The 57,671-nt window shown below is 59.0% G+C and carries 44 protein-coding genes, 1 tRNA gene and 1 pseudogene (1 of these 46 running past the window's edge); 28 read left to right on the top strand and 18 right to left on the bottom strand.

What is annotated here, in order from left to right; genetic code table 11:
• The first annotated feature begins 3 nt into the window (after positions 1-3).
• On the top strand, positions 4-630 hold the full coding sequence (locus C461_RS11655) for an HAD family hydrolase (RefSeq protein WP_049906619.1): 627 nt from the start codon (positions 4-6) through the stop codon (positions 628-630).
• A gap of 21 nt (positions 631-651) precedes the next feature.
• On the opposite strand, the gene C461_RS11660 is transcribed toward C461_RS11655, so the two are convergent.
• Positions 652-957, bottom strand: coding sequence for a DUF5822 domain-containing protein (locus C461_RS11660; protein ID WP_049906592.1), 306 nt, complete (start codon positions 955-957; stop codon positions 652-654).
• 93 nt (positions 958-1,050) lie between these two features.
• On the opposite strand from C461_RS11660, the gene panB reads away from it, so the two are divergent.
• From panB to C461_RS11690, 6 genes are all read left to right on the top strand, one after another.
• Positions 1,051-1,857 (top strand): 3-methyl-2-oxobutanoate hydroxymethyltransferase, encoded by an 807-nt coding sequence (gene panB, locus C461_RS11665; RefSeq protein ID WP_008001470.1) that lies wholly within the window; start codon positions 1,051-1,053, stop codon positions 1,855-1,857.
• Between the two features lie 150 nt (positions 1,858-2,007).
• Positions 2,008-2,709, top strand: a complete 702-nt coding sequence (locus tag C461_RS16330; RefSeq protein ID WP_080506287.1) for an HU family DNA-binding protein — start codon at positions 2,008-2,010, stop codon at positions 2,707-2,709.
• 134 nt (positions 2,710-2,843) lie between these two features.
• A complete protein-coding gene (locus tag C461_RS11675) occupies positions 2,844-4,898 on the top strand; it encodes a DUF460 domain-containing protein (RefSeq protein ID WP_049906593.1) in 2,055 nt (684 codons plus the stop codon).
• Between the two features lie 97 nt (positions 4,899-4,995).
• Positions 4,996-6,168 (top strand): poly-gamma-glutamate biosynthesis protein PgsC/CapC, encoded by a 1,173-nt coding sequence (locus C461_RS11680; RefSeq protein ID WP_008001473.1) that lies wholly within the window; start codon positions 4,996-4,998, stop codon positions 6,166-6,168.
• Positions 6,168-7,376 carry a hypothetical protein gene (locus C461_RS11685; protein WP_008001474.1) on the top strand — a complete coding sequence of 403 codons (1,209 nt, stop codon included), beginning with the start codon at positions 6,168-6,170 and terminating at the stop codon, positions 7,374-7,376. The genes C461_RS11680 and C461_RS11685 overlap by 1 nt, the downstream gene beginning before the upstream one ends.
• 81 nt (positions 7,377-7,457) lie before the next feature.
• Positions 7,458-8,444: a tyrosine--tRNA ligase gene (locus tag C461_RS11690; RefSeq protein WP_008001475.1), complete on the top strand. Its 987-nt coding sequence runs from the start codon at positions 7,458-7,460 to the stop codon at positions 8,442-8,444.
• A gap of 35 nt (positions 8,445-8,479) precedes the next feature.
• On the opposite strand, the gene C461_RS11695 is transcribed toward C461_RS11690, so the two are convergent.
• A complete protein-coding gene (locus C461_RS11695) occupies positions 8,480-9,235 on the bottom strand; it encodes a topoisomerase DNA-binding C4 zinc finger domain-containing protein (protein WP_008001477.1) in 756 nt (251 codons plus the stop codon).
• A 130-nt stretch (positions 9,236-9,365) separates the two neighbouring features.
• Between C461_RS11695 and C461_RS11700 the strand changes: the two genes are divergently transcribed.
• Positions 9,366-10,715 carry a putative ATP-dependent zinc protease gene (locus tag C461_RS11700; RefSeq protein ID WP_008001479.1) on the top strand — a complete coding sequence of 450 codons (1,350 nt, stop codon included), beginning with the start codon at positions 9,366-9,368 and terminating at the stop codon, positions 10,713-10,715.
• A 1-nt stretch (position 10,716) separates the two neighbouring features.
• Here C461_RS11700 and C461_RS11705 read toward each other — a convergent pair whose 3' ends face one another.
• Positions 10,717-13,059, bottom strand: a complete 2,343-nt coding sequence (locus C461_RS11705) for a DEAD/DEAH box helicase (RefSeq protein ID WP_008001481.1) — start codon at positions 13,057-13,059, stop codon at positions 10,717-10,719.
• 174 nt (positions 13,060-13,233) lie between these two features.
• On the opposite strand from C461_RS11705, the gene C461_RS11710 reads away from it, so the two are divergent.
• From C461_RS11710 to C461_RS11745, 8 genes and pseudogenes are all read left to right on the top strand, one after another.
• Positions 13,234-13,596: a TRAM domain-containing protein gene (locus C461_RS11710; protein WP_008001483.1), complete on the top strand. Its 363-nt coding sequence runs from the start codon at positions 13,234-13,236 to the stop codon at positions 13,594-13,596.
• Between the two features lie 123 nt (positions 13,597-13,719).
• A complete protein-coding gene (locus tag C461_RS11715) occupies positions 13,720-17,391 on the top strand; it encodes an LAGLIDADG family homing endonuclease (RefSeq protein ID WP_008001485.1) in 3,672 nt (1,223 codons plus the stop codon).
• Positions 17,392-17,635: pseudogene (locus tag C461_RS11720) on the top strand (DUF7854 family protein); the annotation flags it as partial.
• Between the two features lie 167 nt (positions 17,636-17,802).
• Complete coding sequence (locus C461_RS11725) at positions 17,803-18,141, top strand: DUF7855 family protein (RefSeq protein ID WP_049906625.1); 339 nt, start codon at positions 17,803-17,805, stop codon at positions 18,139-18,141.
• The gene (locus tag C461_RS11730; RefSeq protein ID WP_008001490.1) at positions 18,138-18,959 is read left to right on the top strand and encodes a DUF7856 family protein; all 822 of its coding nucleotides are present in this window, start codon (positions 18,138-18,140) and stop codon (positions 18,957-18,959) included. Before C461_RS11725 ends, C461_RS11730 begins: the two co-directional genes overlap by 4 nt.
• Before the next feature lie 24 nt (positions 18,960-18,983).
• Positions 18,984-19,820: a DUF7857 domain-containing protein gene (locus tag C461_RS11735; protein WP_049906595.1), complete on the top strand. Its 837-nt coding sequence runs from the start codon at positions 18,984-18,986 to the stop codon at positions 19,818-19,820.
• Positions 19,817-20,467: a MinD/ParA family ATP-binding protein gene (locus tag C461_RS11740; RefSeq protein ID WP_008001493.1), complete on the top strand. Its 651-nt coding sequence runs from the start codon at positions 19,817-19,819 to the stop codon at positions 20,465-20,467. Before C461_RS11735 ends, C461_RS11740 begins: the two co-directional genes overlap by 4 nt.
• A gap of 63 nt (positions 20,468-20,530) precedes the next feature.
• Positions 20,531-21,256: a hypothetical protein gene (locus C461_RS11745; protein ID WP_008001494.1), complete on the top strand. Its 726-nt coding sequence runs from the start codon at positions 20,531-20,533 to the stop codon at positions 21,254-21,256.
• A 105-nt stretch (positions 21,257-21,361) separates the two neighbouring features.
• Here the strand turns inward: C461_RS11745 and C461_RS11750 are convergent, their stop codons facing one another.
• Positions 21,362-21,670, bottom strand: coding sequence for a HalOD1 output domain-containing protein (locus C461_RS11750; protein WP_049906596.1), 309 nt, complete (start codon positions 21,668-21,670; stop codon positions 21,362-21,364).
• A 258-nt stretch (positions 21,671-21,928) separates the two neighbouring features.
• Here C461_RS11750 and pheS point away from each other — a divergent pair, with 258 nt between their 5' ends.
• Positions 21,929-23,437, top strand: coding sequence for a phenylalanine--tRNA ligase subunit alpha (gene pheS / locus C461_RS11755; protein WP_008001496.1), 1,509 nt, complete (start codon positions 21,929-21,931; stop codon positions 23,435-23,437).
• The gene (pheT, locus tag C461_RS11760) at positions 23,437-25,236 is read left to right on the top strand and encodes a phenylalanine--tRNA ligase subunit beta (RefSeq protein ID WP_008001497.1); all 1,800 of its coding nucleotides are present in this window, start codon (positions 23,437-23,439) and stop codon (positions 25,234-25,236) included. The genes pheS and pheT overlap by 1 nt, the downstream gene beginning before the upstream one ends.
• A gap of 47 nt (positions 25,237-25,283) precedes the next feature.
• Here pheT and C461_RS11765 read toward each other — a convergent pair whose 3' ends face one another.
• The 4 genes from C461_RS11765 to C461_RS11780 form a co-directional block, all read right to left on the bottom strand.
• Positions 25,284-26,513 carry an aminopeptidase gene (locus tag C461_RS11765; protein ID WP_008001498.1) on the bottom strand — a complete coding sequence of 410 codons (1,230 nt, stop codon included), beginning with the start codon at positions 26,511-26,513 and terminating at the stop codon, positions 25,284-25,286.
• A gap of 299 nt (positions 26,514-26,812) precedes the next feature.
• Entirely contained in the window at positions 26,813-28,612 is a 1,800-nt protein-coding gene (pepF, locus tag C461_RS11770) for an oligoendopeptidase F (protein ID WP_008001499.1), read from the bottom strand.
• A gap of 144 nt (positions 28,613-28,756) precedes the next feature.
• Positions 28,757-29,230 (bottom strand): ribosomal protein S18-alanine N-acetyltransferase, encoded by a 474-nt coding sequence (rimI, locus tag C461_RS11775; protein WP_049906598.1) that lies wholly within the window; start codon positions 29,228-29,230, stop codon positions 28,757-28,759.
• A gap of 101 nt (positions 29,231-29,331) precedes the next feature.
• Entirely contained in the window at positions 29,332-30,864 is a 1,533-nt protein-coding gene (locus tag C461_RS11780; protein ID WP_049906599.1) for a PAS domain-containing protein, read from the bottom strand.
• Positions 30,865-31,066: 202 nt separating this feature from the next.
• Between C461_RS11780 and C461_RS11785 the strand changes: the two genes are divergently transcribed.
• Both C461_RS11785 and C461_RS15155 read left to right on the top strand, forming a co-directional pair.
• Positions 31,067-31,139, top strand: a tRNA-Arg gene (locus C461_RS11785).
• Between the two features lie 293 nt (positions 31,140-31,432).
• Positions 31,433-33,094: an ATP-binding protein gene (locus C461_RS15155; RefSeq protein WP_080506288.1), complete on the top strand. Its 1,662-nt coding sequence runs from the start codon at positions 31,433-31,435 to the stop codon at positions 33,092-33,094.
• A 6-nt stretch (positions 33,095-33,100) separates the two neighbouring features.
• On the opposite strand, the gene C461_RS15160 is transcribed toward C461_RS15155, so the two are convergent.
• The gene (locus C461_RS15160) at positions 33,101-35,239 is read right to left on the bottom strand and encodes a pentapeptide repeat-containing protein (protein WP_152418387.1); all 2,139 of its coding nucleotides are present in this window, start codon (positions 35,237-35,239) and stop codon (positions 33,101-33,103) included.
• A gap of 537 nt (positions 35,240-35,776) precedes the next feature.
• On the opposite strand from C461_RS15160, the gene C461_RS11790 reads away from it, so the two are divergent.
• A complete protein-coding gene (locus C461_RS11790) occupies positions 35,777-37,255 on the top strand; it encodes a DNA-methyltransferase (protein ID WP_008001507.1) in 1,479 nt (492 codons plus the stop codon).
• A 1-nt stretch (position 37,256) separates the two neighbouring features.
• Here the strand turns inward: C461_RS11790 and C461_RS11795 are convergent, their stop codons facing one another.
• Positions 37,257-37,469: a hypothetical protein gene (locus C461_RS11795; RefSeq protein ID WP_008001508.1), complete on the bottom strand. Its 213-nt coding sequence runs from the start codon at positions 37,467-37,469 to the stop codon at positions 37,257-37,259.
• A 166-nt stretch (positions 37,470-37,635) separates the two neighbouring features.
• Between C461_RS11795 and C461_RS15165 the strand changes: the two genes are divergently transcribed.
• Complete coding sequence (locus C461_RS15165; RefSeq protein ID WP_008001509.1) at positions 37,636-38,502, top strand: DNA adenine methylase; 867 nt, start codon at positions 37,636-37,638, stop codon at positions 38,500-38,502.
• Positions 38,503-38,567: 65 nt separating this feature from the next.
• Complete coding sequence (locus tag C461_RS11800) at positions 38,568-38,888, top strand: hypothetical protein (RefSeq protein WP_152418389.1); 321 nt, start codon at positions 38,568-38,570, stop codon at positions 38,886-38,888.
• Positions 38,889-39,018: 130 nt separating this feature from the next.
• Here C461_RS11800 and C461_RS15170 read toward each other — a convergent pair whose 3' ends face one another.
• On the bottom strand, positions 39,019-41,925 hold the full coding sequence (locus C461_RS15170; protein ID WP_080506290.1) for a DNA methyltransferase: 2,907 nt from the start codon (positions 41,923-41,925) through the stop codon (positions 39,019-39,021).
• A gap of 204 nt (positions 41,926-42,129) precedes the next feature.
• On the opposite strand from C461_RS15170, the gene C461_RS15565 reads away from it, so the two are divergent.
• On the top strand, positions 42,130-43,629 hold the full coding sequence (locus tag C461_RS15565) for a homing endonuclease associated repeat-containing protein (RefSeq protein WP_152418390.1): 1,500 nt from the start codon (positions 42,130-42,132) through the stop codon (positions 43,627-43,629).
• 593 nt (positions 43,630-44,222) lie between these two features.
• Here C461_RS15565 and C461_RS15175 read toward each other — a convergent pair.
• Genes C461_RS15175 through C461_RS15180 form a run of 3 tightly spaced genes read right to left on the bottom strand, consistent with a single transcriptional unit; the run spans position 44,223 to position 48,475 of the window.
• The gene (locus C461_RS15175; RefSeq protein ID WP_008001513.1) at positions 44,223-46,193 is read right to left on the bottom strand and encodes an AAA family ATPase; all 1,971 of its coding nucleotides are present in this window, start codon (positions 46,191-46,193) and stop codon (positions 44,223-44,225) included.
• Entirely contained in the window at positions 46,190-46,372 is a 183-nt protein-coding gene (locus C461_RS11820) for a hypothetical protein (protein WP_008001514.1), read from the bottom strand. Before C461_RS11820 ends, C461_RS15175 begins: the two co-directional genes overlap by 4 nt.
• A 48-nt stretch (positions 46,373-46,420) precedes the next feature.
• A complete protein-coding gene (locus tag C461_RS15180; protein ID WP_008001516.1) occupies positions 46,421-48,475 on the bottom strand; it encodes a DEAD/DEAH box helicase family protein in 2,055 nt (684 codons plus the stop codon).
• A gap of 583 nt (positions 48,476-49,058) precedes the next feature.
• On the opposite strand from C461_RS15180, the gene C461_RS11825 reads away from it, so the two are divergent.
• Genes C461_RS11825 through C461_RS15570 form a run of 3 tightly spaced genes read left to right on the top strand, consistent with a single transcriptional unit; the run spans position 49,059 to position 51,898 of the window.
• Positions 49,059-50,195 carry a CRISPR-associated protein Cas4 gene (locus C461_RS11825; protein WP_239639121.1) on the top strand — a complete coding sequence of 379 codons (1,137 nt, stop codon included), beginning with the start codon at positions 49,059-49,061 and terminating at the stop codon, positions 50,193-50,195.
• Positions 50,192-51,133 (top strand): recombinase family protein, encoded by a 942-nt coding sequence (locus C461_RS11830; protein WP_008001522.1) that lies wholly within the window; start codon positions 50,192-50,194, stop codon positions 51,131-51,133. The genes C461_RS11825 and C461_RS11830 overlap by 4 nt, the downstream gene beginning before the upstream one ends.
• The gene (locus C461_RS15570; RefSeq protein WP_152418391.1) at positions 51,134-51,898 is read left to right on the top strand and encodes a hypothetical protein; all 765 of its coding nucleotides are present in this window, start codon (positions 51,134-51,136) and stop codon (positions 51,896-51,898) included.
• Here C461_RS15570 and C461_RS15190 read toward each other — a convergent pair.
• From C461_RS15190 to C461_RS15195, 4 genes are all read right to left on the bottom strand, one after another.
• Positions 51,873-53,333: a recombinase family protein gene (locus C461_RS15190; RefSeq protein WP_162138519.1), complete on the bottom strand. Its 1,461-nt coding sequence runs from the start codon at positions 53,331-53,333 to the stop codon at positions 51,873-51,875. The two genes, C461_RS15570 and C461_RS15190, sit on opposite strands and share 26 nt — an antisense overlap.
• A gap of 122 nt (positions 53,334-53,455) precedes the next feature.
• Positions 53,456-53,926: a hypothetical protein gene (locus C461_RS15575; protein ID WP_152418392.1), complete on the bottom strand. Its 471-nt coding sequence runs from the start codon at positions 53,924-53,926 to the stop codon at positions 53,456-53,458.
• Positions 53,927-54,481: 555 nt separating this feature from the next.
• Positions 54,482-55,453, bottom strand: a complete 972-nt coding sequence (locus C461_RS11840) for a hypothetical protein (protein ID WP_008001526.1) — start codon at positions 55,451-55,453, stop codon at positions 54,482-54,484.
• A gap of 183 nt (positions 55,454-55,636) precedes the next feature.
• Positions 55,637-56,752 carry a tyrosine-type recombinase/integrase gene (locus tag C461_RS15195; RefSeq protein ID WP_080506292.1) on the bottom strand — a complete coding sequence of 372 codons (1,116 nt, stop codon included), beginning with the start codon at positions 56,750-56,752 and terminating at the stop codon, positions 55,637-55,639.
• 156 nt (positions 56,753-56,908) lie between these two features.
• Between C461_RS15195 and C461_RS15580 the strand changes: the two genes are divergently transcribed.
• A protein-coding gene (locus C461_RS15580) for a hypothetical protein (RefSeq protein ID WP_152418393.1) crosses the window boundary here: on the top strand, positions 56,909-57,671 show its 5' portion. 137 nt of this gene lie beyond the right edge of the window; the window shows 763 of its 900 coding nt (coding positions 1-763); the start codon lies at positions 56,909-56,911; its stop codon lies off the right edge, out of view.

A 57,671-nucleotide genomic window follows, 5' to 3' on the forward strand; every position in this document is an offset into this window, starting at 1 on the left:
GAGATGTGTATAAGAGACAGCGCTTACGACGCGATCGTCTACGACCTCGACGGCACGCTCGTCGAACTCGCGGTCGATTGGGCCGAGGTCGCCGACCGCGTCCTCGACGTGTACGCGGAACACGCGATCATCCCGCCGACGGACGACCTGTGGGGGCTCCTCGAAGCCGCCGAGGAGTACGGTGTCGGCGAGCCCGTCGAGGAGGCGATCGCGCTCCACGAGCGGTCGGGCGCCCAGGAGTCGCTGCTGCTCCCGCTGGGCGAACGGCTCGTCGCGGCGAGCAACCGAGAGGAGACGGACGGAGGGACGAGCGAGCCGACCGCGGCGGACGGCGCGGTTGACGGACCGATATCGGTCGGCGTGTGTTCGCTCAACTGCGAGGACGCCTGTCGGATCGCGGTCGAAACGCACGGGCTCGGCGCCGCGATCGACGCGGACGCGATCGTCGGCCGCGACACGGTCGAGACGCACAAGCCGGAGCCGGAGTCGCTGCTCGCGGCGATCGACCGGCTCGGCGCCGATCCGGATCGGACGCTTTTCGTCGGCGACTCGGAACGAGACGCCGTGACGGCCGAGCGCGCCGGCGTCGACTACGCGTGGGTATCGGCGCTGCTCGCTGAGACGGTGTAACGGAACCCTCGGAGCGGCCGGTCACTCCCCGCAGTCGGGCGCTTTGTCGGCTCCGGCGTCGCCGCTCTCGCTGTCGTCGGTCGTTCCGCCGCCGTCGCCGGCCTCGGTCCGCTTCGCGTAGGCGGCGACGACGACGGCGGTGAGAAACCAGATCGGCGCGCCGACGCGGATCGCGAACGCCGCGCGGGCGCCCCACGTGTCGAGCGTGACGAAGCCGGAGAGGATCGCGACGGTCGGCGCGCCGACGAGGATGGTGACGACGAACGTCGTCTGCATCACCCAGGCGTAGTCGACGCCGTCGTACTCGGCCCGCTCGACAGGTTGCACGGACGGCTCTCCGTCGCGAATCGACAAATCGGTGGCGGTCCGCGTTTCCGGATCCCGGCGAGTTTAACCGCTCGCGGGGGGACGCTTCGAGGTATGACAACGACGCGGGGACTCCGGGATCGCGAGGCGCCGATCACGATGCTGACCGCCTACGACGCCCCGACGGCGGCGATCGTCGACGAGGCCGGTATCGACGTCGTGCTCGTCGGCGACAGCATGGGCAACGCGGCCCTGGGCTACGACTCCACGCTCCCCGTGACGATGGCGGAGGTCAAGAGCCGGACCGCGGCGGTCGCCCGCGCGACCGAGGACGCGCTGGTCGTCGCCGACATGCCGTTCCTCTCGTTCGGCGTCGACGAGGCGGAGTCGGTGCGCAACGCCGGCGAGCTCCTGAAGGAGGCCGACGCCGACGCGGTGAAAATCGAGAGCGGCCCCCACACCGTCGAGACCACGCGCCGCATGGCCGACGTGGGAATCCCGGTGATGGCGCACCTCGGCTTGACCCCTCAGCACGTCAACCGCCTCGGCGGGTACACGAGACAGGGGACCGACCAGGACGCCGCCGAGGAGATAATCGACCTCGCCGGGGCCCACGCCGAGGCCGGCGCGTTCGCGCTCGTCTTGGAACACGTCCCGGCGAACCTCGCCGCGGCCGTCACGGAGGCGCTCGACATCCCGACGATCGGCATCGGCGCCGGCCCCGACTGCGACGGACAGGTGCTCGTCATCAACGACGTCGTCGGTCTCGGCGAGTGGTCGCCGCCCTTCTCGCGGCAGTTCGGGGACGTTCGGGCGGAGATGACCGAGGCGGTCGAGGCGTACCGGGACGCCGTCGCGAGCGGGGAGTTCCCGGCCGACGAGCACTCGCACGTCGAGGCGGACCTCGGGGACTTGTACTGAGCCGGCGCTGTCGAACCGCTCGACGAGGCACGTGCTGACTCGAGTGCGGCGAGTGCGGGAGAGCTGGTCACAACGCTGCCACCATATGTACTGTAAAATATAATTACAGATAGCTTAAGCTTCTGCGTGCTCTGTAATACCTGATTATTCATGAGATCCGGTAGCCAACACCAATCGACTCACTCGCGCCGAGACGTTCTCTACAACGGCAGCACCCTCTCAATCCTCCTCGGACTCGGCATCGCCACTGTTCCGGGATCGGTTGCAGCAGACAAGGCAGAACTCGTTGAGGCGATAGCAAGCCAAGCCGGAATCAGCAAAGCCGACGCCAAGCGCGCACTCGAGGGGTTCGCCGAGGCCACCACCAAAGCGCTGGCGAACGGCGACCGCGTGGCGCTCCCCGACTTCGGGATGTTCTCCGTCTCCAGCCGCGTCCGAAACGCCAACGGAAACACCGCGAGAGACGAGTCTGCAGTCGATTTCGACGTCTGTCCGGCGTTCGGCGCCGCACTCGATCTCAACCCCGGAAACGGTGATCAGCGCCGAAACGAGGCCGGGTCCAAATGCCGCTCTGCGGATGTCGTCATCGATGCAGACCGCGTCGTGGCCGAGACAGGCAAGGGCCTCTCGAAGGCCGACGCGAAGAAGGCACTTGACGGATTTATCAGCGCCACAACAAACGCGCTTAACGAAGGCGAAACCGTGGAGCTGATCGGGTTCGGCTCGTTCAGCATCTCGAAGCGGTCTGCCCGAACCGGGCGCAACCCGCAGACAGGAAAAGAGATCAAGAGCGCGGCGAAGAACGTGGTCAAATTCAAAGCGGGAGCCGAGTTGTCCAAAAGCGTGAACTAGTGGGTTTTCGGGCCTGAGCTGCTCGTTTGATTTCCTGAGTAGATAGTGAATAACGCATCGACAATGACGATACCGAGGTCGAAACCGCCACACCCGGCGTGGGGTATATACGCGCCAACGGCCTACGTGAGTACGTGACAACCCGGACCATCCGCGCCCGCGACCGGCCGGTGTTCGGCGTCGACGTCCACAGCGGCGACGTTCGCGGCGACGACCCCTCCTACGCCCTCGTGATTCTCGATCCGGTCGACGACGACGATCCGGACGCGCCCGACGTCGACGGCCCGCTCGCTCGCGTCACCCGCGACGTCGTCTCGTTCCGGAAGCTCTGCCGGCTGATCGACGACCGAAACCCGCTGTACGTCGCCACCGACAACGCCTACGAGCTGGCGGCGAACAAAAACGAACTCGTCGGGTTCCTCCGATCGCTTCCCGACGGCACCCGACTGGTGCAGGTGACCGGCGCGGAGCGCCCGGAGCCGCTCTCGCGGGTCGCCTCGCGCCACGGGATCCCGTACGGGAAAGAGCCGATGAAGGAAGCGGAGGCGTCGGCCCGGCTGGCCGCGGCCAACGTCGGCCACGAGGTGACCGCGTTCACCAATGAGACGAGAGTGAAGGTGTCTCGCGGCCGGTCGACCGGGAAGGGCGGGTGGAGTCAGGACCGCTACACCCGACGAATCCACGGGAACGTCAGGAAGCGGACGCGACAGGTCCAGTCGAAGCTGAAGGAGGCGAACCTCGACTTCGAGCGCGACGTGACCGAGAAGTACGGCGGCTACGCGAACGCGACGTTCACCGTCGAGGCCCGGCCGGAGGAGATCCCGGTGTCGAACTCGCGGGCCGGCGACGTGCGCGTCGAGGTCGAGCGAGAGCGACGAGACGGGATCGAGTACGAGCCGCTCGTCCAGCGGCGCGACCGGGTGATCGTCGGGATCGACCCCGGAACCACCACCGCGGCCGCCGTCGTCGGGCTCGACGGGACGGTCCACGACCTGTTCTCCTCGCGGACCGCCGACACCGCCGACGTGACCGAGTGGATAATCGAGCAGGGGCGGCCGATCATCGTCGCCGCCGACGTGGAGCCGATGCCGGAGACCGTCGAGAAATTCCGGCGCTCGTTCGACGCGGCGGGGTGGCGACCGACGACGGATCTGCCCGTCGACGAGAAGCTCCACCGGACCCGCGAGACGAACTACGCGAACGATCACGAGCGCGACGCGCTGGCGGCCGCGCTGTACGCCTACGACGACCACGAAGACCAGTTCGAGCGGATCGCCGCGAAGACGCCGCCCCGACTCGACCGCGAGGCGGTGATCGCGGGCGTCGTCGCCGGCGGCGCCTCCGTCGAGGCCGTCGTCGAGGACCTGAGCGAAGACGACAGAAACGGAAGCGGGAACGGGGAGGCGGACGGCGAGTCGGCGACCGATCCGACCGAGCCCGAACGCACCGAGGAGGAGGAGACGATCCGGCGGCTCCGCGAGCGCGTCGATCGGCTGGAGTCGCACGCGGCGTCGCTGGAGGCCGACCTCGACGAGCGCGACGACCGGATCGCCGACCTGGAGGGGAAACTGGAGGAGGCGAAACGCGAGGAGCGGATCGAAGCGCGCACCCGCCGGGCGGTCTCCCGACTCGAACGTGAGACCGACCGACTGGAGCGCGAGCGCGACGAGGCCAGGGAACGGGCGGACGAACTGGAGGGGAAAGTGGAGACGCTCAAGGAGCTGTGGCGGCTCGACCACTCCAACTTCGAGCACGTCGCCGCCGACCGGGGGCTCGCGAGCGTGAAGGTCGCGGAGCAGTTCACCCTCGACGCGCTGGAGGCGGCCGACGAGGCCTACGGACTCGTCGCCGGCGACGTGGTGTACCTCCGCGACGCCTCCGGGGCCGGCCGGCGCACCGCCGAGCGGCTGGCCGAAACGGACCCGCGGGCGGTGATCCGCGACGGGAACCTCTCGGAGGTGGCCGATCAGGTGCTGTTCGACCACGACGTGCCGGTCGTCCCGGTCGACGCGGTCCCCGTCCGCGAGGTCGACGAACTGGCGGTCGCGGACGAGGCGACCCTCGAAGCCGCCATCGACGACTGGGAAAGCCGGGCCGAGCGTCGGCGGAAAGCCGAGAAACAGGAGCATCTCGACCGGATCATCTCGGAGCACCGGGCGGGGCGGACGCTGCCGGAGACCGAGGAGTAGACCTCGGGTCGTCTGACCCGACGGATGACACGGTCGGATCGTCCGACTCGACAGCCAGCGTTTATGTGCGTGGAAGGACAGGTAGTCGCTACCTACCGTGATAATCGCATCGCTGCTCTCGGCGATCGGCTTCTTTTCGACGGCGGCTGTGACGCAGACGAAGGGACTCCGGCTCGGCGGGGCGATCCTGGTACCGACGCTGGTCGTGTACGCGCTCACGGAGTTCCTGACGCTCCCCGTGTTCCTCGTGAGCGCCGTCGTGGCCTACCTGCTGTTATGGCAGGCGAAAGAGCGGACGCTGATGTACGGTCGCGACGAGTTCCTCGTGGCGCTCGCGGCCGGCGCGGTCGTTCCCATCGTCGGCTACCTCGTCGTCGCTACGGTCGCGCCGGGCCTCTTCGACGTAAACCCCATCCTCCTCGTCGGCAGCATCCTCCCGGGGCTCGCCGCGTACAACGTCGCCCAGACCAAACCGGAGTACCGACGGCAGGACCTGCTGTACACGACCGGACTGGTCCTCGGGCTCTGGCTCCTCGGGATCGTTCTCGTCGGACCGCGGACCGCCAGCCTCCTGGGGGATCTCACCCCACTCGTCCTGTTCGCCCGGACGGCCGACGTGGCCGTTCTCAGGGGAGCCGTCGTCGACGGGTACCTGGCACCGAACATCGAGATCCGAACGACCATCACCGCGTTCCTCGCCGTCGGGATGGCGGTCTCGGAGCTGGTCCGCCGGGAGTTCGGCGTTCGGATCGGCATCGTGTCGATGGCGCTGTTGGCGCTGTTCGCGCTCGTCAGCCGCTGGCTCCTCGCGCTGTTTCTCCTCTCGTTCGTCGTCTCCCTGGTCGCCACCTGGGCGGTCCACCGGACGACGCTCTTGTACGGCCGCGTGCTCATCAGCATCGGCTGCGGCGTCGGCACGCTCGCGGCGCTCGCGTTCACGACGCAGCTCCCCATCATCCGCGGGCTGTCGGCGCTGTTCGTCGGCGTCATCGCCGGCGTCGACGCCTACGCGGTCCACGTGACGCCGCCGCTCGAGCGCCGCCAGCAGCCGTTCCTCGCCGTCGCCGCCTTCGTCGGGATGCTCCTGCTCGTTCGCACCGTCGTCGACCCGTACCAGCGGGGCGTCCTCCAGGAGCTCACGCCGCTTGTCGCGCTCGTCGGCGTCGTCGTCGTCGCCGCGTGCCTCGCGGTCGCGTACCGCTGGCGGATCGAGTCGCCGGACGACGAGGCGGTGCTCTCGGCGTCCGTCCTCTCAGGAGGTGACGGCTGATGTGGCCGTTCGACCGGGGCAAGGGGCTGTCATACGGAGGGACGCCCCTCGAGAAGCCGTCGATCGTGGACCGTGCTCGCGAGCTGTTCGGCCGCGGGCGATCCCACCAAGCCCACCTCGACGAGACCGAGGTCCGGATCGGCGTCTCGGGGATCCGCGGGAAGTCGTCGACCGCGAAGCGACTGGGGTCCGTACTGACCGAGCGCGGGTACGACACCTACACGAAGATCACCGGCGACCATCCCACCTCGTACCACAACGGTCGAACGATCCCGATCCAGCGCCGGGGGCCGCGGGTGACGCTGTACGAGAACCTGAACCTGCTCCGGGAGTTCGTCCCGCAGCTCACCGAGACGGAGCCGGAGGACGCCATCGTCATGGAGAACCAGGCGATCACCGAGTACACGATGCGGATGGTCAACGAGCGGTTCCTCCGGCCGAACGTCCTCCTGTTCTGTAACGTGCGCCAGGACCACAACGACACGCTGGGCGAGACGCGACAGGACATCGCTCGCTCGTTCGCCCGCTCGGTCCCTGAGGGGTGTCACGTCATCAGCGACGAGCAGCACGGCGCCATCCACGACTACCTCAAGGAGGAGATCGAGGCGCGCGGGGCGACGATCGAGCAGGTCGACGTGCCCGAGCGACACCGCCACCTCACCGGGGCGGAGACCGTCCACATGCTCAACCACGTCCTCGATCACCTCGGGGAGCCGCGGATCGACGACGCAGAGCTCCACTCCATGCTCGACGCCATCCAACCGGAGTGGACGGACCTGCCGGACGGACGGGTGTTCAACGCGGCGAAGGTCAACGAGATCGAGAGCACGGAGCTGTTCCGCCGCCAGCTCGCCGGAACGGGTGACGACGCGGAGCTCGTCTGTCCGTTCGTGTTCCTGCGGCGGGACCGGCGGGGTCGGACGGCTTCGTTCGTGGAGTATATCGACATCCTGTTCGAGCGCGGACTCATCGACCGGGTCCACGTCGGAGGCGCGTACACGGGCGTGTTCGCCCGACGGGTCGACGGACCGGCGACCGAACACGACACGGACGCGACCGACGCGGAGACGGTGCTCGACCGGCTGCTCGCGACCGACCAGCCGGTGATGTTCATGGCGAACACCGTCCACCCGTTCATGCGCGAGCTCGCCGACGAGGTCGAGACCCGCGAACGGAGCGAGAGGCCGCCGGAGCTGCCTGCGTACTGACCGCCCGGCTCCCCGCTTCACGTCGCCACGCGTCCGCACGCATCCAGAAGTCATATGTCCGACAACCGCACAGTCGGGAGTATGGATGCCTACGAGCGGATCACCCGGAACGCGGCCGAGGTGGTCACCGAGGAGGAGATCGAGGCGCTGGCCGACGACCCCGACGGGAAGCGGGCGTACGTCGGCTACGAGCCCTCCGGCGTCCTCCACATCGGGCACATGCTCACCGCGAACAAGCTCATCGACCTGCAGGAGGCCGGGTTCGAGGTGACGGTGCTGCTCGCCGACGTGCACGCGTACCTCAACGACAAGGGCTCGTTCGAGGAGATCCGTCACACCGCAGAGCGGATGCGCGACCAGTTCATCGCCTACGGGCTCGACGAGTCGAGCACGCAGTTCGTGCTCGGCTCCGACTTCCAGCTCGACGACGACTACACGCTGGACCTGCACTCCTTAGAGCTGGAGACGACGCTCGCGCGGGCCGAGCGCGCGATGGCCGAGATCACCTCGAGCGACTCGGTGAAGGTGTCGCAGGCGGTGTACCCGCTGATGCAGGCGCTCGACATTCCGTATCTCGGCGTCGATCTGGCGGTCGGCGGGATGGAACAGCGCAAGGTCCACATGCTCGCGCGCGACGTGCTCCCGAGCATCGACCGCGAACCGCCGACGAGTCTCCACACTCCGCTTATCGCCGACCTCAGTACCGGTCACGGGAAGATGTCCTCCAGTACGGGCGTCACCATCTCGATGGAGGACTCCCGCGAGGACATCGAGTCGAAGGTGAACAAGGCGTACTGTCCGCCGACCGCGGACCCCGAGCCGACCGACGACGGCGCGGAGCGCGAGAACCCCGTCCTACAGGTGTTCGAGTACCACGTGTTCCCGCGGTTCGAGACGGTCGTCGTCGAGCGGCCGGAGGAGTACGGCGGCGACTTGGAGTACGACGCCTACGACGACCTCGAAGCCGATCTCGAGTCCGGCGAGCTACACCCCGCCGACGCGAAGGGCGCGCTCGCCGAGTACCTCGACCGACTCATCGCACCGGGCCGCGAGCAGTTGGCCGAGTGAACCGCCTGTAGAGCACACCGTTTTTCACTTACCGTTCACGCCTCGCCCGCCGTGTGGCCCCCGTGTTCGCAGCCTCCGTCGAGACAGCTGCGGCCGGTCGCCGTCTCGAAGACGGGAAGCCCGCACTCGCACTCGTCGACGACGACTCCCGAGGGGATCGAGAACGTCGTCTCGCAGTCGGGATACTGTTCGCACCCGAGGAAGACCCGCCCGGGTGCGGCCTCGACCGTGAGATCGCCCCTGCAGTCCGGACAGTTCCAGACGCGGTCGAACCGATCGCGGACGGCGTCTTCGAGGGGATCACAGGCGGCGTCGAGACACAGGTGGAACGGCTCCCCGCGCTCGACGCGGATTTTCGGGAGTCCGCAGTCGTCACAGATCCCGTCGGTGACGCTCGCGCCGGCCGGGAGTCCCCGGCGCCGCTCGCAGGCTAGACAGACCACGTCGCCGCGCGAGCGCACGAGTGCCCCGCCGTCGTCGGGACAGGTCCCGACCGGCACGCCGGCCTCCGTGACCGGGAGCGCGCGGCTGGCGGTCGCCTCCTCGGCGACGATCCGGAGTCGACGGGCGCCGTCGCGGGCGGTGACGGAGAACCCCTCGCCGTCGCCCTCGACGACGACGCTCTCGGGGCGAGTGAGCCACGCGACGGGCTGGTAGCCGTCGGCGTCGTGGACGAGCGTGGTGTCGTCGGGTTTGATGATGACGACGACGCGTCCGCGGTGGGTGCGGGTGCGGTCGCCGCGTTCGGTCACCTGACAGTCGCCTGCGAGCACGCGGAGTCGTTCCGGCATACCGCGGGGTTGCCCCGCTCTCGGATTTAAGAAGTCGGCGGCGAGACCGGCCCGCGAACGACGCGTCCGCGATCCATGGAGACGGAAAACGTGTGATTAGTTTAACAAGATCGTTTCCGTAGGGCTACATATGAGCGAGACCCCCAGTGCGGATCCGTCGAGAACGTCAGGCTCGACCGACTCCGTTCGGGTCGGAGTGCTGAGTTTTCACAACAGCAAAGAGACCAAAGCGATCCTCAATGCCGTTCACGCGCTGGGACACGAACCGGTCTGGCTCCGCGAGGAGAACGCGCGGTCCTGGATCGAGGCCGGGAGCCTCCGCTTCGACCCCGACGTCGACGTCGTCGCGAACCGCCTGCTGACGACGAAGGCCGCACAACCGCTCGACGACCTCGGGATCGCAACGAGCTACGCCGCTTTGCGACCCGTGTTGAACCCGCCGCCGGTCGTCGTCCGAACCATGCACAAGTACGGCGCCGCGGCGACGCTCACCGCGGCCGGTATCCCGGTTCCGGACGCCTACATCGCCTTCACGCACCGGACGATAAACGAGGGCAACCGCCTCACGAGTGAGAAAGCGGTCCACAAGTCCGCGATCGGGACGAACGGGGACCGGATGACGGTCGTCGACGCGGACGACACCGTCTCTCCGCTCATCGCCCGTCGTCGGGCGTTCCTACAGGAGTTTATCGACACCGACGCGGAGCGACCATTCGACGTCCGCGCGTACGTCGTCGGCGATCGGGTCGTCGCCGCGATGAAGCGGTACGCGCCGGCGGACGAGTGGCGCACGAACGTCGCCGTCGGCGGCGCGGTCGAGGATTTCACCGACGACCTCCCCGCGGAGGCGGCGCGGCTCTCGCGGGAGGCCGCCGACGTGCTCGACCTCGATTACGCCGGGGTAGACCTGCTGTGCCGTGACGGCGCGTGGTACGTCCTCGAGGTGAACGTGACCGCGGGGTTCAAAGGGCTCTTCGAGGCGACGGGGATCAGCCCCGCGCCGCACATCGCCGGCCTCGCGATCGAGAGCGCCGGCGGCCGGGTCGACTCCGACCGCGTCGCGGCGCTCTCGACGGTGCTCGACGACTCGGTCCCGGAGTGTAAGCCGGCTCTCGATCCGGAGCCGGAGGAGTTGACGATGATCGGCTACACCGAGCGCGTGACGGTGAGCGCGGGCCAACGAGCGGTCGACGTGGTCGCCAAATCAGACACCGGCGCCCGGCGAACGAGCATCGATTTCGATATCGCCGCGGAGATCGGCGCCGGCCCGATCATCGACACGGTCCACGTGAAGTCCGGATCGCAAACCGGACGAAAGAAGCGCCCGCTCGTCGAGATCGACGTCAAAATCGGTAACCGGTGGCAGACCGTGACCGCGAGCATCGAGAACCGGAGCCACATGAATTACCCCGTCCTCCTCGGTCGAGACGTCCTCGACGGCTACCGCGTGGACGTCACAAAACGGGAGCGCGAAGCGTGACTTACGCCACGCGAACCGTTCGCGTCGCCCGAACCGGCATCAGCGGCAGATCGGGGAAGACGACCTCGACGACGAACTCCAGCTCGTCGGCGTCTTGCGGTCCGAACACCCCGATCGGCACGGTCGTCTCTCCGTCGAGGTACGTCGTGGTCTCGGACATCTCCACGTCGTTGACGGTGACGCGGATGCCCGTTCGAGCGCGTCCGGAGACGGTCGCGATCGCGACCTCGCACAGCTCGTTTTCGCCGACGGCGATCGAGTCGGGGAACGCGCCCCAGTCGACGTCGATCCGCGGACAGTCACGCGCCGCCTCGACGATCCGCTCGGCGACGGAGCCGCTCATACCGGCGTTTTCCAGCGCGCTCGCGCCGGCGTCGACCACGTCGGCGGGTGAGGTGAGCCCGGCAGTCGCGAGCCGCTCCGCCCGCCCGGACCCCACGCCGTCGATCGCGGTGAGCGCGACGGCCTCCCGGGAGACGCCGTGTTCGACGCGCGCCTCGACGCGACACGCGAGGTTGGCGGCGCGGGGGCCGGCGAACCGGTCGAGGAACTCCGAGAGCGCGGCGAGCAGGCGGAGTGCGTTCTGCCGGATCACCCACGCGTCCGAGCGGAGGTCGGCGGGGATCGAGTCGGCCATCCCCGCGAGCAGGATGGCGAACACCTTGCGGTGGCCGTCCGCCAGCTCGGTGTCGCGGCCGTCGAGGATGCGATCGATCGCGTCCGCTTCGGCCGAGCGCGCGGAGACGGAGTCGAACTCGCCGGCGGCCGCGACCGTCTCCAGGATCCGGTCGACCGTCAGCGTCTCCCGGTCGGCGAGCCGGCGGAACCGGCGGGCGGTGTCGAGCCGGAGGTAGTACTTCGAGGCGAGCCGTCCGAGCGCCGACGGCTCGATCGCGAGGTCGTCGTCGGCCGCGACGAACCCGTCGTCGACGAGCGATTCGAGGGTGTCGCGCACGCGGTCGCGGAGGGTCCCGAAGTCGTACTCGTCGGGCTTCGACCCCGCGCGGACGTAGTAGAACGTCGTCTCCAGCCAGTCCATCACGTCGCCGAGCCCGCGGATAGTGCCCATCGCGATCTCCGCGTTGAGATGGGACTCGAGCTCGCCGGCGAGCCGTGACTCGATCGGTTTCCCCTCCTTCAGCAGCGTCCGGTACTTATCGGCGTCCGCGTGGTCACACACCACCCAGCCGTAGCCGACGTCGTCGTAGCCGGGCCGGCCCGCCCGCCCGAGCATCTGGAGCACGTCGAGCGGAGAGATGTCCGTCTCGCCCTCCAACGGGTCGTGGTACTTCGTGTCGCGAATGACGACACAGCGCGCCGGGAGGTTGACGCCCCACGCGAGCGTCGACGTCGAGAAGAGCAGCTTGATCTTCCCCTGTTTGAACCACTCCTCGACGCGGTCGCGGTCGTCCTTTCCGAGCCCGGCGTGGTGGAAGCCGACGCCGTCGGTGACGGATTGCCGAAGGGTGTCGTTGGTGAGCTCTTTCGCCTCGTTGTGGTAGTCGTAGTCGCCCCGAGAGTCGATCGGAATGTCCCGTTCGGTGATCTCGTCGCGGGCCTTCTTCGCCGCCTGCACCGTGTCCTGCCGCGAGGAGACGAACACGAGCGCCTGCCCGTCCTCGCGGACGTGCGGCTCGGCCAGGTCGAGCGCGCGGTAGAGCCGCCGGTACTTGTCGGCGAAGGCGTTCGAGCCGTGCGAGTACGTCTTCACGCCGGTCTCCAGATCGACCGGGCGGTAGGCGTCCCCGAACTCGTAGGTCGTCTCCGCGGGCGCGTCGAGCCACTCGGCGACGTCGTCGATGTTCGGCATGGTCGCCGAGAGCGCGACGACGCGCGGCTCCTGTAGCCGACGGAGCCGCGAGACCGTGACTTCGAGCACCGCGCCGCGCTTCTCGGAGTCGAGCAGGTGGACCTCGTCGATCACGACGCAGTCGACGTCGGTGATAAACGAGTACCGAGCGGAGTCGTGTTTCCGCGTCGCGCTGTCCGCCTTCTCGGGGGTCGTCACGAGCACGTCCGCGCGCTCGGCGCGACGCGGGTTCAGGTCGCGCTCGCCGGAGACGACGTACACCGAGTAGCCGAGCTCCTCGAAGCGCTCCCACTCGCTTTCCTTCTCGTTCGTGAGCGCGCGAAGCGGCGCGATGAAGAGGGCGGTCCCGCCCGCAGCGAGCGTCTTGCAGATCGCGAGCTCGGCGAGCGCGGTCTTGCCGGACGCCGTCGGCGCGGACGCGACGACGTTGTGATCGGACTCCAAGATGCCGGGCAGCGCCTCGCGTTGCATCCGGTTGAACTCCTCGAACCCGAACGCGTCGGCGAACTCCGGCACCGCGTCCGCGACCTTCACGGTGCACCACACCCGTGGACGAGTCGACGGCGACCGCGGCTGATTCGCATTGGATCGAGACGGGGGCTTCGAGGGCAAAGGCGTTTCTCATGCGGTCGGCGCGGCCGACGGCTCCCCAGACGACGCTCATCAGCAACTCCGAGTATTTAGGTGACCGCGGGTCGACCGGCCGGTATGATACCGTCGTCGCCGGTCGCCGCGGGAATCGCCGCCGTCGTCGTCCTGCTCGGACTGTTGGTCATCGTCCGCCGCATCCGCGGGCCGTCGGCGGACGCGCGCGAGTCGAAACGCGCCCACGACGCCGCACAGGAGCGCGATCCGCCCGTCTCGATCGGCGAGACCTACGAGTTCGGCGTCACCGAACTCACGGACCACCACTCCGGTACGGAAGTCGCCGTCGGCAAAGTCGAGGGGTTCGTCGTCTTCACCGAAGACATCCCGAACGGGATCAGCAAAGGCGACGTGATCCGCGCGAAGGTGCTCTCGTTCAACGAGGGCCGTACCTCCGCGGACGCGACCTTCGTCACGAAGGCGTAGGACAAACTCGTCGCGAGATCACCGGTCGCGCTGATCGCGAAATCGCGTGCCGAAGTCGGCGAGGCCGTTCACCTCCGCTCCGAGCATGAGGTTCATACGTGATGCCGACGAAGGGCCGTCGTAATGGCTCAGGCCGGGAATCAGGACCTCACGGAGCGGTTCATTCAGTTTTACCGCAACTACTACCGCGAGGAGATCGGCACCCTCGCACAGAACTACCCCAACGAACAGCGCTCCCTGTACGTCGATTACGACGATCTCTTTCAGTTCGACCGCGACCTCGCAGAGGACTTCCGCACGAAGCCCGACCAGATGCGCGAGTACGCCGAGGAGGCGCTCCGGCTCTACGACCTCCCCGCCGACGTCAGCCTCGGCCGCGCGCACGTTCGGATCGAGAATCTCCCCGAGAGCATCGACATCCGCGGGATCCGCGTCCACGACGACCACATCGGCAAGCTCGTCTCGGTCAAGGGCATCGTCCGCAAGGCGACCGACGTCCGCCCCAAGGTGACCGAGGCCGCCTTCGAGTGCCAGCGCTGCGGGACGATGACGTACATCCCCCAGAGCGACGGCGGCTTCCAGGAACCACACGAGTGTCAGGGCTGTGAGCGGCAGGGCCCCTTCCGCGTCAACTTCGACCAGTCGGAGTTTATCGACTCTCAGAAGCTCCGCATCCAGGAGTCTCCCGAGGGGCTCCGCGGCGGCGAAACGCCCCAGTCGCTCGACGTCGACATCGTCGACGACATCACCGGCAAGGTGAGTCCCGGCGACCACGTCACCGCCGTCGGCATCCTCCACATCGAACAGGTCGAACAGGGCAACGAGAAGTCCGCCATCTTCGACCTGTACATGGACGGCGTCGCCATCGGCATCGAAGACGAGGAGTTCGAGGACATGGACATCACCGAGGCGGACAAACGCGAGATCATCGAGCTCTCCGAGCGCGACGACATCTACGAGGCGATGGTCGACTCCATCGCGCCCGCCATCTACGGCTACGAAGAGGAGAAGCTCGCGATGATCCTCCAGCTGTTCTCCGGCGTCACCAAGCACCTCCCCGACGGCTCGCGGATCCGCGGGGACCTGCATATGCTTCTGATCGGAGACCCGGGTACCGGAAAAAGTCAGATGATCAGTTATGTTGAAAATATTGCCCCACGATCAGTTTATACATCAGGAAAAGGATCATCCGCTGCAGGGCTCTGCGTAGTTGGTGACACGAAGATTCACACGAGCGACGGGTTCGTCCCGATTCGGGAGATCGCCACAGACCAGCACCCCGATCCGGTCGAGATCGAAACAGCCGCAGAATCGACGCGCGATCTGTACACGTTCGACCGTTCCAACGGCTCGATCGATCTCGCGGAGAGTTCCCACGTGTGGCGAATGCCCGAGAAGTCCTGTCGGCGGATCGAGACGGCACACGGAAAGGATCTCGAAGCGTCGGTCAATACGCCGGTTCTCGTCTGCGACGAGCACGGCATCGAGTGGCGCGAGATTTCGGAGATAGGCGTTGGCGACCACGTTGCGGTTCCCCGGTACACCGGGATCGACCGGTCATCGCCGTCAGTTCGTGAGTACGTCGAGTTCACGGGTGAAAAACTGAAACCGACGGACGAGTCGATCGAACGCCTCCGCACTCGTCTCTGCGAGGAGTTCGGGACGCTTCGTAACGCGGCCGCCGAACTCGATCTCTCGGAGGACTTTATTTACGACACGCTCTCGAACCGTCACATTCCACGCGAAAAGCTCGATACGGTCCTCGATGCACTCAACGTACATCTCGACGACATCGGCCTCGAACGGGCGATGCTTCGGCACGGAAGCGGTGTGACGATCCCCGAGAAATTCGACGCGGATTTGATGTATCTGATCGGACTCGTCTTCGGTGACGGCGACGTGATGGTGTCGCGTCGAGGGGGCAACCGCGGTCACGTCCGGATCTCGAACTCGAACACGGACCTGCTGAAACAGGCCGCCGATATCATCGAAGCCAAATTCGGGAGGTCCGTCCGGGTCGAGTACCAGGACGAGCGTGTCCCCTGCATTCGTCTTCACAGCGCGACCGTCGCCCGCTTTTTCGCCAACGTTGGCGTTGAATCGCCGAAAGACGACATCCGTCTCGATCCGGGACTCACGACGGCGGAACACGCCGACTCATTCCTCCGGGGCCTGTTCGATGCGGACGGGTCAGTTTGCGGACGTGACGACGGCGGATCGAGCGTCCAGTTCTCGACCGTCTGCGGCGAACTCGCGGAGCAAGTCCAACTGATGTTGGAGACGTACGGCGTCCGTTCACGAACCCGTGAGCGTGACCGCCGCGGGACCTACACACGGGCGGACGGACACGAAATCGAATCGACTTCGATCCAAACGCACCTTGCCATTTACGGGAAGGAACTCGACGCGTTCGCCGATCAGATCGGATTCCGGTCGACTGCAAAATCACGGGCACTACGCAGCATCGTCCGCGACGTGCCTCGGCGTGGTGAACGGCTTCCGGTGGGGAGCGCACTCGCACGGGCAGACGGCGGGTCTACAGCATACCGCCAGAATTTCGTAAAGGGGCAGAACCCAAGTCGTTCCCGGGCGAAAGCCATCGTGGATAGTCTCGATCTCGGCGCGATCGGCGGGGAGGTCAAGGAGGTTGCCGACGCCGATCTCGTCTGGGACGAAGTCGTTGACGCCGAACACACCGGAAAAAAAGAGGTGTTCGACCTCACGGTCCCGGACACCCACAACTTCCTCGGAAACGGAATCGTGACGCACAATACGGCCGCAGCTGTGAGAGATGACTTCGGCGACGGCCAGCAGTGGTCGCTCGAAGCCGGCGCGCTCGTCCTCGCCGACAAAGGGATCGCCGCAGTCGACGAACTCGATAAGATGGAGGCGTCGGACCGCTCCGCGATGCACGAGGGGCTCGAACAGCAGAAGATCTCCGTCTCGAAGGCGGGGATCAACGCGACGCTCAAAGCGCGGTGTTCCCTCCTGGGCGCCGCGAACCCGAAGTACGGGCGGTTCGACCAGTACGAGCCGATCGGCGAGCAGATCGACTTAGAGCCCGCGCTCATCTCGCGGTTCGACCTGATCTTCACGGTGACGGACAGCCCGGATCCGGAACACGACTCCCGGCTGGCGAAACACATCATCAAGACGAACTACGCCGGCGAGCTCAACACCCAGCGGACGGAGCTGGCGAGTTCGGAGTTCACCTCCGAGCAGGTCGCGGAGGTGACCCAGGAGGTCGCCCCGGAGATCGACGCCGAACTGCTCCGGAAGTACATCGCCCACTCGAAGCGGTCCTGTTTCCCGACGATGACGGAGGAAGCCAAGAGCCTCATCGAGGAATTCTACGTCGACCTGCGCTCGAAGGGGGCGGACGAGGACGCGCCGGTTCCCGTCACCGCCCGGAAGCTGGAGGCGCTGGTTCGGCTCTCGGAGGCGAGCGCGCGGGTGCGGCTCTCGGACACCGTCGACCGCGAGGACGCGGACCGCGCGACCGACATCGTCGAGTCGTGTCTGAAAGACATCGGCGTCGACCCGGAGACGGGGCAGTTCGACGCCGACGTCGTCGAGACGGGCACGTCGAAGAGCCAGCGCGACCGCATCAAGAACATCAAGGGACTCATCGCGGACATCGAAGACGAGTACGAGGAGGGCGCGCCCGTCGAGGAGGTGCTCGACCGCGCCGGCGAGATCGGGATGGACCCCGGGAAGGCCGAACAGGAGATCGAGAAGCTCCGCACGAAAGGCGAGGTGTACGAGCCGAAGCAGGGACACCTGCGGACGACGTAGATGGACCGCATCTCCGCCATCCGAAACGTCGAGGACGCCCTCCGCGCGTTCGAGAGCGGCGACGCCGACCTCGGCGACACGGAACGGCGCGTGGCCGCGGTCCTCCGAACGTACGCGACCGAGTTCGACGGCGAAGACGACGTGTTTCGGGCGATCGGCGAGGAGCCGGTCGACGGGCAGGTCGTCGTCGCACCCTCGGCGCCGGCGGCGCGGGAACGCGTGCTCGCGCTCTCCGGGCTCGATCCGAACGCCCGCGCCGAATCGAGCGATCGAGAGAAGTCAGAGTCCCGAAACAACTCTGACGATCTGACCACAGTCGAAGGCGACGGAGTACCCGAATTCGACGTCGAACGAGTGTGATTTTCGTACCGGTTCGGAAGGGCTAAGTTTCGGAACCGACCAGCCGTGCTCGTGTTGTTGGTCGTGACGTATTCGGCGGCGGCGCGTACGGGGCTCCGGAACCTGTGTCGTCGCCACGAGGATCCGGTCGTGCGTCGGTTCGGGCGGGCAGCGCTGCTCGATTCGACGGAATACGCCGCCTTTCTCGCTGTCCGTCTCCAGGAAGCACACGGCGGGGACGTGCAGATCGAGCGGACCGAACCGTTCAACGAGTTCGTCGCGCTCGAAGAACCGGTACGAGAGGCCGCGGTCGCGTACGCGAACCGAGAGTCGAAGTCCACCCCGTACGCCGCGTTCGCCGCCGGAACGGACCACCCGGACCCCGAGACGATGCGAGGCGAGGATCTGTGAGCGGCGACGGCCGGCGATCGGAGTCCGCGCCCGGCGACGTCTGCGTCCCGCGGCCGGCAGACGTGCTGGGACAGATACCGACCGGAGCGAGTCTCCGCACGGAGCTCGCGGCGGCCGCGCGGTCGCGGGGGCGAACGCCGGCGGTCGCGAGCGAGTTGGCCGAGCTTCGCGAGGCGCTCGACGAGATAGCGATCGAGCCGGTCGACGTCGAGACCGCTCGTCGGCGGGTGGCGGCGGCGACCGGCGAAGAAGCGCGGTTGAAAGAGCGGATCGCCGCGCTCCGCGGCGACGTCCGCGCCCGCCGCGCAGTCGACGCGGCGACCGACGAGACGCTCGGTGACCTCGAATCGACAGCGGCGGAGCTGTCGAGCGCCCAGACGGAGCGGATCGCGGCCGAGCAGGCGTTCGAACGGGCGCGCGACAGAGTCGCCCGCACCAGAGACGAGCGCGAGCGCCGGCTTCGGCTCCGAGATCGCCTTCGCAACCGACGACGCGATGCGCGCCGAGAGCTCGCGAGAGAGATGTATCCGGCGTTTCGCGATGCGCTCACCGAGGTACCGGGCGGGGACGAGACACACGCGAACGGGACGCCGTCGGAGTACGAGGGCCCCGCGATAGCGGCGTCGCTCGCGGCGGTGGCGGTCGCAGACGTCGACGGTCCCGTGACGCTCGGCGAGGCGGCCGCGTCGTGGATCGACGATCGAGAGGGGACCGTACCGGTGGTTGTGCGAGAGGTGAAGGCCGATACCGAGGAGCGAGGGGGCGACCGGTCCCCCGCGCAACCGGGGCAGAGCGACGATAGGCGTCCCGATGTTTAAATGCGATTCCGCGGCATCCGCCGTATGGACTTGACGTGGACCGTCGAACGCGACGGTGGCGTGTCGCTAGTACGCTGTCGCGTGCACAACGACGGTGCGGTCCGACAGCGGGTTCGGATCGAGAGCCGGCTCGACGGTCCCGTCCTCCCGCCACGGCGGAGCGGAATCCCCGAGCCCGGGTGGGACGCGTCCGGAGTCACGCTTGAGCTGGAACCGGGCGGACGCCGAGCGATCGGCTTCGCCGTACCGGCGGCGACGGATCCATCGCCGTCGAAGGACGCCTCGCCGACGTCGTCGACCGAGCCGCCGGTGGAGGTGGTCGATTCAACGGCAGTCGGGTCGACAGCGACCGATTCGACCGCCGAGGAAGAATCGGGAACGGCCGTCGCCGAGGCGCTTCGCGACCTCGCCGACCACCGACCGCCGAGGGCGGCGGTCGACGGCGATGCGGTCGTCAACAGCGACGGAGCCGCCGCCGAGAGAACCGACGGGGACGACACCGGAGAGGGGGACACCACCGAAAGCGACGTCAACGTGAGCGGTGCCGAGTCCGACGGCGACGCCGAGGAGCAGGGCCGGGCTCGAACCGCGATCGGGTCGTCGGAGAGCGACACACTCGACGAGTGGTTCGACGCGATCGAACGACGGCTCGAACGCGCCGAACGGCTGACCGACGCGGACCTCGCGACGGCGACGGCGGTCGTGGAGACGGCCGGCGGCGTCGAGGGCGTTGCGGCGCTCGACGCGCGCCTGACCGACGACGCGGAGCGGCTCCGCGACCTGAGCGAGCGCGCGTCGTCCCTGGCGGCGCGAGCCGAGGCGACCGATGCGCCGATCGAAGCGCTGGAGCGGCTGGCGTGATCCTCGCGGTCGCCGGCGGGAAAGGCGGCGTCGGGAAGACGACGCTCGCGTACAATCTCGCGGCCGCCCTCGACGCGGTCGCGGTGGACGCCGACCTCGGGATGGCCGACCTACCGAGAGACCGCGGCCCGGACCTCCACGACGTGCTCGCCGGCGGCGCAGACCCGGTCGAGGCGCTCCGTCCCGGACCGGTCGACATCGTCCCCTGCGGTCGGACTCTCGCGGGCGCCCGCGCTTCCGATCTGTCGGCCCTAGAGGGAGCGGTGGCGGCGGTCGAACGCGCGTTCGGAACCGTCGTGCTCGACTGTCCGGCGGGGCGTCGGGCGGACGCCGGCGTCCCGCTGGCGATCGCCGACGCGTGCCTGCTCGTCGTGTCGCCGCGCGCGTTCGCGCTGGCCGACGCGATCCGCACTCGGGAGCTCGCTCGCGAACTCGACGCCGGGCTCGTCGGCTGCGCGGTGAATCGGGTGACTGCGGAACCGCCGAAAGAGGCGATCGCCGACGCGCTCGGCGCGCCCGTCGCCATCGTTCCGGCGGACCCGCGCGTCGGCCGGTCGGTCACGGACGAACGACCCGTCGTGGACGCCGCACCGGACGGCGACGCCGCCGCGGCGATCCGAGACCTCGGTCGTCGCGTGCCGCGGTGACCCGCGCTTCGGCGCTCAGGGGACATCGCGTCGTTTTATTCGGTCCGGAGCCGACCGGGACCCATGCTCACGGTCGCGTTCCTCGTCGGCGTCGCCGTCATCGCCTTCCTCGCGGTCGAGATCGGCCCGTTGTACGTCACCGATCGCGTCCGCGATCTCAGGGAGCCGGCGGGTCCCGAGCGAGCCGCTCTCGACGCGCTCCGCGCGGCGGCCGGCCTCGACGTGGATCGGGTCGCGATAATCGAATCGGACGAGGGCCGCGACGCCGACGGTCCCGGTGCCGCCGATTCCGCCACCGATCCCGCCGCCGATTCCGGATCGATCGACGTGGCGGTTCGCGGGCCGCCGCGTCGGCGGGTGCTCTTTCTCACCGAGCGCGTGCTCGACGGTCTGGACGAAGACGTCGTCGTCGGGCTGCTCGCGGCCGAGGCCGGCCGTGTCGAGACCTACTACGGGGAGTTCCGGGCGGTCGCCGTCGCGGTCGTACTCGGCGTGCTGGCGGCGATCGTGACAGCCACGGTCCCGTTCGAGGCGGGATTCGCCTCGGTCATCGCACTCGGTCTCGCGGCGTTCTGGGTCGGCCGTCGGGTGCAGTACGCGGCCGACGACCGCGCGGCGGACGCGGTGGGAGCGACGCGGGTCGCCGACGCGTTCGAGCGCGTCGCCGCGGAACGCGGCGTCGAACCGGAGACGGGCGACTGGTCGACGTGGTTCGAGGTCCAACCGCCGCTCGGGGATCGGATCGCGGCGCTTCGTGAGCGAGCGGCGGCGGAAACGACGGAGCGGTGATTGCGGAACGAAAACGACGGAACGGTGGAGCGGTGACCACAGAACGATAGCGGCTCAACGGCGTGCACGGAACGACAGCGAGGCGCCGCTGTTTCCCCGCCGACCCTACTCCTCGATTCGGCGGACGACGACGTCAGTCGCGTCGATATCGACGTGGTAACCCGCGACCGTGAGCGAGACGTCGACGGTGGCGTCCGAGCGGCCGGCGACGAGCGCGTCGAGCGCGTCGGGGTCGACGTGGTCGTACAGCACGACATTCGCCTCGGTCGCGAGATCGGCCGGCTCGACGCCGGCGAGGTCGGCGATCGCCTTCACGACGGCGAGGCTTGGCGATCGGTCGTCGCCGCCGTGTTCGACGCGAACCGTCTCAACGGCCGGTTCGTTGTCACCAAGATCCACCGTAGCGCTACTCATACGCCCCGGTGGCGGGGGGAGTATATAAACCCACCCAGTTGTTAATCAAAAATGATAATTCAGGGCATTCGGTGTGTTGCGGTGGCGATGACCGGTGAGAGCCGCCCATGACGACGCCCACAACGGCGACGACGCGCGGCGCTCTCCACAACGGCGACGACGATCCGTGACGACGATCCGCGACGATCCGCGACGATCCGCGACGGCGACGTGCCGGAACCGTTACCAACCACCCACACCCGTATGCATACAACTCGAATGCGACTCCCGGAACGACAGCTCGCGGTCCTCGAAGCCGCGAGCGCGACGGACGAACGGACGATAGACGAGATCGCGGCGGAGACGGGCCTGAAGCCCGAGACGGTCGTCGGAGCCGCCTTCGACCTCCGCGACGAGGGGCTCCTCGTCGTCGGCGAGACGGCCGACGAGACCCTCGACCTCACCGACGAGGGGCGCGAGTACGTCGACGCCGGTCTCCCGGAGACGCGGCTCTACCGCGCCGGCCTCGCGCTCGACGCCGACGCCGAACCGGTCTCGATGGGGCGAGTCATCGGGGAGGCGGACCTGAACGGCCCCGAAGTCGACATCGCGCTGTCGAACTTCGCGCGCAAGGGATTCGGCGGGATCGACTCGGGCGAGCTTTCGGTCGACGGTGACGCCGACCCCGACACCGACCCCGAAGCGGCCGCGCTCACCGCGCTCGCCGCCGGCGAGGCGCCCGACGTCGACGAGCGCGTGATCGACCAGCTCGACTCGCGTGGGCTCGTGGCCGTCGGCGAGTCGGTCACCCGCTCGGTGACGCTCACCGACGCCGGCGTCGACGCGCTGATGACGGGCGTCGAGGCGACGGAGACGGTCGCGCAGGTCACGCCGGAGCTGCTCGCCAGCGGCGAGTGGCGCGACGTGGAGTTCTCCGAGTACAACGTGGAGGCGGACGCGCCGACGGTCTCCGGCGGACGGAAACACGTGCTCCGTCGGACCGCCGACCGCGTGAAAGACGTGCTCGTCGGCATGGGTTTTCAGGAGATGGAGGGGCCTCACGCCGACAGCGACTTCTGGATCAACGACTGCCTGTTCATGCCGCAGGACCACCCGGCGCGGACGCACTGGGACCGGTTCGCGCTGGACGTCCCGCCGATGGAGGAGATACCGGACGAGCTGATCCGGCGGGTCGAGGCGGCCCACCGCGACGGCTGGGGGGTCGACGGCGACGGCTACCACTCGCCGTGGTCCGAGGAGTTCGCCCGTGAGATCGCCTTGCGCGGACACACCACGTCGCTATCGATGCGGTACCTCTCGGGTATCGCCGGCGCGGAGTTGGAGCCGCCGCAGCGCTACTTCTCCGTCGAGAAGGTGTACCGCAACGACACGCTCGACCCGACACACCTGCTGGAGTTCTACCAGATCGAGGGGTGGGTGATGGCCGAGGACCTCTCGGTGCGCGACCTGATGGGCACCTTCGAGGAGTTCTACCGGCAGTTCGGGATCACCGACATTCGGTTCAAGCCCCACTACAACCCGTACACGGAGCCGTCCTTCGAGCTGTTCGGCGAGCACCCCGAGACGGGCGAGGAGATCGAGATCGGCAACTCCGGCGTCTTCCGCGAGGAGGTCACGGGGCCGCTCGGCGTCGACTGCGACGTGATGGCGTGGGGGCTCGCCTTAGAGCGGCTCGCCATGCTGACGACCGGCGCGGAGGACATCCGTGACCTCCACGGGACCTTGGCAGACATCGAGTTCCTGCGGAACGCGGAGGTGAGCTACTGATGCCCGTCGTCGACATCGACACCGACGAGCTGCGCGGACTGACGGGCCACGACGAGATGGACGACGAGGAGTTCAAAACGGACCTGTTCGGGCTCGGGCTCGAGTTCGAGGGAGAGACCGACGACGGTCTCCTCCAGTTCGAGTTCGCCCCGGACCGGCTCGATCGGCTCTCGGTCGAAGGGGTCGCCCGCTCGCTGCGCTACCACTACGGCGACGACCGCGGCGTGTACGTCCCCGAAACGAACGACCCCGAGTGGACGATCGAGGTCGACGAGTCGGTCCCCGACGAGCGCCCCTACGTCACCGGCGCCGTGATCCGCGGCGTCGACCTCGACGAGGGCGCGCTCGACTCGCTGATCCAGCTACAGGAGAAGCTCCACGCCACGATGGGTCGCGGCCGCGCGAAGGGCGCGATCGGGATTCACGACTTGGCGATGATCAAGGGCGCGCCCCTGCAGGAGGGCGCCGAGCCGTCGATAACGTATCGCGGCGTCGACCCCGACGGGGTGTCGTTCGTCCCGCTGGACGCGAACGACGAGCTGACGCCGAACGAGGTGCTGGCGGAACACGACACGGGCCGCGCGTACGCCGACCTCGTCGCGGGCCTCGACCGGTACCCGGCCATCTACGACGAGCTCGGGCTGTTCTCGTTCCCGCCCGTGATCAACGGGAAGCGGACCGAGGTGACGACCGGCTCTCGCGACCTGTTCGTCGAGCTGACCGGCACCGACCAGTGGACCATCGACCGGATGTGCAACATCATCTGTTACGCCCTGTCGGCGCGCGGTGCGACGATCGAGGAGGTCGAAGTGAACTACGCCGACGGCGCGACCCACCCGAGCGAGTACGGCGCAGAGCTGGTTCGTCCGAACCTCGACACCGACGAGAAGACGGTGAGCCACGACCGGATCGAGACGCTGCTCGGCGTCGAGTTCGAGCCCGAGGAGATCGTCGACTGCTTCGAGCGCGCCGGGCTCGACGCGAGCTACACCCTCGGCGACGAGGTGCGCTACGAGGTCGAGATCCCGCCGTACCGCGTCGACGTGCTTCACCCGCTCGACCTGGTCGACGACGTGGGACGCGCGTACGGGTTCGACAACCTGGAGCCGCGATACCCCGACGTGGGGACCGTCGGCGGCCGTCACGAGCGCTCGCGGCTGGAGGACGCGGTCCGAACGAGCCTCGTCGGCCTCGGCTTCGAGGACCTGCTGAACTTCCACATGACGAGCGGGACGGAGAACTTCGACCGGATGAACGTCGAGCCGGGAACCGGCGGCGCCGCAGTCGCCGAGGAAGACGCCGAATCTGGAGCGCGACCGCCGCTCGCGGGCGTCGGCGTCGTCGGCGGCGGCGACCCCGTCGAGATCACGGAGCCGTACAGCGAGGAGTACACCCAACTCCGGACGTGGGCGATCCCCTCGCTGATCATGCTGCTCGAACGGAACACCCACAACGCGTACCCACAGGACGTCTCGGAGATCGGCTTCGTCGCCGAGCGCGACGAGACGGAGAACACGAACGTCGCCGAGCGCCGTCACGTCGCCGGCGCGGTCGCCCGGCGCGACGCCTCCTACGAGGCCGCGAAGGGACGACTGCAGTCGGTGTGTGACGACTTCGACGCCGAACTGGAGACGCCGCGCACGGACCACCCCTCGTTCATCGACGGGCGGACCGCCGCGGTCGTGATCGACGGCGAGCGAGTCGGCGTGATCGGCGAGGTGCACCCCGCGGTGCTCGTCGAACACGACCTGGAGGTGCCCGTCGCCGCCTTCGAGTTCGACCTCGACGCGCTTCGGTAATCGGGGGTTGAGGAGTCGGTGCTGATCGGGGACGGGTCGGTGCGTCCCTATTCGTCCGCCTCGAATCCCGCCTCCCACCGGAACGTCCCGTCGCGCTGCACGACCTCGCCGTCGACCTCCATCCGGGAATTCTCACTCACGTCGCTTATCATGTCGACGTGGACGGCGCTGTCGTTGCCCGACTCACCGTCTGGCAGACAGGCGTCGTAGGCGCGCCCGACCGCCATGTGGACCGTGTCGCCCATCTTCTCGTCGAAGAGGATCGAGTCGGTGAACCGATCGATACCGCGGTTCATCCCGATCCCGAGCTCGCCGAGTCGGCGGGCGCCCGCGTCGGTGTCCAGCACGCTCTCGAGGGCGTCCTCGCCGGTCTCGGCCGAGAAGTCGACGACCTCACCGTCCTCGAAGACGAGGTGGACGTTCCGGACGCGGGTCGCGTCGATCGTCATCGGCACGTCGAAGAACGCCTCACCGGCGGTGTCGTACGGCGCGGTGAACACCTCGCCGGAGGGGAGGTTGTGCGAGTCGTACGCGACGGACGCGGCGGAGTTGACCGCGGTCCGGCCCGCTATCGACATCGTCACGTCGGTGTCGGGGGCGTCGTCGCGCTCGGTGACGATCCGGACCTCGTCGCCGGCGTCGAGAACGTCTTTCATGTGGGCCATCTCGTCGGCGAGCGCCGCCCAGTCCCGGAGGACGGCGTCGTAGACGAAGTCCTGGTACTCCTCGTAGGCCATGCCGGCCTGTTGGGCGAGCGAGCGGGTCGGGTGGACCGTCGACACCCAGTCGGTGTCCATCCGGGCCTCGCGGACGCCCTTGCGGGCCGTCGCGTAGGCTCGGCGGGTCTCGCGGTCGACGTCGGCGGTCGCGGTGGTGTTGCGTCCGCCGCCGATCCGGAGGTAGGCGTCGGCGGCCTCGAAGATCGCGCGATCGACCGCCGGATCGTCGTCGAAGACGGGGGCGGCGCCGTCGCTGGCGTCGCTACCGTCGTCGCTGGTGTCGCCATCGTCGCTGGCGTCGCCATCGTCGCTGGCGTCGCTGCCGTCGTCGCCGTCACCCTCGGAACCCGCCTCGGCGCCTTTTAAATACGCGCGGGAGAGTTCGTCGGAGCCGTACAGCGTCGTGACGTTCGCCCCGCGCTCGCCGAGCGCCTCGGCGACGGCGACGCCGAGGTCGTGGGCGTCCTCGGCGACGCTCACGACGACGTCGTCCCCGGCCTCGATCCGTGCGCTCCAGTCGACGAGCACCGCGGCGTGCTCGCGTACGCGTTCGTCCATGATACTCGGTGCGTCGCGGGGGAGCGATAAATCGGTGCCGGCACGCCGATCGTCGTTGGGGCGCTGTGGACGGTTATTTATAAGTGGATGGGCGGTTTCGCTGCGGCGCACACGTCCGAGTCGCCGGTCGCCGGCGCGCAGCGCCGGCTTCCCCTTTGGGTCTCTCCCCGCCCCACACCGCACCGTCCCGCACAACACCTCACGCCTCCCCAGCCTCGCGGCCTGCGGCCGCTCGTCGGCACGCGCCACCGCAGTTTCAGTTATAAAAGAGAACGTCCATCAGATCGCGGTCGAACGGACTAATCCAGGTCGAGCAGCGCCGCGATCTCGTCGAGGTACTCGTCGTAGATCCCGACGGCGGACTCGATCGGCTCCGGCGAGGCCATGTCGATGCCGGCGAGTTCGACGACGTCGAGCGGGTAGTCGGAGCCGCCGGCGGCGAGCATCTCGCGGTAGTCGGCGGCCGCGGGCTCGCCCTCGTCGAGGACGCGCTCGACGATCGCGGCGGCGGCCGAGATACCGGTAGCGTACTGGTAGACGTAGAAGTCGTAGTAGAAGTGGGGGATGCGCTCCCACTCGCGCTCGATGCCGCCGGTCAGCTCGGCGGGCGCGTAGTAGTCGCCCTTCAGGTCGGCGTACATCTCGTCGAAGGCGTCGGGGGTGAGCGCGTCGCCGGCCTCCACGCGCTCGTGGATCTCCTGTTCGAAGGCGGCGAACATCGTCTGCCGGAACAGGGTCGAACGAAAGCGTTCGAGGTACTCGTCGAGGACATGGGTCCGCAGCGCGTCGTCCTCGACGGTGTCGAGGAGGTAGTGCGTGAGCAGCGTCTCGTTGACCGTGGAGGCGATCTCGGCGACGAAGATCTCGTAGCTCGCGTCGTGCCACGGCTGGGCGTCGCCGGCCAGCTCCGAGTGCATCGAGTGACCAAGCTCGTGTGCGAGCGTGAACATCGAGGCGATGTCGTCCTGGTAGTTCATCATGATGTACGGCTGGGTGTCGTACGTCCCGGAAGAGAACGCGCCCGAGCGCTTCCCGCGGTTCTCGTACACGTCGACCCACCGCGAGTCGAGCCCCTCGGCCATCCGCTCCTGGTACGCCTCGCCGAGCGGCGCGACCGCCTCGACCACCCACTCGCGGGCCTGATCGTACTCGACGTCCGGCCCCTGATCGCCGGTCAGCGACATGTACAGGTCGTGGCTCTCCAGCTGGTCGACGCCGAGCGCCCGCTCTTTTAACTCCGCGTGTCGGTGGAGCACGTCGAGGTTGTCGCCGACGGTGTCGACGAGCGTGTCGTACACCTCGACGGGGACGTTCGAGCCGTTGAGCGCGGCCGCGCGGGCGGAGTCGTAGTCCCGGATCTCGGCGCTCGTCACGTGCTCGCGCACGGCCTTTTCGAGGGAGGTCCCGACCGTGTTGCGGACCCCCTCCCACTCGTCGTAGAACGTCTCGTGGACGCGCTGACGGAACGCGCGGTCCGGGTTCGTCTGGAGTTTCGTGAAGTTCGCCTGCGTGATCTCGACCGACTCGCCGTCGGGGTCCTCAACGACGCCGTAGCTCATGTCGGCGTTCGTCAGCATCGAGTAGATCTCGCTCGGAGCGCTCGTGACCTCCGACAGGTCCGCGAGCACCTCCTCGACCTCCGCGGAGCGCGTGTGCGGTTTCATCCGCAGCACGTCGTCGAGGTAGTGTTCGTACTCGGCCAGCGCCGGCTCGTCGTCGAGGAACGCCTCGACGTCGCGCTCGGTGAGCGACTGCAGCTCCGGCTCGAGGTACGACGCCGCGCTCGACGCCTCGGACCCGAGCGAGGAGGCCCTCGCAGACATCGCCTGGTACGCCTGATCGCGGGTGTCTTCAGAACTCCGGAGCCGGGCGTACGTCAGCACCTGCTGGAGGTCACGGAACACGTCCTCGCGGAGCTCGAGGAGTTCGAGGAGCGTCGCGGCGTCGTCGGTGACGCGGCCCTCGTACGCGCGCAGCTCGTCGATCCGGTCGGCGACCGTCTCGTAGGCGGCCTCCCACTCCTCGTCGTCCGCGTAGACGCTCTGGAGGTCCCACTTGTACGCCTCGTCGATATCGGACCGTTCGGGAACCGAACTCATACCGAACGGTTGGCCCCCCGGACACTAAGGCTTATTAAAAGCGGAAACGCGAGCGGCCTCACGAGGGACGGGAGACCGGCCGGCGCCGACGCGGCGTCGACACAGAACCGCCCTCACCTGCCTGCCGCCGACGCAGTACCGCCCTCACCTGCCCGCCGCCCACTCCGCGAGGTCGACGACGAGCACGAGCGCGTCTTCGCCGTCACGGTAGTACCGCGAGGCGCGGCGGATCGGTTGGAACCCCTCCCCGGCGTACAGCGATCTGGCCGGCGCGTTGCTCTCGCGGACTTCGAGGCGAACGACCGTAACGCCGAGCGTGCGGAGCCGCGCGAGCGCCGACCGGAGGAGGGCGCGGCCGGTCCCCTCACCGCGGGCGTCGGGGTGGACCGCGAGGTCTTTCACGTGTCCGATATCCCGACCGTGGTTGGGCGTGCGGTCAGCGACGACGTAGCCGACGACTGCACCCTCGCGTTCGGCGATCAGGAACGCCGGTTCGTCGACCAGCCGCTCGAAGGCGTCGTACGGCCACGGGTCGGCGAAGCAGGCCCGCTCGATCCGCACCACCGCGAGCAGGTCGGCGCGCTCGGCGGGCCGAACGGTCACGTCGACGGGAGTCACGAGTCGGATTCGCGGTCCGGAAAAATAAACGCCGCGGCCGCCCGGCGACAGCCCGGTTAGCCACGAGTCTCCGTCATCGATCGATCCACGGCTCGGTCCCGTCAGCCGCCGATCCACGGCTCGGTCCCGTCGGCGGCCCCGGAATCGGGCGCTCGGACCACGAAGCGCGCCCCGTCGGGAACCGACCCCGTCGGCGGGGAGGCGACATCGCAACCGTCGCCGCAGAGATCGATTTCCCACCCGTGTGATTCGACGATTTCGCGAACGATGTCGAGCCCGTATCCCGTGCCGTCCTCGCGGGTGGTGAACCCCGGCGCGAAGACGTCTTCACGGTGTTCGGGAGCGACCCCCGGCCCGTCGTCGGCCACGACGAATCCCTCGTCCGTGGCGCTCACCACGACGGTGAGAGAGTCGACGCCATCGCCGCGGTCGTGGCCGTCACCGGCCGCGTGTTCGACCGCATTTCTGAACAGGTTCTCGAACGCCTGTCGGAGCCGGCCGCGGTCGCCGCGGACCCGGGCGTCCTCGCCGAGGACGAGGGTCGCGTCCTCGCTCCCGGCGGTCCCCCACGCCTCTCGGACGACGCCGGCGAGGTCGAACTCCGTCGGCTCGTCGATCCCCGATCCTTGGCGGGCGAGCGTCAGCAGCTCCGACACCAGTTGGTCGATCCGGTCGGCGGCGCGCTCGCCGCGTTCCAGCGGTTCGGTGTCGTCTTTGAGGCGGGCCATCTCCATCGACGCCCGGATCACGGAGAGCGGATTCCGGAGGTCGTGCGAGACGATGCTCGCGAACCGGTCGAGCCGCTCGTTGCGGTCGGTGAGTCGTCGCTCGCGCTCTTTTCGGTCGCTCACGTCTCGGGAGTTGATCAGCAGCCGGCCGACCGCGACGTCCGCGGGGAGCGATCGCGTCTGCGACTCTAACCAGGCCCAGTCGCCGTCGGCCGTGCGATACCGGTACTCCAGCGTCGGGGCCGCGTCGGGGTCGTTGAGCGCGCGGTAGAAGCGCTCCGTCACGCGCTCGCGGTCGTCGGGATGGACGTAGCCGAGCGGCGATCGACCGACCATCGACCCCTGTTCGTAGCCGAGGACCTCCTCGACGGAGGGGCTCTCGTACCGGACCCGGCCGTCCGCGTCGACGACGGTGACGATATCGGTACCGTACTCCAGGAACTCGCGGAATCGCTCGGGGAACGTCCGGTCGGCGTCGACGCGGCGCGCGGTGACGACCCGCCCGCCGAACTCGGGAGCGAACGCCTCGTCGACGGTCGATTCCACCCAGACGAACCCGCCGCTCGCGTGGCGGAGCCGGTGGGTGACAGTGCGGTCGCGAGCGACCGCGGAGAGCGCGTCCGAAACGGGGTCGCGGTCGTTCGGGTGGACGTGCTCCAGCAGGTCGTCGCCGAGCAGCGCGTCGCGGGCGATCCCCAACACCGCCGGCACCGACGGCCCGGCGAACAGCACCTCGCCGTCGACGGCGACCGCCGCGACGAAGCGGTCTGCACCGGCGTCCACAGGCGCCGAGTCGTCGGCGGGACGCTTCCGCGGTCGACCCCGCCGGTTCCCGTCGGTACGGTCCCCGTCGGTACGCGGGTCGCGGGCGGGCGACGACGCCGGGTCGGTTGGACGAAGAGTCACGCTCGTTCACGAAGCGCTACGAACGGGGACGGATAAAGCTGCGCGCCGCGATTATCAACCACAGGAATCGCGGTGGAGTTCGCAGACGGCGAGACCGCAGACGCCATCACCGGGGAGAATCGGCGAGCGCGATTGGCGTCGTCCGCCCCGAGAGGATCCGAGTCAGAAGCGTTAAACGGTCTCCGCGGATACGCGATTGTGAGGGCGCGTAGCTCAGCGGACAGAGCACTTGGTTCCGGACCAAGATGCCGCGGGTTCAAATCCCGTCGCGCCCGTTCCATTTCGTAACGGTCCAAATCCGACAGACGGCAGTACACTCCTTATAAAGGACAACTGCGGTCTGCGAGTGATTTCGTTACGTCACGTAACGGGGGTCGGAGCCTTCATGCGATTCGCGTACATCCAAACGGTGGTGAGAGGTATTGAATTGGTCGATTTTAATTCCTACATGGGAAATATTTCTGAGATTGATACCACAGGCCTCTAAACAAGGCCGAATTTTATTAACAAATTAGATGGTACATTTAGAAGATGTCTGAGAACAACTGCAGATATCTGGGAGGAAAGTATGGCAAGTTCTGAAAGTCAACACAGTTTGATATCTCCGCGTCTCTTCGTACGGAGTGTTCGTGACCTCGGTCTTGATACGACTGACGCAGTAAACGAATTCGTCGATAATAGCTTTGATGCTGCCGCAGAGAACGTTTGGATAACTCTCACGTCTAATGATCGTGGCGGCCTTACGATGATCGTTGAAGACGACGGCGAGGGAATCCCTCAAGACAAACTAGTAGAAGTTCTCAAGTTTGGTGGTAAGCTTGAACGAGATAGAGAAACGACTGGTAAATTTGGATTTGGACTCCCCTCCGCCGCGTTCTGCCAATCAGATGCAACCCATGTATATTCTAAGTCGGCAGATCAAGACGAATTCTTCTATAACCGATTGGACGTGAGCGAACTGGAGAATATGGATGAGGTAGGGTTACTAAATACCGAACAGCGAAATCTACCAACTGATAAATATGATCTGCATCTAAATAACAATTCCAACCACGGGACCGCAATTATTATTCCTCATTTAAGAGATCCTGACCGCAAGCGTCCATCCTCTCTAAGCAATCATCTCGGAGAGAATCTGTCAAGGGTACAACGAGAAATATTAGCAGATGGCAGGCAGATACACATTAACGGGGATACGATCAAAATAAGCGACCCTCTTGTTAGAATTGAAGATTCAGAACAGGTGAACATGGTAGGAAAGAAGTCCGAATTATGGGGTGGAGAGCCTATCGAGTTCCCATGTGAGGACGTTGAATACGAAGGAGATGATCCTCCAACTTTTCAGGTCTACCTCTACAAACTACCAATTGATGAAATTATTAGTCGTGAACTTAATGATGAACTTGATATTGGGATAAACAAACAAGGATTCTATATCATTCGAGAAAATAGGGAGATTGGAAATTCACTTACTCTGAACCTCTTCACCCGTCACAATAATTTAAATTATTTCAGAGCCAAAATTGAGTTTCCTTCAGAACTTGACGAGAAATTTGGTGTCCAAACGAACAAAAGCCGATTCTCTTTGGATAATGATATTCGCCGCAGAATGGAAGACCGACTAAAACCCCAGATATCTGAGATTAAATCATCTATCTCTCAAGAGCGATCAGCAGCGAAGAGTAAATATTCGGCTAAAAAAGGAATGTCGCCTGCAGAATCTAAAGCTAATAAAAAACAAAGCTGGCTCCCTAGAAGTGGCTACACTCCAGATGAGTCTGAGGTCCAAGAACAAGAACAGGAAGCTAAGGAAGCGTTACAAGAACTCGAAGAAGACGAAGAACTGTCCGAAGATCAGAAAGAGATGCTAAAAGAGAAACTGACTCAGATTATCGAAAACGATCAGTATTTTGAAGTTGATACGGAAATACCGCGCACAGGGACCTTCTACGACATAGAATGGAAAGGAAAGTGTGTCAGAGTCAAGATTAATCCAAGTCATATCTTCTACGAAGAATTTTACAAGCATCTGACGGACAAAACACCACCACTTTCCAGTAGTGATGCTGAAATAGACAAGACAGATATCAAAGAATATATAGATCTGTTATTTATCTCTCTCGCAAAGGGCGAGGACGATTCTTACCAGAATGATAATATAAAAAAATTCTATGAGCGTGAGCGTCGTAACTGGTCCTCGTATCTCTACGACTTCTACGAAAATGACTGATTCTTTCTACCAAGTTGCTCTCCGTCCAAGGATATAGACTAGGACCGCTGTAAGAGCTGTTCCAACTAACGATTGTAATCCGGCGATAACTCTTGTAAAATCATTTGCTGGATAGATGTCACCAAAACCAAGAGTAGTAAACGTAGTAACGCTGAAATAGAGCCCACTGAACATTCTTTGAGGCATTTGTGAGTTAATAATATTGTTCGCAATCCAATTTGGAATACCTCCGTTCGAATGCTGGAGTTCCGTAATTCCTCCGGTATACAGAATTGCACAGCCGAGGATAATCAGGAAAGAGTTGATAAGGACATTCCTGTATCGTTCACCGTATCCAATTGACCAACGGAGAAAAACTAATCTAATCCACGTCGGTATGTCCCGATCGACAAAAGCTCTCTTTCGACGGGCGTTCTTCTCACGGATCCGATAGTAGTGAATATCTCCGGGCAGTCCATTTTCACGGAGTAAGTCTTGGTACGCCCGATATACCCGGGACGAATTTGCTAACGTATCGCTGTGATTCTCCCGCCATTTTTCCGAGGCAGTTGCCCGGGTCTTGAATCTTTTAATTGCGCTCGATATAGTCAAGAGGGGTTGAGTCCAATGATTCTTTCTGTTGAATCCTGAATCAAGGCGATCGATTTTAAATTCCTTGTAGTCGTGGTGGCTCTGGCTTCCGTCTGGATTGATTCCTTTTTCGGCAATTTGATCTGCTACGTGCTCATAGACAGAAATGTCACCTAACTGAGTGTCCTCATTGATTCGGGTTGAGTGTAGCTTTATATCATACAGCTGCGCACCTCGGAGATCAACTTCCCGGAGATCCGCGTTACTGAGTACAGAAGACTCAAGATTTGAGTGTGCCAATTTGACTCCGTTGAGCTCCGCATGGCGTAGATCACAACCAGATAACGAGACATCATCGAAAGAGAGGTTGCCCAAAAATTTGGCATGGGTAAGCACTGAGCCACTGAGATCGGAATCAACAATAGAGATGTCCTTAAACTTGGATTCGACAAAAACAGCATCTTCAAAATCAACATTTCTAAAATCAGTATCGGTTATTGATCCATTCTGAAGGCTCACCTTTGTAAAGGGGATATTTTCAAACTCACAACCACTCATCTCGCCATCACCGAGTGATACGTCTGAGAACTGCTCGCCGTCAATTGATACTCCCTCTAGTTCACCTCTTTCTTCAACATCAATTCCGTCAATATCGGCGTTTTCTATGCGGTCACTGCGGATACGAAACCGACCAATATCGAAATCATCGACAGAGAGTTTCTCTATCGATTTTGACGAAATATCACACTGCTCCCCATCGCTATCAGTGATATCCAGCCTATCCAGACGGTTTACTGAAATAGAGAGTACACAGCCAGAGCATCCAATAATCTCGACCTCTTTTGCTTCTTTTCCGGTGATTTCCAAGTCGAGTTCTTCAACTGAATCAAATGTCATATCTGGTTTCTCATCCCTGCTCTGAATTTCCACATCCGCGAACGATCCGTGATTGAACTCAACCGAGTTAGCTACTACATTTACGAAGCGGCAATTGATTAAATCAGTGTAGCGAAACGTAGCAAGACTCATCTCTCCTTTATTTATTGACAACCCAGAGAGATCACCACTATGAAAAACAGCATCGAAAAATGAGCCATCGACCATGCCAATGTCCCTGAACGATGTATTCTCGAATTTAGCTTCTCGAAATTCCAGTTTGCGATGGTCATTACCTGCAAATGTTGAATTTTTTATTCTTGTCCCCGAGCCATTAAATGTCACACCGTTTAGACTGCAATCCTTGAAATCAACGTTGACGGACGTTTGCTCATCGAACGTTGAATCGTCGAGTGCTGTGTTCTGAAAGGTAACGTCCCGCAGCGATCCATTATAGAAGTCAGCATTCTCAAAAGTTACCCCACTGATATCGACATCCGAGATATCCATCCCTGCTAGTTGGGCGCCATAGACATTTCCGGAAAGAGCAGTGAGAGCATCCTCGACATCAGCGGAACTCTTTTTTTCGGGGTGGAGGTGCCAGATACACTTGTCGTGACCTCCGTACGTTTCATGAGTGCATTCGATATCTCTCTCCCCACTATCGAGTTCTGCTCGACAATTGTCGTCGCTAGTCACTCAAATACTCCATAAAGCTTGCAAGTCATATCTACTGGATTCATTCCCCTCATGTGATTTGTGCCAATAGCTACTGTTTATACATTATTAGATAACTCCTCTAAATAAGTTGTTCTAACAGATGAGTTAACGACGTACTGGTATCCTCATAGGAGTTCACAGCTATATTCTATCTCGAAGTTGCCACAGTTTGATAGATATGACCATCCCACTTGAGTCATAATATCATATGAGACTGTTGGGGTTACGACTATGGAATATTCGGGCTCCAAGCAACATACAGCCACAGATTAAATCAACCACACTGATGGGTACAAATAGGGTATAACAGATCCGTCGTGGTAGTATGTCTGAGTGTTCGCCTCAAACTAGAAGCTGCATCCTGTTGGAGGTTTCTAAGTCCATCTATTGAATGCCATTTACTACCAACTCCTTTATGCCGAACACCGCCACAACTATTATCAAGTAATGAGCGATGATTCCGACTCTCGCTTTCGAATCTACCAACATGACTCGCGAGGTCTAAAATCGAAGTTGATGGACGAGTTCGGCAGTGTCAACGGACTTGTCGATACAATCATCACCTCCCCCCCTTACGCCGATCTCGTCGACTATGGCAATCAAGAGGAACAGGTCGGTAAACAGAGTTATGAGGACTTTCTTGACGACATTCGCGAAATCTACAGACAGTGTTATGATATCGCCTCGGACGATTGTACGCTCTGGATAGTCACTGATACGTACAAGACTGGAGGCCGTGTTGTCCGCCTGCCGTTCGATATCGCGGACGAACTAGAAAACCTATCAAACTACGAAACCTGTCTAGAGGAGAGCTGCGAGGGGGCTCTTCGTCGCAATCGTGCAGATGGGACGCTGATTTGTAGGACGTGTGGAGAGGTCTATGATCCGCTCCCAGAGTCGTGGCGGATGGAGGACAATATCATCTGGGACAAGCTCCGGACACGTCCGTGGCACCAGAAAGGTCGTCTACGCAACGTGTACGAGCACGTGACGATGTTCTCCAAGACAGACGACTTCAAGTACAACAAAGACGCGATTCGAATCACCAATACCGACGAGTTTGAGCAGTGGTGGGTGAATTACCCCGAACGATACAATCCGAAGGGAATCGTCCCGAGCAACGTTTGGGAGTTCCCAATCCCGAAGCAGGGGCAGTGGGGGCCGAAGAAGAGTTTCCACCCGAGCCCGTTCCCGGAAGGGCTTGTAGAGCGGATTGTTCGCCTCGCTTCCGATCCCGGCGACGTCGTATTCGATCCCTTCGCCGGAATTGGGACGACACTCGCTATTGCGGAGGCCCTCGATCGAAAGCCGCTCGGGTTTGAGTTGAACGAGGAGTATATCGACTATTACGAAGAACATGTCCGTCCGACCGCAAAACGTGAGGTTGGGACCGTCCAGTCGACGCTTCGTGATGAGCAGGCCGAGCTCGCGCGGAAAATCTACACTCTCCGAGTTCACAAGTACGCGCTCGAACTGTACAAAGAGTTTGTGAACTCAGAAGAACACGATATTCGTGAAGGGCAGATCGAGTTTATTCACGCCGTCAGCGACTCGGCACAGTTTGGTGAGGCCGATGAACCCGAAGCCGAACTGCTCTATGTGTGCGAATCTGAGTCTGATTTCGAGAACGTTGATGTTGATGCCGCGAGGGAAGGAATGTTGTCGGAAAACAAAGGCTCCGGTGATTACTACGGAGTTGAATTTGATCCTGAGTTCATCACCCTCCACGATTATCTCAGCGAGCGTCTCCCGGGACGCGACATTGACCTAGAAGATGAGTACCATCTGTACATCGACGGTGCTCACAACTGGGCAGAGCACAGTTTTACGCCAGCTGCTTGGAAGGCGCTCGTTGAGGACGGAGACTGGAAGCGATACTGGTCAAAGAGCAGGCCGCCGCTAATCTCGAATATGCATATTCAGGCTGAAAACCCAATGGACAAACGTAAGCCGGACGCCGAGGGGCATCAGGTAGATTTCAGCAGTTTTGATTAAGCTACTGAGACTCCTCTCCCCGCGCCTCCCAGCCTTTGTGGAAGTGGGCCATATTCACTGCCGACTCAAACCGTGTTCCCGAGGGAACGTGATGTAGTACCGGCTCGTCGTGCTTCATTTCAATTGTTCCCTTCTCGAGCAGCTGTTCGACAATGAGCATCGCCTTTTCCTCGTAGATATCCTGCGTCAGGAACTCGTCTTCAGTACTAGCCATTATGCGAGTGATGAGTATGAATTGTCTTAATCATTGTCTCCAGCAGTATTGATCCGCTCCCACAGTTCATTATCCACTAGACATCGCAAGGTGCCATTTGGAGTCGACGATCAGTCTTTGTCGAATCCCTTGGGGTTTATCACCCAACGACCGATAAAATCGGTAGATGGCTGAGCCGATTCTCAAGTGGGTTGGAGGGAAGCGACAGCTCCTTCAGGAGCTTCACTCGCGATTTCCCATCTCGTATGATAAATATCATGAGCCGTTCATCGGCGGCGGTGCGGTCTTTTTTGATATCGAACCCTCCAAAGGAACAATAAATGACCTCAATCGACGATTGATTACATTTTATGAAGTCATCCGCGATCGCCCCGAACAATTAATCAAAGAGAACCACCGCCACGAGTATGAGGAAGAGTACTATTACGATGCTCGCGACCGATTCAATGAACTTCACAAGCTCGACGACCGTTCCCTCGAACAGCAAGTAGAGGAGGCGAGCTTGATGCTCTACCTAAATCGAACCGGATACAATGGACTATACCGGGAGAACCAATCTGGGGGATTCAACGTTCCATTTGGTCGACACTCAAATCCAGATTTCATTCGGGAACGACAAATTCGGAAAGCGAGCGACATACTCGACGACATCGAGATTCATAATCAGGACTTCGACTACGTCGTAGACGACGCTGAGGAGGGCGATCTCGTCTACTTCGATCCACCCTATCAACCCGTGTCTCAGACTGCGGATTTTACCCAGTACCAGTCAGATGGGTTTGACAAAGACGACCAGCGACGACTACGCGATATCGCTGTCAAACTTAGTAAAAACGGGGTGTACGTCGTAATCTCGAACTCACCTCCAGTTGGCGAACTTTACGAGAACGTGTCCGGATTTACGATAGATATCGTCGGCGCAACGAGAATGGTGAACAGTGATGCAGACAATCGCGATGACGTGGCGGAAGTGATTATTACAAACGTACCGACTGATAACCAGCAACAACAGGATTTAGGAAATTATGTTTAACCCTTGTATGTTCTCAATCCACTCTGACAGAAGATGATATGCAGTACGAGGGCCACAGAGTCAACATGAGCAACAAGAAATCAAAACAGAAGTTTACTGTTACAGCACACCGTACGGACTCGGACCAGTACCACTGCTGGGTTTCTGATGAGGAAGGAGTTCCTGAGATATTCTTTGAGGAACTCGAACGCATCGAGGCGAAGTTCTTTGAGGCTGATCGACAGGATGACGGAGTGATAACGGATCATCTCCCCGTCGAAGGTGACTACTCGCATCCACCGATCGATGTTGGTGAGGTCGTATTCAACTCAAATGATGAGATCGTCGATATCCAAATTGATCTAGAGGATGCGAAAAACCAGTTGCAATCGCGAGGATACCTTTGATCTCCCACCGTCGGTAGCTCGGCTTCTTCCCATAACGGATTGTAATAAGCGGCTCCGTTGAAATTATATCCTTCGGACACTTCCATATCTATCGACGATAGGATTTAATTCGCTTTGTGGGTCCTGATGCTCAGCTTCTTCGGATTATGTGTTTACGATGACCTCCTCCGGCTTTGTGTAATTGCATCTCATGGTTCCCAGACAACTCTCTTGAGACAGTTTCCATGGAGTGCTTTGGGTGGTTTATTTCCACCCCGATGTTAGAGACAATTGGAGGGATCTTGTCATCAGAATACCGCTCCGTCCACTGATCAGAGCCGTCATTCAGCTTTCGCCATTTGTCGTATGAGATATCTTCTGAATACACGTAATGTCTACCATCCTCGTAAATGAAGAGTTCCTCTGGTAGATGTGTATAGGTATCATTAGCGATTTCGTTGATGAACTCTTCTACTGTCAAAACTAACGTCCGAGCACGAATCCCGAATCCAGAGCAAGGTTGGATCGTCGTGACTTCTTCCGCCTTTTCGTCGTAGTCTAGCGCCTGTCGAGCGGTCGTCTCATCATCAACAAGAAGAATTAGATCTATCTGCCCGTGGACATCATTTTCCACCGACTGGTATCCGAGTTCTCTACTCACGAGGAAGGCAGTATGTACGTCCAATTGCGAGGGGCTTGAGAGGCCGAGTTCTCCCGCCATTGTTCGGAGCAATTCTCGCGCATACTTCGTTTGGCGTAATCCGCAGATGATCTGAGCCAGATCCTCCTGTGACGCAACCTGATCCTGCTCTTCATGCTGATCCTCCAGATATTCCCTCAGAGCAGGATAGGCATCGCAGTATTTTTTGTTTAGCTCAACGCCGATCGGTCTTCGATCCATCAGCTCTGATTGTCCTAGCACGACGCCAGAGCCAGCGAAGGGATCTAGTACAATGTCACCACTCTCTGTAGAGAGTGTGAGAATCTGTTCGATTAGCTCTGGAGGGAACGCTGCGGGGTGATCAAACACGTCTACCTCTCCAGTAAATGACCCTCGTGTCGGTGGTTCAAACTCCCAGATATTTTCAGGAAGCTTCCCGAGTGGATGGTAACGCTCAGGGAAATCAGCCCACCATTTCTTGAATTGATCGGGATCCGATTCTCGGATACGATCCATCTGCAGTTCAAAATTAGGGTTTTTGCTGAAACAGAGGACATATTCGAATACGTTCCGTAGTCTTCCCTCTTTCGTATACGGAAGAGCGCGGTTCTTATTCCAGATGACGATGTCTTGGAGGATCCACGACTCATCGTTATCCGTCGTGTGACCACAGTGAGGGCACGCTGTCTGTCGGCTATCTAGCTCCTCAACACCTCTTAGTATCGTATTCTCACAATTTGAACACTCTAACCCTTGATCGAGGTTCTGACACACACGTGCGATGTCGAATGGAAGCTGGACGATTTCGCGATTACGTCGGAAAGTATTCACGACAACCCAAAGTGAGCCGTCGTCTCTGGTGACCGAGTATACCTCGGAGAAGAGGTTTTGGAGCTCTTGTAGATATTCGACATAGGATCCATGTTGTCCTATTTCATTTTCCTCGCTTGAACCGTATTCCTTGAGGTCGTAGTACGGCGGGGAGGTGATTGTCGTATCAACGAACTCCGCTTGTTCGTTTAGTGTGTCTGCTGCATGGTCTCTTATTGCTGGAATGATCGACTTCGCATCACCGTGGTGGAGACCAAAAATATCTGAGTTCGAGTCAAATGTGGGTGTGCTTGCAAGTTCTTCTGCCGACTCCTCCTCTTCTTGTATTTGACTGGTTGTCGACGCGCCACCCGACGAGACTCGCTTACCGTACTCTCTTCCTTCTGGAAGCAATTCCTCGTCAGAGAGTTCTTCTCTTATTTTACGCCAGATTTCGCTGTTCGTATCCAGCCGTGTCTTCTTATTGTCAGTCGGAACTTCATCAGTATCGCCGATCGGGAAGATCCGGAGCGTGCCGCCGAAGTAATTATATTGGTTATTACGCGTCAAATCAAATAGGTCCTCAAATACTGAGGTCATCAGTACTCGGCCGTTTGCATAAATGTCGACACCTTGCCGATTCTGACTCGGCCGATATCGATATCTGAATTTTCCACTTTGGGTGAGCAGGTTTGGATGTTCCTTCTCTGCCCACTTAGTCATAGAATCAATATCCAGAGTACCAGCCTCATACTGCACTTGGTATTGATCTCCTTGAGGGGTCGACACGCAAAATTGGCGAGACTTCTGTTCCGTTTCATCGGTATACGAAGGACTGATAGAAGGTACCTCAAACGTTCCCTGCTCGTTCGAGGGTAAGTCGTGATAATGTAGAACTATTTGATTGTCATCGCGAGCAGAGAGCAAGCGCCGAAACAGAACGCCGAGCCGCTCACGTACGTATTGGATTTTCGTTCCAAGAGAGTTAGCGGACGGCCAGACGTCGGAATCAAACTGTGAACGGGCACACGTCGCATGTATGCGGGTTCCGTGGTCAGCTTGTAATAGTGAATCAACGGCTTCCGGAACCCCAATCTTCCAATGACGTTCTGTCGCGTCGACTATCGGCAAGTCTCCAGTTATTGGACCATCAACACGTAGACAATCACTATCAGCTGTCTGAGTTACTAACGAAAAACAGTGAGTGTCAGCTTCAATATCGCGCTGTTTGAGAGACTCCTCAAACCAAGCTAAACTCGCCTTCAGCCCCCATCCAACGTTATTGAGTATTCCTTCAGATATTTCCTTATTGCCCGTTCGAAAAACGTGGTTCTGGAGGTCTTCTCTTGTAATTCCGGGACCGTTATCAGAGATATACGTAGTTACTGTCTCTTCTCCACGAACAAACGAAATGGAGATATTAATTTGTTCATCTGGCTCATCAAAGTAGTTCTCTCCGTCAACGACCGCAGCAACTGAGTTATCAATGAGTTCTTGAGCGGCATCCAGAAAATTTTCGTGCTGCTTCGCCATCCCGGAGGCCAACATTTCCAGTTCTACCGCAGACTCACACGTTTCGCTATTCATGAGTGGAAGCCTTCACCCGTAAATTCAATATCTATCTTCATCGTTGCTCTTTGCTTGCTTCTCTCTCTTATCGGAGTTTAATCTATGGATCTAGTTGGAGTCATTGTGGCGTACGCTTGCCCTTTGAAGTACGACTGCACCGGAGTCCGTGGGCAAATAATGTTCGGGCAAGGGTTTTCTAATCGGACCTACAAATTTGGAATAGTGAAGGGGGAACCCGAACAGGAATCCGGGGAAAGGAAGGCATCTGAATCACCCTCTCGAAAGGAATTAATAGAAGAGTTGCTGCGGCTGGACTCGGCTCTAGACCGAATACCGTATCCCTCTGACGTTTCAGAGATGACCAATTATTCTGCTGCTAAGTTTCAGAATGAATTTGGCCCATGGGACGAAGCCCTTGATGTAGCGGGTATTGACAAAGAGGAAGAACTCCTTGCCGAACTTCAACGCGTCACAGATGAGCTTGGAAAGAAGCCCACTCAATCAGAGGTGAACTCTCTTGGAAAATATAGCCACAGCATGTATGCTCGATATTTTGGACAATGGAGTACCGCGAAGGAGCGTCTTGATGATTTTGAAGCCTCAGAGACGGTAGCCTCACAGCAATCGAAAGGGGTAGAAAACACATCTCAATCCGAGTCTAAATTCGTTTGGAACCCTCCTGTTGAGCAATCGGTAGACAACGAGCAACAGGAACCAACGCAAACCAACGCAGGAGAGTATACCACTGAAGAGCTATTGGATTATATCCGTAAATTAGACAAACTGTTTGGGGAACCGCCATCAGAACAGTTTGTACGCGACTATGGCTCGTATCCAATTGAGGCCTACAAAAGGCGTTTTACATCGTGGAATGAGGTAATAGACGCAGCAAATCTTCCATTAGTTGATTGGGAAAAGCGATCCAATAGGAAATTCACACGAGTTGAAATACTTGATAAATTGGTGGAATACGCTGCAAAAGCTGGTGAGGTTCCTGAGCCAATTGATGTCTGGCAAAATACCGATCTTTACGCGATGACTGTCGATGATCGTTTCGGAAGCCTCGGAACGGCTTTTGATCTATCTGGCATTACCGATGATGCGTTTGATAAACACTCAGACCAGTCGGACGATGACGGTGTCGACGTTTCACCTGATGACAGTGGCGTTATTCACGAAATGAAGCGGATAGGTGAGCCCCCATCTGATCCGCCGAGTCCGTCTGATTTTGAGCGGGAATCGATTCTCTCAGTAGTAACAGTCAGGGAATCCTTCGGTACGTGGCTAACTGCACTACAAGAAGCGGGTTATAACCCTGAAGCCGCGATTGACGACGAGGAGTCAGCGCAGGGATACACAAAAGAAGAACTGCTCGAAGAAATTCGCCGAGTTACGATCCGGATCGGAGCAGTTCCGGCCTCAAGAGATTTCGACAATATTGCGGACATGACCTCTCAAACAGTTAAAAACCATATTGGAGGGTGGGAGGTTGCCCTAGAGAGAGCAGGAGTCAGTAATCTAGATAATTCCGAGATCCGCAAGCTATGGGAGGAGTATAAACTCCCAGATGCTGAAACGCTTCAAGCAGAAGTAGAATGGGTTGATGAGGCAGTGGCAGGACGGACTACGACCGCCGATATTCGAACATTCGCTCGGTACCCTGAGTCTTATTTTGAGGAGGTATTCGGGTCTGTCGATAACGCTCTGGAAGTAATAGAATAAAACAGAGTTTAGTTCGATAGAATGATCAGTATTCAGTAGGAATTCCAGAGATCAGTCGTCAAAATCGTAGAACTCTTGCCCTAATTGAACAATATCGGTTGTGAGTTCGCTGAACCCGTCTCCCGGACGAACGTAGAGGCTGTGCAGTTCCTCGATGCCACCCCGGGCATACTCTTGCGCAATCTTATAGACCCTCTTTTCGTCCCGAAGAACCTGAGGGTCTCTCTCTTCGTACGCGGCAATCGATTTGATAATCCATTCCTGTTGATCGGAGAGTGATGGACGATTAAACAAGGCATGGCGTCCAGACCCTAGTTCTATTCGGCCCGACCGTTTTCGTCCGTATCCAAGCGCGAACATGAATAAGTCGATTCGCTGTACGCCGTAAAACGGGGAGTCCTCTTCTCCGACCAGAGTATCGAAGTAATCTCGTGCCTGTTGATCCACCACGACGTCGCGGCCAGCTTTTGTTTTTTCGTATCCAGCTTCAGGACTCTGGTCACTCATCTTTCTTTCNTCTCGTGCCTGTTGATCCACCACGACGTCGCGGCCAGCTTTTGTTTTTTCGTATCCAGCTTCAGGACTCTGGTCACTCATCTTTCTTTCACCTCTGTGATTTCATTTGAATAATCGAGTAGATATTCGTTCGCCACACTGTTTTGAAGATGTGCACGTACTTCGTCAGTATACTCCTCGTCAGTCATGAGGAAGGTAATTTGAGTGTCCACCAAATAGGACGGAAGATTCTGAGCAATGCGCTTCTTTGGTTTGCTCGAAATACGCCCAAGTGGTGTATCAATCACGATGGGAGCATTGAATCCACTAATCTTAGTCAGCGCAGACATAAACGAGAGAGCAAGTACTTGCTTCTCACCAGCAGACAGCGATCCGATCTTATTATCACCATGTCTACCATAGACACTAACAGTATAATCGTCTCCTAGCTCAACGGTGTAATCCTCATTTTTCCAGATGAGGTCATTGAAATATCGATTCATATTCTCCTCGGTGTTTTCCCTAATCTGTGCGAGAATCGTACTCTTGATTTCAGTCAACTCTTCATGAGCTTCCTCAACGAAATCCAACTTCCTCATCATCGTCCGGTGTTTGGTTTCCTTGGCGGCTTCCTCGCGCCATTTATTATCGAGTTCATTGACCCGCTCATCCAGTGTTTCAATCTCGTGTTCAACCCTTCCAATTTCTTGACGCATTTCGCTGATTCTTCCCTCAATTTCGCTACGCTGGGATTCAAGACTGCTCACATCGACATCTTCAGGGAGGTCGTAACTCTTGAGTTCGTTTGAGATATCTCGAAGCTCTCTATCAACCTCCCCCAGCTCATCTTGCTTTTCGGAGATTTTCTTCCGATTGGAAATAATATCTTCAACTAGATCCTTTCCATCGTCTATGACCCGAGGAATCTCGGCTTTTCCTTCGAGATTCTCCTGCATCACTAAGGACATCTCCTGCTCAAGCTCTGCAAGATGACGGCGTTTTTCTTCGTCTGAATCCAGATCAGCTCCACAAATACATTCACCACTTTCGAGCAGCTCTTGAACGAACCAATCTTGTATTTTTGGGGGAAGCTGACCCGCTTGGGCGAGTTCTGCGAACTGCTGGTGGGTGAAGTCCAACGCTTTCAAATTATAGACGATAGGTCCTGCATCCACCATTTCCTCGGTGGTTTCATCTTTCAGCTCACTGATTTCATCATTTAGCTGGTCTAGACGCTGATTGAGATACTTTCTTCTTTCCTGTTTTTCACGAACTGCGGCATCGCTGCTGTCACGCAGCTTTCCATCGATCCGGTCAATATTTGATTGGGCTTCTGCAATATCCCGTTCAAGCTCATCGATCCGCTTTTCTTTTCGTTCGTGCTTCCGCTTTGTTTCATCAAGTTCTTCTTTCAGCCGCTTCGCCTCACCTTTGAAGTTAGACGCTTTGCGACCAATCTCCGTGTCCATCTTGTCGAGATGCTCTAGCGCTCGATTTAGCAGCTCAATATGTGACACGTCAAGGATGGCAGTGCGGACCCGTTCAGGGTAGCCTTCCTCGAAGAACTTGTGGAGGCGCTCACCATCGAATAAAAAGTATTCATGAACCCGAGTCGGTAATATCTCATTCAGATACGTGTTCGGGTTATCTACTGGCTTCCAATCACGGTTGACCCGACGTTGAAGATTGAGGTCCCCGACAACGCTGTTGAAGCCCCCATCAGTCTTTACCGTAGTAAACTCGCGTTTGAAAACATACTCTGGCTCGGTTTCACCAAGTTCGATCTCGACGTAGCCCGTTGCCTTCCCGCCATCGTTGAGATCCTCAAGTCGATCACGATTCACCAGTGGGAAGGTCTCTAGTCCACCTTCTTTCTCTTCCTTCAGATGCTCTTCGGTCCCGTAGAAACAGAAAGTAATTGAATTTAGAATATTGGATTTTCCTGCGCCATTTTGCCCTTCAATGACGTTGATATGGCGTTCACCGCGTTTTCGGAGATCTATCGTCTGCTCTCCCTTGTACTGACGATAATCCTTCAGAGTGATCGATAAGATCTGTAAATTTGTCATTCGTCTGTGTCCATGTATTCTTCAATGAGGTCGTCGTATTCATCCTTGAAGTGTGGACGCTCTCGATCCATCTTTGATCGCTCAAAGGTCAGGATATCATTAATGAATTGACGTTTCTTATCGTCTTCAATCTTGTCGACATGCTCCAAGATGAGACTATTGACGTCGGACTTGTTCATTGATATCTAATAGAATGATCCGGAGTATACCACTTAAATGTCTTCTTCTTAAGAAGATCTCTCGCTGTCGGTGTCCTCATCGTTATCTTCAACGATGCCGTATTCCATCCGTATCCCTTCGATCTTGTTTCGAGCACTGTGCTCGTTACGAGCGTTTTCTGCAAATTCTTCGAAACGTCGAAGTTCTTTACGAAGAATGCCCCTTTCGGACTCAGCGATACTTTCTGTTGGATTCATGGTCGGCACAACGATAAAGTCGTAAATAATTGCCTTTTCTTTGCCCGGGTATTTCCGTAGTACTCGACCGCGTCGTTGAATGAATTGCATCGGGTTCCCTGTATTCGACATGAGTATCGCCTGTTTGGTTGATGGGACGTCAACACCTTCATCTAAACACCGCATCGCGACGAGAGCGTCTATTTCACCCTTATCAAAATTGCTGAGTAACCGTTGCCGTTCGTCGTTGTCCTCGCGATATGTGAATTTGTGCTGGCGAATACCTATCTCATTCAAAATATCTTGAACGTGATCAATCTGTCCCGAATTTGTGTACACAAGCAGGTGGTCGGGTTCACCAATCCTACTTAAGACCGACCGGAGACTCACATATTTATTCTCAGCACTCTTAATGATATTTGCTCGCTTCATCGCTAGGCGATTTACTAATTCCTCATCAGCATCATCACTAGCGGCCGCAGTTGCGAGACGCTTTGAGAGATTATTATAGTCCTCGAGCTCTTCTTCTGTTAACTCAACAATAGTTGGGTAGTAATCGTACGGAGTAAGAAATTCTGGGATTGCTTCCCCTAATGTGTACTCGAAAACGATCCCTCCAAAGTAATCAAGAATATGTTCTGACCCTTCCTCGTCGTAGTGTCGTTTAGGAGTCGCCGACAAGCCAATTCGGTACTCATATTCTTTCAGTAGAGCTTTGCGTTGGTGCTCGGATCCGAGACCGTGAACCTCATCAGCGATTAACAATGCGTCACAGTTTGATCGTTTAATCTGATCTCGGAAGTACTCATTTGCAAGCGTCGTGTGAGTTGTTATTATCAATTGGTCGGATCCCATTCCAAGGGTAAGATCTGAAAGAATACGCGACAGATCCTCTTTCCACTGTGTATTCGCTGAACCATAGAGGAACTTCGGGTTATTGTAGCCGAATTTGGCAATCTCATTCTTCCATTGGTCTGCGAGGTGAGTGTACGGAACCGCGATAACTACGAGTGTTGGAGTAGATCTTGATTCAAGAAACTCATCCATAGCACCGAGGGCTGTGAACGTTTTTCCCGTGCCGGTAGCCATTCGGAAGAGCCCTTGTCTCTGGTTTGCAAACCAGTTATCGACGGCCTCTCGCTGATAAGGCCTGAGGGTAATGCCATTGTCAGATTGTTCTGGATCGGTATATGGACGATGTTCATGATCTCGGAGACTCGCGATATCTTGCCTGATTCCCTCTGGAAGCGAAACCACCTCGACGTTCTCTTTTGAACCAGACCAAATCTCATCAAACCGCTTTTCCTGCAGTGCTACCCCTTCTGCATCTCGATCGCTCAACCAACCGCAATCAACAGTGTATGCTTCATAATTCTCGAATGAATGGGCGCTGTCGTTTTTTGACCCGTGGAATGCAAGCTGGTTCCCCTCTGAATCACGGAAAATGCCAAATTTGTCATGAAAATCGCCATGTAGGTCGTCTTTCGGGATCGCAAATCGAATTTCCAGCAGCCCGTCAGCGATCATCCACGCGATAGCATTCCGGGTTTGGTACTCAAGATCATATTGTAAATCGCGTACAGTATCGGCTAACTGTTGCTGAAGCACCTCATCGTGTTTCGCTTCCTGACCCAATTTGAGTGCCTCCCAATCCTCTTGTTCTAATATAGGACTCATAATCCATTTCGCGGTGCCTCCGTTCTCCGCAAGTTTGGCAACTCCTCTGGATGCAGAACGAAGCCAATTCGTCGTGAAATATCCGACACCACGCTTATATTCGACAGATCGTGATAAAAGCGGATTGTAGAACTCATCAACAAAGTTGACATCGGACGTATCAATAACACGTGGAATGTTCAGTGAGGTGAATAGGTCATCATCCGTCATTTGAATAGAGTAATCTAAACAACTGCCCGAATAAATCTATTGACCACCCGTACCGTGTTGCAGGTGGGATTTTATTATGAGTCGAAAATCTCCCACAGCACACATTTTCTGAAATGATTCTGTGTGTACGACTGTATTATACCGGTCCATGACCGATATCGCGCACTTTTCTCATAGCTTCTGTTGTGCTCTGACCCAGCGTGCAAAAATGTGTACAAGATAGGCTTGGTTTAACAGTACAAATTGAAGCTACGAGCCTCCTTCCGTTCCTGTGTAGCCCGGATACCACCAGACTGTGCTCCTTGCACCCGTCTTCTTCGACTTGAGAGTTCCTTGCTCCTCTAATGAACGAAGACGATTGTACACTGCTCTACGCCCGATAGGAAGAGACTCTGCGACCTCATCTGCCATCAACACGGGGTCATCGGCATTTACAAAAACCGCTAGTATCTCCTCATCGGATACCGTCGGCTTGCGACCGGGGCCATCGCTACCCATTCGATTCAAAACGCGAGACGTGAGGGGCTAAATCTATTTATTCCACCAACGGAAGTGTTATATTGATTCCGACGTAGGAAGTATAGTGGAATCCCAACCTCACCGGCGAAACGGAACTCTTCAGTCATCCACGTCAGTGGAGATCGGACCAGCCACGGCACTCGCTGGGATCGATTCGAGAAGCTTCCGTATATGGCGACAGACGACTGAAGAGCGAAAGAATATCGAGGAGGGCCGGGCGTACTACAACGATCCGAGCCCCGTACCACCTCCCGAAAAGCACACGCCCAGCAGCTTGCTGCAGTGCCACAGAAAGCTCGTGTACCGGAAAGAGAACGCACCAGCGGAGAGCGAGATGGCTCACGGCATCTTGTGGGTCGGTTCTCGTTTTGAGGAAGATATTGTTCTCCCGTACCTACGCGATGCCGTCGCCGACGACGGGCTGTTTGTCACAAACTCGCTGTACGTCGACTTCAAACTAAAGAGCGAGGCCGGCGACCTTAGCGTGAAGGGGTCAACCGACCCGGTCGTCGTCGATGCCGACGGCACGCCCGTCCTACCCACGGAGGTGAAGACGAAGAGCTCCCTCGAGTACCTCGACGAACCGAACGAACACCACAAGGCGCAGCTGCACGCCTACATGGTCGGGCTCTCCGAGAAATACGACGTCGACGTGAAGCGTGGGTGCCTTATCTACGGGGGTCGCGACTCGTTCGATCTCAAGGTGTTTGATGTCGAGTTTGACGAGGAGTTCTGGCGAGACACAGTCATTGAGTGGGCGTCCACACACACAGAGTATCGACTCGCCGACGAACTCCCGCCAGCAGACTCACGTTTTGGGTGGGAGTGCGACTTCTGCGCCTACCGTGAGCGCTGCGGGAAGGGAGAACTCCCGGTCGCTGATCGGGGTCAGGAGGGGTTCCTCCCGTTCACGGAGTATCCGCGTCCACAAGTTGCCGAGCATCTTGCGGCATATTCAGGCGTAGCTCTCACTCCCACTTTGGCGAGAGCATACCCAGAACTTGCTGAGCAACACGCAGTTGCTCAGTGGCGCTGTGAGACGTGTGATGAGCGCTTCGACCACACAGAGGTTGAGTGGGGTGGAGAGGCTAGTGAGCCGCCACTCTGTGTTGTCTGTGCCTGTGACGGACGACTCGCCGAGTTGACCGAGCCTTGGCCATCCGCTCACTGTGTCCCGAGCGACGGAGGTGAAAACTCATGAGTCTTGATAGCCGTCTCCCCTCTGGGATCTCACGCTCGACAAGTGCCCCTCAGACGGAGGATGAGGAAGCCATCGAGCGTGCGGCAGTCTACGCCCGTACATCGTCGTCGAGTCAGAGGTTCGGTTACTCGATCGGAGAACAGGTCGACAGATGTGTGAGACAGTGCGAGCAGATGGAGTGGACCGTGACGTACGTCTTCACCGACGAAGCGGAGTCAGGCCGAAACACTGATCGACCCAAGTTCCAAGAGATGTTGGACCGAGCGCGTGTGGGGTGTTTCGATGTCGTCGTCTTCTGGAAGCTTGACCGCTTCTGCAGGTCACTTGTCGATCTCGTGAAGACAGAAGAACAGCTGAACGAGTGGGAAGTGAGCCTACAGAGTGTCACCGAATATATCGACACGACGTCACCGGTCGGACGGTTCAATTTCAGGAACCTTGCGTCTGCAGCGGAACTTGAGAGCGACCTCACCAGTCAACGAGTCCGGATGGGGATGCATGGTCTTGCGAAAGAACATAAGTGGCCGAACGCCATGCCGCCACTGGGCTACGAGAAGACGTCCGATGGGAAACTCCGAGTTCTTGAGGACGAAGCCTCGGTAGTGAGGACGATATTTCAGCTCTACCTTCGAGAAAAATCCATGCCTCGGGTAGCTCACCTTCTCGACGAAAGTGGACTGAGAACTAAAGAGGACAAAGCGTGGTGTAAACAGTCAGTTAGGAAGGTACTCGCGAACGAGATCTACATAGGAAAATACCGAGTAGCAGACTTCGAGGACTACGTGGATGAGTATCGAATCTTGACTGACGAGTTGTTCACTGAAGTTGTCGACACGAGGTACCGCTACCGCCACCAGAAGGGACGGATGGAGAAGTCTCGGAAGAAGGAGAAGGCGAAGAGAATCCTCTCGGAATACAGGGAGTGGCGAGGGTTGTAGATGTCATCAGTAGAGATCTCTTGCCCGAACTGTGGCGCACCTGAGACCGGGTTCGATACCCGTTTCGACGTGGCTGGCAGACTCTGTGGTCAGTGTGGTTTTGTGGCTACTACCGAATCCGTGCCGATGGACGCGCCTGACGACGAGGCAGCGCCACATGATGCCGACACTCAGGAAGAATGGATCGCCAAGGCTCGTGACTCGTCTGAGGAAGCTCTGGTTGGACTTCTAGCTGACCTTGATAAGTACGCTTCTGATCTTCTCTTATCGAAGGCAGAACTAGATCGTTCCTCAGAGCTTCTCGTCGAGGTTTGGGAGAAGAACCTCCTACACGGACGTAAGAAGGAGAATGTTATCGGTGCGGTACTGATAATCGCCCTCAGAGAACTTGAGAGTCCACGACCGGTCGGATTGATCGCTACTACACTTGGTGTCGAGCGCGTTTCCCTCCAGCGAACGACTAAGAAAATTCTGCGGGAGATGTCTCTGTCTCTCAGACCTCCTCTAGCTACACAGTACCTGTCTTTCATCGGGATGAAGCTGAACCTAGACGAGGAAGCAATTGTAGCTGCTGAGAGGATATTAGACCAGCCCGAGACAATCCGTGGCGACCCGGCAACTACCGCAGCGGCGGCTCTTTACCTCGTTGCAAAGCCTCGAGGGGAATCGATCACATTCAATTCGGCGGGGGATGCAGCAGGCTCTACGAAAGAGACTGTTTGGAGACGTGCGAAGTCACTCAGGGATCGCCAAAGTCACCGATAGCCGACTGCGGGTCATCGTCGTCATCATCTTCGTCGTCATCATCTTCCTCATCGAGTTCAAAGCCGAGATTCGGGTACTTGAAGCGTCGGACAATCCGATCCGGCCCAAGGTCGCAGGCAAACGACAGTCCACAGTTCTTACAGTTGTAAGCGTAATCGAACTTCGTTCCCATCTCCCTAAGATGAGTGGTCTCGAAGTCTTCGGTAGCACTGCAGAACGGACACCGTAGCGGGAGTGTTTGGTGGATCTTTTTCAGCTCCTCTTCAGTGACGAGCGGCCCCTGATATTCACAGGATTGGCATTCGTACTTGGGGAACTTCACACCCCAGAGTTCTTTCGTCCCCTTACGCTCGAGGTCACCGTCACACTGGCGACAGCGGAAGGGCTTGAACGACTCGAAGAGGTTCATCACGAAATCAATTCCGTACTTTTGGGCTGCTTCTCCGATGAAATCTGGAATATCGGATGACGATGTACCTCTGTTCTGTCCAGAGAGAATTGACTGTACTTTTTGGAAGAGATCTTCGTCGACCATTTCTAACTCGGAGTACTCAGCTACGACTTCACCGTTGTGGCTGAGTTTACCCATACAGAGTTCGTTCTGGAGGAGTGTCTTCACTTGTGAGTAGCTGACTTTATCCAGTCCATTGTCTTCTAGTGTTGAGTTGAGTCTACGTTGAGTTTCCTTCCGGTTTTCCGTCGCTGCGTAGACCTCGAAGAACCTCGGAATGAATTGTCCGTAGTCACCATCGAGATGAATTCTGCCGTCTTCATCAATACTGTATCCGACTGGAGGACTGTTACCATGGGGCCATTTCCTATTCTTGAGTTGCTGTCGGCATCCTTCAGCTGCACCTTCACGTAGTCGGTTCAGCCAGCGGCGCGAGAACGCTGCCTCTCTGCTGAGCATTTCGAAATCGTGAGGATCTGTCCAGTCGTAGTAGCCGTCAGCGTGAGTGTACAGGGTGATCCCTGCATCTCGTATGTCGAGCAGATAACCCTGTGTATCTAATGGGTCGGCACGGCTTAGCCGATCAAACTCGTATACCATGAGGATGTCGTATTCATCATTCTGGGCGGCCTCAATCGCCTTATTCAGCTGTTCTCGGTTAACCTTCGCACCAGATTCCTCTGCTTCTAGTACATCTACGATCTCGAGATCGTCTTTCTTCGCATCTTTCTCTAGTGCTTCCCGCTGAGAGGATTTGCTTGAGTTGTTCCCTTGAGAGGGTGTGCTCACACGAGTTATTATCAGCGCCCGGTTTCCATCAACCTCGTCTTTTTTGAGCAGCCCTGCGAAGAGAGGCAGTCCGACCCCTTCCTTAAGAAGGGGGTAGATCAGAGATGCCGCATTAGTGACCGTGGTCCCACCACCCTCTGCGTAGATGGTGTACATATAGGGGATGGACAACAGAGCTATACCTGCGATTACCATCTTCTTTTTATGTTCTGCATATAACCTTTTTATACTAGTGCTGACCCAATTGGATCCTATCTCTTGGGAACTACGAGAAGAATCGTACCCTCGAGTAGAGGCAGTATTCTGATGCGGGAACATCAGTTAATCCCCCCCACATCTTCTAGCGCCGATCGACGACTCTCTCTCTTTTCTTCGACCGTACGTTCGTCGTAGTACTTTTCGAGAACCCCCTCGGAGAGGTCACACCGATCGCTCAGCACTTCTTTTTGAACTCCCTGACGAAGCATTCGGGTGAGATACCCATGCCGACCCGCGTGCGTCGCCTCACTCACTGGGTACTTCGATGCATGATCCTTCGAACAAGCGGCGTCGCAGGTTGCCTCGGTCCGACCTTCTGGGCATTCTTTGCCGATCTCACACGGACGGCTCCATCGATAGCAGTAGGAGCGAATCGTTGATTTTGCGAGTCGGACGTTGGGACTCGTGATTAGTGGGTCTTGACCACCATCTGCTTCCTCTATTCGATTGTTCTCAATGTAATCTTCGAGTAGAGCCTGTGCTAATTCTTGGGGAGATACATCGCCGCCGGGGTTTGGCTTGTGAGCCATACTAATGGCTACACCCCACATTATATTCGTTGATTATAGAGTACAATTTACTCTAAGGAAATACTGTAATTAATTGTGGGGGAAGTTTTATATACTATATCTTATTTTGCGGAACAGATTTTCATAACTCCGCAGATGAGGTCGTATTGCTACACTGAGGTGGATTCGATCAGAATTTCAGGTGAGAGTAGAACTTCATGAAATTTTGATGATGGCAAAGAAAACAACGTCTAAACCAGCTCTGTTGGGAGTCTTCTCAAGTGATACGCTCTTCTGTAGGCGATTGTTGATACAGTCGTCACTAGCTGAGCAGGAACGCTAATTGATTTTCTAAGTACCTCTGCCGTGGACTCACGATTCAATTCATGCAACCGCAAATCCCAAGACGGCAGCCCATCAATAATGTGCTACACAAGAGCGTTCAGAATAGACCAACGAATTAGAGAACGACAACAAGGCCGCCTGTCGTGAATATTTTCAATATCGCTTCCCATGCGTCTTATAGACGAGTTAAAATAATAAACACTTGTCTGCCTCTCAGCTTTCGCTGCGTAATCAAAAGATGAGCAGATACACTGCTAGAGTATATCCTACCGTCATTACCGCCCACCGCCGGTTCGTCGTCACGAACTGCTCGTACTCCATCGTTCCAAACGCGATGTACGACAGAGCCACTATGTGCTTACTCAAACGCATAATGAGCATCACAAGGACAATCGAACCGAAGGTCGCGAACACCAACGATATCAGCCCTGCCATCACTGCGAGCACCGGAAGTACCACGACTGCTGCGACACCAAATGCAAACCACAGACCCCCCGAACCAGCGGGGAAATTCCCACCTTGATTTATTCGGATGTATTCTCTCAGCGTCTCCGTCGCTTCATCATCTCTGTCCGGTATTGAGTCCTTCAGCAGATGAAACGCCATCTGTGCGAGCGTAACACGAATCAGAGTCAACTTCAAATAACCAATTGCAGCCTTGAGGCGAGCCCACTGAGAAGGATGCTGGAATATCGCTCCAAACACCTCTTCAACATCATCCATCTGAATATCTATCTGTGGCTCAAGTGCAACTCGCTTGACGTAGAACAACGTCCCCCAGCTAAACCGATACTTTTGGAAGATCAGCTCGAAACCAAGGATGTAGACGAGAACCCCGAGTACAGCGATAACAGCAGTTGCTCCAATTTGACTAAACCCGGTGGCAGGCTGAACGAACTCCACTCCGAAGAATTTGAACACCTGTGCCACACCAAGGAGAGCGAAGAGTTCTACGGGACGAACAGTTAGGTCTAGAAGTCGGTCAAACTGTTCGATGCGGTCAGTAAATACGAGATATCGAAGAATAGGAATTCCAATGAGTGCGGCCATGAGCCACATTAGAATCGCTCCCTGAATCCCGGTTGGAGAGGTTTGGTCGACGGCGAAGGCGAGAGCGGGTCCAAAAGCAATCTCGGCGACTAACTGCTGGGTTCGAGTGCGTTGAAAAACGATATCAGCGAGAGAATCGCCGTTGTCGCTCATCTATGAACTCAAGAGTGTCTATCAAATTGATAAGTCCTTGGACCCTGTAGCTCCGGCATAATCAACGAATACTCCGTAACAACTCGCGATGAACAGATATATCCTCCAATCCTGTTTCGTTTTCTTGCGCAGGGGTATCAGTACTTGGGCCCGGATCCCTTTTAGGAGATATCTGGGGACTCATTAGATTGCCCCCTTGTCTTTCAGCTCATCCCAGCGCTCGTCGCGCTTTTCTTCGGGAGTGCGCTCGTCGTAGTGTTCTATTAGAATCTCTCTCGTGATGTCACACCGGTCACTCAGAATTTCCTTAGGAACACCCTTGCGCAGCATTTCCGTGAGGTATCCGTGTCGAGCAGCGTGCGGCGCCTCGCTCGCTGGACATTTTGATGCATTATTTTTACGACTGGCAGCGTTGCACTCTGCTGGATTTCGACCTTCTGGACATTCCTCGTCAATCTTACACGGGCGAGTCCAACTGTAGAAGTCCGATCGGACCGTAGACTTTCCGACTCGGCCATTAGACGTCGTAATTAACGGTTTTCGACCATCGATCGTTTTCTCAACTCTGTTGATCTTGATGTAGTCTTTGAGCAGACCGGCAAGGTCGGTGCTGATATTGACTTGCTCTTCACCCTTCTCATCGTTCTTTAACCGGGTCTGTCCATCGTTGTGGTGTGAGAACTGGAGATAGGGACGGGGGCCATCGAGATGGGCGTCTTCGAGGTCAAGAGAGTGAACACCACCGAGTCGGCGTCCACACTCTGCAATGATCGCGATTTCGACATGCTCCCTCGATGCGTAATTGTACTTTTCGAGATGTTCAAGAATCCGTTTGAGCCGTTTGATTGCAAGTTCAACATCTCGAATGCCCTCCCCGTCGTCCAGTTTTGGGATATCGACTCTTTCAGCGGTCCCGCGTGGGACAGCTTCAATTTTCTCAAGGTATGTGAGGAAATTCTGGAGAAGGTGGAGGTTGTCTTTCATCGTCTTGTTCGCCAACGAATCGACTTTCTCCGAGGACTCCTTTCGCCGCCACTTCTCGAAGCCGTCTATTTCACGCCCTCCGAGCTCGTTTAGATTTTCGAGGTCAACCTTGTCGCAGTACCTGACGAAGTGGCCAAGGTTTCGATCGTACCCTGCCAACGTATTGGGTGTGAGTTCGTCTTCGCGGGCGTCAAGGTATTTGTCTACTGCCTGCTCCGGTGTGATCGGCTTCAGAGTGTTGTAATCGTTGAGTAGAGCCTGAGCTAGTTCGTCTACAGCTTTGCCGTCGGGGATTTCTTCCCTTGATGGGGCCATACTACCATCTTTCTACCCCATTATATTCGTCAGTTCTAGAATGAAAAATACCGTACTGAATCACTGTAACCAAGACTTACAAAAAGTATATATAATAGAATAGCTGCACGCGGTGATTCAGACAATATAAATGCCCCTCCACAGGTAGAGTGATTTGTGTTAGAAGATTCTCAAAAAGAGACAATCGCTGATTGGGAAGAATCGAACAGTCAAGACAAAAACTCGGTCAAGAATCATCTTGCGGAAAACCTTGCTGAACTATCCTACATTCGTGAGCTAAGTCCAGAGGTAGCAGAAGAAATCGTCGAAATGTCCATCTCTAAGTACGAAGAAAGAGAAGGAGGTCCAAATTTGTCGACTTCTGCTGCCACAAATAGATTTCTAGAACAATTGATGGCGGTCATGTTTAACGGGTTCTCAGAAAAGACATTCAATTATGCAGTCAATTCAGGTGTAGAGAGTTCTCTACAGTGGCGTGCTCAAAACGACGACTTCCTAGCGGGAAGGCTGTTGGATGAAATGGAGTGTACCGAAGGGGGGGATCTCCTAGATAGTGACATGGGGCTGCTAAACCAACAACTAACAGCACCTCCAAAAGACGAAGAAGAACGCCTGAGACGGATTTTTATGCTCAATGGTAACGAGCTTCTCCTCGTTGAGAAGTATTTCCAACAAATACTCGATACGGATCTAGATGGAATCGATCTGGATGAAGACTATACGACAATAAGAGAAGCAGACGACTCTGTGGATCGACCACCGATTCTGGTGCAAGAAGCAAAACACGCTATAAAGAGCAGCAGAGAACGGGCAGAAGGGCTTTCACTTGATCTTGCCAACCCACGTGTAGATCTCGTAACACCATACTTTGGAACAGGCACTCGTCCCCCTGACTGGTACATTCGAGAACACATAGAAT

It is taken from the genome of Halorubrum aidingense JCM 13560, from assembly GCF_000336995.1.
Classification (GTDB): Archaea; Halobacteriota; Halobacteria; order Halobacteriales; family Haloferacaceae; genus Halorubrum; species Halorubrum aidingense.

Coding starts and splice junctions, on each gene's coding strand:
- C461_RS11655 (WP_049906619.1), top strand. CDS start 4: ATGTGTATAAGAGACAGCGCTTACGACGCGATCGTCTACGACCTCGAC.
- panB (WP_008001470.1), top strand. CDS start 1,051: ATGACAACGACGCGGGGACTCCGGGATCGCGAGGCGCCGATCACGATG.
- C461_RS16330 (WP_080506287.1), top strand. CDS start 2,008: ATGAGATCCGGTAGCCAACACCAATCGACTCACTCGCGCCGAGACGTT.
- C461_RS11685 (WP_008001474.1), top strand. CDS start 6,168: ATGTGGCCGTTCGACCGGGGCAAGGGGCTGTCATACGGAGGGACGCCC.
- C461_RS11690 (WP_008001475.1), top strand. CDS start 7,458: ATGGATGCCTACGAGCGGATCACCCGGAACGCGGCCGAGGTGGTCACC.
- C461_RS11695 (WP_008001477.1), bottom strand. CDS start 9,235: ATGCCGGAACGACTCCGCGTGCTCGCAGGCGACTGTCAGGTGACCGAA.
- C461_RS11700 (WP_008001479.1), top strand. CDS start 9,366: ATGAGCGAGACCCCCAGTGCGGATCCGTCGAGAACGTCAGGCTCGACC.
- C461_RS11710 (WP_008001483.1), top strand. CDS start 13,234: ATGATACCGTCGTCGCCGGTCGCCGCGGGAATCGCCGCCGTCGTCGTC.
- C461_RS11715 (WP_008001485.1), top strand. CDS start 13,720: ATGGCTCAGGCCGGGAATCAGGACCTCACGGAGCGGTTCATTCAGTTT.
- C461_RS11735 (WP_049906595.1), top strand. CDS start 18,984: ATGGACTTGACGTGGACCGTCGAACGCGACGGTGGCGTGTCGCTAGTA.
- C461_RS11745 (WP_008001494.1), top strand. CDS start 20,531: ATGCTCACGGTCGCGTTCCTCGTCGGCGTCGCCGTCATCGCCTTCCTC.
- C461_RS11750 (WP_049906596.1), bottom strand. CDS start 21,670: ATGAGTAGCGCTACGGTGGATCTTGGTGACAACGAACCGGCCGTTGAG.
- pheS (WP_008001496.1), top strand. CDS start 21,929: ATGCGACTCCCGGAACGACAGCTCGCGGTCCTCGAAGCCGCGAGCGCG.
- pheT (WP_008001497.1), top strand. CDS start 23,437: ATGCCCGTCGTCGACATCGACACCGACGAGCTGCGCGGACTGACGGGC.
- C461_RS11765 (WP_008001498.1), bottom strand. CDS start 26,513: ATGGACGAACGCGTACGCGAGCACGCCGCGGTGCTCGTCGACTGGAGC.
- pepF (WP_008001499.1), bottom strand. CDS start 28,612: ATGAGTTCGGTTCCCGAACGGTCCGATATCGACGAGGCGTACAAGTGG.
- C461_RS15155 (WP_080506288.1), top strand. CDS start 31,433: ATGGCAAGTTCTGAAAGTCAACACAGTTTGATATCTCCGCGTCTCTTC.
- C461_RS11790 (WP_008001507.1), top strand. CDS start 35,777: ATGGACGAGTTCGGCAGTGTCAACGGACTTGTCGATACAATCATCACC.
- C461_RS11795 (WP_008001508.1), bottom strand. CDS start 37,469: ATGGCTAGTACTGAAGACGAGTTCCTGACGCAGGATATCTACGAGGAA.
- C461_RS15165 (WP_008001509.1), top strand. CDS start 37,636: ATGGCTGAGCCGATTCTCAAGTGGGTTGGAGGGAAGCGACAGCTCCTT.
- C461_RS11800 (WP_152418389.1), top strand. CDS start 38,568: ATGAGCAACAAGAAATCAAAACAGAAGTTTACTGTTACAGCACACCGT.
- C461_RS15170 (WP_080506290.1), bottom strand. CDS start 41,925: ATGAATAGCGAAACGTGTGAGTCTGCGGTAGAACTGGAAATGTTGGCC.
- C461_RS15175 (WP_008001513.1), bottom strand. CDS start 46,193: ATGACAAATTTACAGATCTTATCGATCACTCTGAAGGATTATCGTCAG.
- C461_RS11820 (WP_008001514.1), bottom strand. CDS start 46,372: ATGAACAAGTCCGACGTCAATAGTCTCATCTTGGAGCATGTCGACAAG.
- C461_RS15180 (WP_008001516.1), bottom strand. CDS start 48,475: ATGACGGATGATGACCTATTCACCTCACTGAACATTCCACGTGTTATT.
- C461_RS11830 (WP_008001522.1), top strand. CDS start 50,192: ATGAGTCTTGATAGCCGTCTCCCCTCTGGGATCTCACGCTCGACAAGT.
- C461_RS15570 (WP_152418391.1), top strand. CDS start 51,134: ATGTCATCAGTAGAGATCTCTTGCCCGAACTGTGGCGCACCTGAGACC.
- C461_RS15190 (WP_162138519.1), bottom strand. CDS start 53,333: ATGGTAATCGCAGGTATAGCTCTGTTGTCCATCCCCTATATGTACACC.
- C461_RS15575 (WP_152418392.1), bottom strand. CDS start 53,926: ATGGCTCACAAGCCAAACCCCGGCGGCGATGTATCTCCCCAAGAATTA.
- C461_RS11840 (WP_008001526.1), bottom strand. CDS start 55,453: ATGAGCGACAACGGCGATTCTCTCGCTGATATCGTTTTTCAACGCACT.
- C461_RS15195 (WP_080506292.1), bottom strand. CDS start 56,752: ATGGCCCCATCAAGGGAAGAAATCCCCGACGGCAAAGCTGTAGACGAA.